The organism is Hyunsoonleella sp. J2K-J805 (genome assembly GCF_057167125.1).
This window is the reverse complement of the sequence record NZ_CM169901.1, coordinates 3748032-3805702: the sequence shown is the minus strand read 5'-3', so window position 1 is coordinate 3805702 and position 57671 is coordinate 3748032. Positions and strand designations below refer to the sequence as shown.

Annotated in this window: 55 protein-coding genes (2 of these 55 cut by a window edge); 28 read left to right on the top strand and 27 right to left on the bottom strand. The window is 34.8% G+C overall.

Features of this window, described 5'->3' with window-relative positions; genetic code table 11:
- Positions 1–256, bottom strand: the start of a protein-coding gene (locus tag AC1B0Z_RS16495; RefSeq protein ID WP_483793362.1) for an acyloxyacyl hydrolase. 386 nt of this gene lie to the left of the window's left edge; only the first 256 of its 642 coding nucleotides appear in the window; it begins with the start codon at positions 254–256; the stop codon falls past the left edge of the window.
- Between the two features lie 138 nt (positions 257–394).
- Here AC1B0Z_RS16495 and AC1B0Z_RS16490 point away from each other — a divergent pair, with 138 nt between their 5' ends.
- Positions 395–1600 (top strand): multidrug effflux MFS transporter, encoded by a 1206-nt coding sequence (locus AC1B0Z_RS16490; RefSeq protein WP_483793360.1) that lies wholly within the window; start codon positions 395–397, stop codon positions 1598–1600.
- 1 nt (position 1601) lies between these two features.
- Here the strand turns inward: AC1B0Z_RS16490 and AC1B0Z_RS16485 are convergent, their stop codons facing one another.
- Positions 1602–2120, bottom strand: a complete 519-nt coding sequence (locus AC1B0Z_RS16485) for a DinB family protein (RefSeq protein ID WP_483793359.1) — start codon at positions 2118–2120, stop codon at positions 1602–1604.
- 125 nt (positions 2121–2245) lie between these two features.
- Here AC1B0Z_RS16485 and AC1B0Z_RS16480 point away from each other — a divergent pair, with 125 nt between their 5' ends.
- Positions 2246–2860, top strand: a complete 615-nt coding sequence (locus AC1B0Z_RS16480; protein WP_483793357.1) for a fumarylacetoacetate hydrolase family protein — start codon at positions 2246–2248, stop codon at positions 2858–2860.
- 52 nt (positions 2861–2912) lie between these two features.
- On the opposite strand, the gene acs is transcribed toward AC1B0Z_RS16480, so the two are convergent.
- The 3 genes from acs to AC1B0Z_RS16465 form a co-directional block, all read right to left on the bottom strand.
- On the bottom strand, positions 2913–4820 hold the full coding sequence (gene acs / locus AC1B0Z_RS16475; RefSeq protein WP_483793356.1) for an acetate--CoA ligase: 1908 nt from the start codon (positions 4818–4820) through the stop codon (positions 2913–2915).
- 222 nt (positions 4821–5042) lie between these two features.
- On the bottom strand, positions 5043–6821 hold the full coding sequence (locus AC1B0Z_RS16470) for a sodium:solute symporter family protein (protein ID WP_483793354.1): 1779 nt from the start codon (positions 6819–6821) through the stop codon (positions 5043–5045).
- Positions 6811–7068 (bottom strand): DUF4212 domain-containing protein, encoded by a 258-nt coding sequence (locus AC1B0Z_RS16465; protein WP_483793353.1) that lies wholly within the window; start codon positions 7066–7068, stop codon positions 6811–6813. Before AC1B0Z_RS16465 ends, AC1B0Z_RS16470 begins: the two co-directional genes overlap by 11 nt.
- An 80-nt stretch (positions 7069–7148) precedes the next feature.
- On the opposite strand from AC1B0Z_RS16465, the gene AC1B0Z_RS16460 reads away from it, so the two are divergent.
- The 5 genes from AC1B0Z_RS16460 (at position 7149) to AC1B0Z_RS16440 (ending at position 9758) form a co-directional block, all read left to right on the top strand.
- Positions 7149–7520, top strand: a complete 372-nt coding sequence (locus tag AC1B0Z_RS16460) for a TfoX/Sxy family protein (RefSeq protein ID WP_483793352.1) — start codon at positions 7149–7151, stop codon at positions 7518–7520.
- 86 nt (positions 7521–7606) lie between these two features.
- The gene (locus AC1B0Z_RS16455; RefSeq protein WP_483793351.1) at positions 7607–8392 is read left to right on the top strand and encodes a carbonic anhydrase; all 786 of its coding nucleotides are present in this window, start codon (positions 7607–7609) and stop codon (positions 8390–8392) included.
- A gap of 9 nt (positions 8393–8401) precedes the next feature.
- Positions 8402–9049 carry an HAD family hydrolase gene (locus AC1B0Z_RS16450; RefSeq protein ID WP_483793349.1) on the top strand — a complete coding sequence of 216 codons (648 nt, stop codon included), beginning with the start codon at positions 8402–8404 and terminating at the stop codon, positions 9047–9049.
- Positions 9050–9172: 123 nt separating this feature from the next.
- Positions 9173–9337, top strand: a complete 165-nt coding sequence (locus AC1B0Z_RS16445; RefSeq protein ID WP_483793348.1) for a Lacal_2735 family protein — start codon at positions 9173–9175, stop codon at positions 9335–9337.
- Positions 9338–9353: 16 nt separating this feature from the next.
- Positions 9354–9758, top strand: coding sequence for a DUF2452 domain-containing protein (locus AC1B0Z_RS16440; RefSeq protein WP_483793346.1), 405 nt, complete (start codon positions 9354–9356; stop codon positions 9756–9758).
- A gap of 4 nt (positions 9759–9762) precedes the next feature.
- Here the strand turns inward: AC1B0Z_RS16440 and AC1B0Z_RS16435 are convergent, their stop codons facing one another.
- The gene (locus AC1B0Z_RS16435) at positions 9763–10716 is read right to left on the bottom strand and encodes a phosphoribosylaminoimidazolesuccinocarboxamide synthase (RefSeq protein ID WP_483793345.1); all 954 of its coding nucleotides are present in this window, start codon (positions 10714–10716) and stop codon (positions 9763–9765) included.
- 187 nt (positions 10717–10903) lie between these two features.
- The gene (locus AC1B0Z_RS16430) at positions 10904–11857 is read right to left on the bottom strand and encodes a PhoH family protein (RefSeq protein ID WP_483793343.1); all 954 of its coding nucleotides are present in this window, start codon (positions 11855–11857) and stop codon (positions 10904–10906) included.
- 157 nt (positions 11858–12014) lie between these two features.
- Between AC1B0Z_RS16430 and AC1B0Z_RS16425 the strand changes: the two genes are divergently transcribed.
- The 5 genes from AC1B0Z_RS16425 (at position 12015) to AC1B0Z_RS16405 (ending at position 17829) form a co-directional block, all read left to right on the top strand.
- Positions 12015–12881 carry an SAM hydrolase/SAM-dependent halogenase family protein gene (locus AC1B0Z_RS16425; protein WP_483793342.1) on the top strand — a complete coding sequence of 289 codons (867 nt, stop codon included), beginning with the start codon at positions 12015–12017 and terminating at the stop codon, positions 12879–12881.
- Positions 12882–12889: 8 nt separating this feature from the next.
- Positions 12890–13186, top strand: a complete 297-nt coding sequence (locus AC1B0Z_RS16420; protein WP_483793341.1) for a putative quinol monooxygenase — start codon at positions 12890–12892, stop codon at positions 13184–13186.
- Positions 13187–13245: 59 nt separating this feature from the next.
- Positions 13246–15630, top strand: a complete 2385-nt coding sequence (gldG, locus tag AC1B0Z_RS16415) for a gliding motility-associated ABC transporter substrate-binding protein GldG (protein WP_483793339.1) — start codon at positions 13246–13248, stop codon at positions 15628–15630.
- Positions 15631–15714: 84 nt separating this feature from the next.
- Positions 15715–16833, top strand: coding sequence for a DNA polymerase III subunit beta (gene dnaN, locus AC1B0Z_RS16410; RefSeq protein ID WP_483793337.1), 1119 nt, complete (start codon positions 15715–15717; stop codon positions 16831–16833).
- Between the two features lie 228 nt (positions 16834–17061).
- On the top strand, positions 17062–17829 hold the full coding sequence (locus AC1B0Z_RS16405) for a DUF6090 family protein (protein ID WP_483793336.1): 768 nt from the start codon (positions 17062–17064) through the stop codon (positions 17827–17829).
- 568 nt (positions 17830–18397) lie between these two features.
- Here AC1B0Z_RS16405 and AC1B0Z_RS16400 read toward each other — a convergent pair.
- Positions 18398–18739 carry a DUF4870 domain-containing protein gene (locus AC1B0Z_RS16400; protein ID WP_483793334.1) on the bottom strand — a complete coding sequence of 114 codons (342 nt, stop codon included), beginning with the start codon at positions 18737–18739 and terminating at the stop codon, positions 18398–18400.
- Between the two features lie 146 nt (positions 18740–18885).
- Positions 18886–19731 carry a universal stress protein gene (locus AC1B0Z_RS16395; RefSeq protein ID WP_483793332.1) on the bottom strand — a complete coding sequence of 282 codons (846 nt, stop codon included), beginning with the start codon at positions 19729–19731 and terminating at the stop codon, positions 18886–18888.
- A 184-nt stretch (positions 19732–19915) separates the two neighbouring features.
- On the opposite strand from AC1B0Z_RS16395, the gene AC1B0Z_RS16390 reads away from it, so the two are divergent.
- From AC1B0Z_RS16390 to AC1B0Z_RS16370, 5 genes are all read left to right on the top strand, one after another.
- On the top strand, positions 19916–20683 hold the full coding sequence (locus AC1B0Z_RS16390; RefSeq protein WP_483793331.1) for a DUF3108 domain-containing protein: 768 nt from the start codon (positions 19916–19918) through the stop codon (positions 20681–20683).
- A 13-nt stretch (positions 20684–20696) separates the two neighbouring features.
- Positions 20697–21038: an FUSC family protein gene (locus tag AC1B0Z_RS16385; RefSeq protein ID WP_483793329.1), complete on the top strand. Its 342-nt coding sequence runs from the start codon at positions 20697–20699 to the stop codon at positions 21036–21038.
- Between the two features lie 117 nt (positions 21039–21155).
- A complete protein-coding gene (locus AC1B0Z_RS16380; protein WP_483793328.1) occupies positions 21156–22205 on the top strand; it encodes a M28 family peptidase in 1050 nt (349 codons plus the stop codon).
- Between the two features lie 29 nt (positions 22206–22234).
- Positions 22235–23242, top strand: coding sequence for a M28 family metallopeptidase (locus AC1B0Z_RS16375; RefSeq protein WP_483793327.1), 1008 nt, complete (start codon positions 22235–22237; stop codon positions 23240–23242).
- Positions 23243–23301: 59 nt separating this feature from the next.
- Entirely contained in the window at positions 23302–24249 is a 948-nt protein-coding gene (locus AC1B0Z_RS16370) for an MBL fold metallo-hydrolase (RefSeq protein ID WP_483793325.1), read from the top strand.
- Between the two features lie 49 nt (positions 24250–24298).
- Here the strand turns inward: AC1B0Z_RS16370 and AC1B0Z_RS16365 are convergent, their stop codons facing one another.
- The 3 genes from AC1B0Z_RS16365 to AC1B0Z_RS16355 form a co-directional block, all read right to left on the bottom strand.
- Positions 24299–24496 carry a hypothetical protein gene (locus AC1B0Z_RS16365; RefSeq protein ID WP_130964523.1) on the bottom strand — a complete coding sequence of 66 codons (198 nt, stop codon included), beginning with the start codon at positions 24494–24496 and terminating at the stop codon, positions 24299–24301.
- Between the two features lie 125 nt (positions 24497–24621).
- Entirely contained in the window at positions 24622–25422 is an 801-nt protein-coding gene (locus AC1B0Z_RS16360; protein ID WP_483793323.1) for a TIGR00266 family protein, read from the bottom strand.
- A gap of 214 nt (positions 25423–25636) precedes the next feature.
- Positions 25637–26092, bottom strand: a complete 456-nt coding sequence (locus AC1B0Z_RS16355) for a DUF4442 domain-containing protein (protein WP_483793322.1) — start codon at positions 26090–26092, stop codon at positions 25637–25639.
- Positions 26093–26248: 156 nt separating this feature from the next.
- On the opposite strand from AC1B0Z_RS16355, the gene AC1B0Z_RS16350 reads away from it, so the two are divergent.
- The 5 genes from AC1B0Z_RS16350 (at position 26249) to AC1B0Z_RS16330 (ending at position 31014) form a co-directional block, all read left to right on the top strand.
- Positions 26249–26695, top strand: coding sequence for a DUF4870 domain-containing protein (locus AC1B0Z_RS16350; protein ID WP_483793321.1), 447 nt, complete (start codon positions 26249–26251; stop codon positions 26693–26695).
- A 304-nt stretch (positions 26696–26999) separates the two neighbouring features.
- Positions 27000–27368 carry a PadR family transcriptional regulator gene (locus tag AC1B0Z_RS16345; protein WP_483793320.1) on the top strand — a complete coding sequence of 123 codons (369 nt, stop codon included), beginning with the start codon at positions 27000–27002 and terminating at the stop codon, positions 27366–27368.
- Positions 27361–29166, top strand: a complete 1806-nt coding sequence (locus AC1B0Z_RS16340; RefSeq protein ID WP_483793319.1) for a PspC domain-containing protein — start codon at positions 27361–27363, stop codon at positions 29164–29166. Before AC1B0Z_RS16345 ends, AC1B0Z_RS16340 begins: the two co-directional genes overlap by 8 nt.
- A gap of 118 nt (positions 29167–29284) precedes the next feature.
- Positions 29285–30010, top strand: coding sequence for a head GIN domain-containing protein (locus AC1B0Z_RS16335; protein ID WP_483793317.1), 726 nt, complete (start codon positions 29285–29287; stop codon positions 30008–30010).
- Positions 30011–30177: 167 nt separating this feature from the next.
- Positions 30178–31014 carry a GIN domain-containing protein gene (locus AC1B0Z_RS16330; protein ID WP_483793316.1) on the top strand — a complete coding sequence of 279 codons (837 nt, stop codon included), beginning with the start codon at positions 30178–30180 and terminating at the stop codon, positions 31012–31014.
- Between the two features lie 255 nt (positions 31015–31269).
- Here the strand turns inward: AC1B0Z_RS16330 and AC1B0Z_RS16325 are convergent, their stop codons facing one another.
- Positions 31270–31440: a hypothetical protein gene (locus AC1B0Z_RS16325; RefSeq protein WP_483793314.1), complete on the bottom strand. Its 171-nt coding sequence runs from the start codon at positions 31438–31440 to the stop codon at positions 31270–31272.
- A gap of 3 nt (positions 31441–31443) precedes the next feature.
- Positions 31444–32835 carry a purine-cytosine permease family protein gene (locus AC1B0Z_RS16320; RefSeq protein ID WP_483793313.1) on the bottom strand — a complete coding sequence of 464 codons (1392 nt, stop codon included), beginning with the start codon at positions 32833–32835 and terminating at the stop codon, positions 31444–31446.
- 262 nt (positions 32836–33097) lie between these two features.
- Between AC1B0Z_RS16320 and AC1B0Z_RS16315 the strand changes: the two genes are divergently transcribed.
- The 4 genes from AC1B0Z_RS16315 to AC1B0Z_RS16300 all read left to right on the top strand — a co-directional run bounded on the left by AC1B0Z_RS16315 (position 33098) and on the right by AC1B0Z_RS16300 (position 36654).
- Entirely contained in the window at positions 33098–33850 is a 753-nt protein-coding gene (locus tag AC1B0Z_RS16315; RefSeq protein WP_483793311.1) for a (Fe-S)-binding protein, read from the top strand.
- A gap of 3 nt (positions 33851–33853) precedes the next feature.
- Positions 33854–35221, top strand: a complete 1368-nt coding sequence (locus AC1B0Z_RS16310) for a lactate utilization protein B (protein ID WP_483793310.1) — start codon at positions 33854–33856, stop codon at positions 35219–35221.
- A complete protein-coding gene (locus AC1B0Z_RS16305) occupies positions 35214–35792 on the top strand; it encodes a LutC/YkgG family protein (protein WP_483793308.1) in 579 nt (192 codons plus the stop codon). The genes AC1B0Z_RS16310 and AC1B0Z_RS16305 overlap by 8 nt, the downstream gene beginning before the upstream one ends.
- 85 nt (positions 35793–35877) lie before the next feature.
- Positions 35878–36654, top strand: a complete 777-nt coding sequence (locus AC1B0Z_RS16300) for a carboxylesterase family protein (protein ID WP_483793307.1) — start codon at positions 35878–35880, stop codon at positions 36652–36654.
- A gap of 82 nt (positions 36655–36736) precedes the next feature.
- Here the strand turns inward: AC1B0Z_RS16300 and aldA are convergent, their stop codons facing one another.
- The 6 genes from aldA to AC1B0Z_RS16270 all read right to left on the bottom strand — a co-directional run bounded on the left by aldA (position 36737) and on the right by AC1B0Z_RS16270 (position 45619).
- Positions 36737–38176, bottom strand: coding sequence for an aldehyde dehydrogenase (aldA, locus tag AC1B0Z_RS16295; RefSeq protein WP_483793305.1), 1440 nt, complete (start codon positions 38174–38176; stop codon positions 36737–36739).
- Between the two features lie 52 nt (positions 38177–38228).
- Positions 38229–39380: an alpha-hydroxy acid oxidase gene (locus AC1B0Z_RS16290; protein ID WP_483793304.1), complete on the bottom strand. Its 1152-nt coding sequence runs from the start codon at positions 39378–39380 to the stop codon at positions 38229–38231.
- Positions 39381–39387: 7 nt separating this feature from the next.
- Complete coding sequence (locus AC1B0Z_RS16285) at positions 39388–40677, bottom strand: class II aldolase/adducin family protein (RefSeq protein ID WP_483793302.1); 1290 nt, start codon at positions 40675–40677, stop codon at positions 39388–39390.
- Positions 40678–40735: 58 nt separating this feature from the next.
- A complete protein-coding gene (locus AC1B0Z_RS16280) occupies positions 40736–42112 on the bottom strand; it encodes an FGGY-family carbohydrate kinase (RefSeq protein ID WP_483793300.1) in 1377 nt (458 codons plus the stop codon).
- Between the two features lie 8 nt (positions 42113–42120).
- Positions 42121–43401 (bottom strand): sugar isomerase, encoded by a 1281-nt coding sequence (locus AC1B0Z_RS16275; RefSeq protein ID WP_483793299.1) that lies wholly within the window; start codon positions 43399–43401, stop codon positions 42121–42123.
- A gap of 112 nt (positions 43402–43513) precedes the next feature.
- Positions 43514–45619, bottom strand: coding sequence for a bifunctional aldolase/short-chain dehydrogenase (locus tag AC1B0Z_RS16270; RefSeq protein WP_483793297.1), 2106 nt, complete (start codon positions 45617–45619; stop codon positions 43514–43516).
- Positions 45620–46029: 410 nt separating this feature from the next.
- Between AC1B0Z_RS16270 and AC1B0Z_RS16265 the strand changes: the two genes are divergently transcribed.
- Entirely contained in the window at positions 46030–47076 is a 1047-nt protein-coding gene (locus tag AC1B0Z_RS16265) for a GntR family transcriptional regulator (RefSeq protein WP_483793296.1), read from the top strand.
- A 66-nt stretch (positions 47077–47142) separates the two neighbouring features.
- Positions 47143–48189, top strand: coding sequence for a GntR family transcriptional regulator (locus AC1B0Z_RS16260; RefSeq protein WP_483793294.1), 1047 nt, complete (start codon positions 47143–47145; stop codon positions 48187–48189).
- 56 nt (positions 48190–48245) lie between these two features.
- On the opposite strand, the gene AC1B0Z_RS16255 is transcribed toward AC1B0Z_RS16260, so the two are convergent.
- The 7 genes in view from AC1B0Z_RS16255 to AC1B0Z_RS16225 are tightly spaced (at most 21 nt apart) and all read right to left on the bottom strand, a layout consistent with a single transcriptional unit that may run on beyond the window.
- Positions 48246–50729, bottom strand: a complete 2484-nt coding sequence (locus AC1B0Z_RS16255; RefSeq protein WP_483793293.1) for an endo-acting ulvan lysase-like protein — start codon at positions 50727–50729, stop codon at positions 48246–48248.
- Positions 50726–51508, bottom strand: a complete 783-nt coding sequence (locus AC1B0Z_RS16250) for a DUF1961 family protein (RefSeq protein ID WP_483793291.1) — start codon at positions 51506–51508, stop codon at positions 50726–50728. Before AC1B0Z_RS16250 ends, AC1B0Z_RS16255 begins: the two co-directional genes overlap by 4 nt.
- Before the next feature lie 5 nt (positions 51509–51513).
- Positions 51514–52932 carry a sulfatase gene (locus AC1B0Z_RS16245; RefSeq protein ID WP_483793289.1) on the bottom strand — a complete coding sequence of 473 codons (1419 nt, stop codon included), beginning with the start codon at positions 52930–52932 and terminating at the stop codon, positions 51514–51516.
- Between the two features lie 12 nt (positions 52933–52944).
- A complete protein-coding gene (locus AC1B0Z_RS16240) occupies positions 52945–54441 on the bottom strand; it encodes a sulfatase family protein (protein ID WP_483793288.1) in 1497 nt (498 codons plus the stop codon).
- Positions 54431–55921 (bottom strand): sulfatase, encoded by a 1491-nt coding sequence (locus AC1B0Z_RS16235; RefSeq protein ID WP_483793286.1) that lies wholly within the window; start codon positions 55919–55921, stop codon positions 54431–54433. The genes AC1B0Z_RS16240 and AC1B0Z_RS16235 overlap by 11 nt, the downstream gene beginning before the upstream one ends.
- A gap of 12 nt (positions 55922–55933) precedes the next feature.
- Positions 55934–57262: a sulfatase-like hydrolase/transferase gene (locus AC1B0Z_RS16230; protein ID WP_483793284.1), complete on the bottom strand. Its 1329-nt coding sequence runs from the start codon at positions 57260–57262 to the stop codon at positions 55934–55936.
- Between the two features lie 21 nt (positions 57263–57283).
- Positions 57284–57671, bottom strand: partial view of a BNR-4 repeat-containing protein gene (locus AC1B0Z_RS16225; RefSeq protein WP_483793282.1) — the 3' end only. 1034 nt of this gene lie beyond the right edge of the window; 388 of the gene's 1422 nt are visible here — the last part of the coding sequence; the start codon falls outside the window, past its right edge — the gene reads right to left on this strand; its stop codon occupies positions 57284–57286.

Here is a 57671-nt window from a genome sequence, read left to right as displayed (position 1 = left end):
CACGGTTATAGCTAGGTTCAGCAACAAATTCAAATGCCCAATTTTTACTTTCCTTAAACCGGTAGTTAAATACCACCTTATAAAATTCTACCTCATGTGAGTAGTCCTCCGAATCAAATGGGAATTTATTATGAAAACCTTTTCCGAAGGAAAACCCAAGTTTAATTCTTTCTTGCTTAGTTTGTGAACTAACTATATTGCTGCAAATAAATAACACCAGAAATATATAGAGAACTCCTATATTTTTGAGATACATTTTTAAACTTGTTCTTGTTACTAAAGTTATGATTTAAAAAGGTAATATATTACTAATAATCAAGTTTAGCAATATTGATATTGAGTTATAAAATAATTAAATGCTACAAGAACTTTTTAATTGCTATACTTTTGCGGTATGCAAAATCAAAAGCAATTTAAGTCTGAATTCGTAGCACTTATGGCGTCATTGATGTCCATAGTTGCGCTATCAATTGATGCCTTGTTACCAGCGCTTCCGGAAATTGGTGATCATTTAGGCGTTAATAATGCAAGTAACAACCAATTGCTAATAACCATGATTTTCTTAGGCATTGGTTTTGGACAATTAATATTTGGACCCCTATCGGATAGTTTTGGCAGGAAGCCCATTGTTTTCATAGGTTTTGCATTGTTTATAGTTGCAAGTATAATTTGCGTTTCCACTAAAAATTTTGAAATGATGATTATTGGTCGTGTCTTGCAAGGTGTAGGGTTGTCATCCCCGAGGAGCATAGCATTATCAATGATTAGGGATTTATTTAGTGGGGATTATATGGCAAAAGTGATGTCTATCATCGTCATGTTTTTTATTTTAGTTCCAGTGGTGGCACCAACTTTAGGACAATGGCTTATTACAGTCTTTAATTGGCAATCTGTTTTTTATTTTAATCTAGTTTTCGGAATAGCAATCATGGTTTGGTTTTGGGTGCGACAACCTGAAACACTTCCTAAAGAAAAGCGCATAAAATTCTCCGCTCATCTATTTATCGATGGTGTAAACGAGTTTGTTAAGTACAAAGAAGCGGTAGCATTCACTTTTGTTTCTGGATTTATAACAGGTTCGTTTATGGTGTATTTAAGTACATCCCAACAAATTTTCCAGGAACAGTATGATTTAGCAGAGCTATTCCCTTATATATTTGCAAGTTTAGCCATATCAGTAGGATTAGCAACATATCTAAACAGTCGCTTAGTTGAAAAATACGGCATGTACCGTATGGCGTATACAGCGGCCATTGCATATTTCGTAATATCTATACTCTATGTTGTTTTGTTTTACTCTGGTAATAATCCAAGCATTTATGTGTTACTAGGTTTTTTTGCATTACAATTTTTTGCTGTTGGGTTTTTATTTGGGAATCTTCGTGCGATTGCTATGCAGCCGTTAGGACATATCGCGGGGATTGGTGCCGCGATAAACGGGTTTATAAGTACCGTTTTAGCAGTTCCTATCGCCAACTATATTGGTAGTTTTGTTTCTACCTCAGTTTTACCTTTATTTATCGGATTTTCAGTATTTGGGTTATTATCGGTATCTGTTTTTCTTATCATGAGGAAAAAAATGGAAACAATTACCATTTAACTTACAAATACCTTTCTTTGATAACATCAATATGCCAGAGATAATGCCCTAAGTTTATAAAAGCTGCGGCTCTAGCTGAAATTGGATATCCACTTGCTTCGCCAATAAACTCTAAATCGTCACTACTTAGCGTTTTTAACAATACTATAAAACTATCCCTAACAGAGGTAAATTCCTCAAGCAATAACGCTATGGATTTTGAATTTGCATTACAAGTCATCATAAAATTATCTTGATCAAATCCAGCTAAAGCTGTTGCATCCCTTCTAGCAATTCTAAAACAGCGATACATAAATACACGCTCTGTATCAATTATATGCTGAAACACTTCTTTTACCGTCCATTTTCCTTTATCATAAGCAAAAGCATGTTTTTCATTGGGTAATGACAAAAAGAAATCAATAACCTCTTTTCTACCGTTTATAAAACCTTCCAATAAACCTAAATTATCTGATAATTTATTCAAATAAACTTGATAATAGGCATTGTATTCCTTAGAATCTACATCTGTTTTAATCATAAAAATGCATTTGTCATTTCTCAAAGTAAAGCAAAATTAATGAGTGGGTAAAATTGAATGTTTTTATCTTTAATCTTCTGGTATAATTTTATAATTTCACGGCATTCTCCTAAAATAAAACGAAAATGAAAGTAATTGGTATTGGCAAGAATTATGTTAACGATTTATCTGAAGTTGCAGCATTAAAAAACGGACATCAACTTATCTTTATAAAAGCCGATAGCACTCTGGTTACTGGAAATAATGACGTGCCTTATCCAGAAATTAGCAATGAAATTGTTTATGAAGTAGAACTAGTTGCAAAAATTGGTAAAACAGGTAAAAACATCTCTGTTGAAAATGCCACAGCGCATATAAGCGAAATAGCTGTTGGTATAGATTATACCGCAACCGATCTTCTTAACACAAATCGTGAACTAAAGTGGCCATGGGCATTGGCGAAAGGTTTTGATGGCGCTTCTCCAATTTCAAATTTTAAACCAATTTCTGAGTTTCCAGATTTAAACAATATCAATTTTGATTTAAAGATAAATGGAGTACTAAAGCAAGTTGGAAACACATCCAAGATGATTTATAATTTTGCGGAAATCATTTCTTACGTCTCAAAGTTTATGACCCTTAACGAAGGGGATTTGTTCTTTACAGGAACTCCCGCTTCGGGCACTGGACTAATTTATAAAGGAGACCATTTGCAAGCCTCTATTGAAAATGAGCTACTATTAGATTTTAAAATGATATAATAGTATTAAAAATTTAATTTATAAATGAAATGATGCGTTGTTTGCTTTTGTTCTATAACACATTATCCATAATGTCCTGAACTACTTCAGGATTTAACAACGTACTAGTATCACCTAAATTACTTGTGTCGTTACTGGCAATTTTTCGTAAAATACGTCTCATGATTTTACCTGAACGCGTTTTAGGTAATCCTTTGGTGAACTGAATCTTATCCAACTTAGCAATCGGCCCAACATGCTCAGTGATAATCTGGTTGATTTCTTTCCGCAAATTATCATGCACCCGTCCTTCACCTACATCCTTTAAAATAACATAACCATAAAGAGCATTTCCTTTAATGTCGTGCGGAAAACCTACTATTGCACTTTCAGCCACAGCTGGGTGTTCATTTATAGCATCCTCAATTGGTGCAGTTCCTAAATTATGCCCAGATACAATAATGACATCGTCTACCCTACCCGTAATTCTATAATATCCAACTTCATCCCGCAGCGCCCCATCACCAGTGAAATATTTATTTTCAAAAGCTGAGAAATAAGTGTCCTTATAACGCTGATGATTACCCCAAATGGTTCTTGCCATGGAAGGCCATGGGAACTTGATGCATAAACGTCCAGTAACTTGATTTTCCTTTAACTCCTTCCCTTCTTCATCCATTAAAGCTGGTTGAATCCCAGGAAAAGGTAACGTTGCATAGGTTGGTTTTGTAGGTGTTGCAAAAGGGATAGGTGTAATCATAATTCCGCCAGTTTCAGTTTGCCACCAAGTATCTACAATCGGACTCTGTTTTTTACCAATGTTATCATTGTACCAATGCCACGCTTCTTCATTTATAGGCTCACCTACCGAACCTAAAACCTTAAGCGAAGATAAATCGTATTTTTCAACCAATTCCAATCCCTCTTTAGCTAAAGCTCTAATTGCTGTTGGTGCCGTGTAAAATTGGTTGATTTTATGTTTTTCCACGATATCCCAAAAACGTCCAAAATCAGGATAGCTTGGTACACCTTCAAACATCACAGTTGTTGCCCCGTTAGCTAAAGGACCATAAACGATGTAGCTGTGTCCCGTTATCCAACCTATATCAGCCGTACACCAATATACATCACCTTCTTTGTATTGAAACACATTTTTAAATGTATAAGCAGTATAAACCATATAACCAGCAGTACTGTGCACCATCCCTTTAGGCATACCAGTAGAGCCAGATGTATAAAGTATAAATAGTGGATCTTCAGCATCCATAACTTCAGGAACACAATCTTCATAAGCTTCTTCCAATAAAGGCGCAATCCACTCATCACGCCCTTCCTCCATATTGATTTCAGAATGTATACGCTTCACCACTAAAACGGATTGTACACACGGGCATTCATTCAAAGCCTCATCTACAATGCCTTTTAAATCGATGGTTTTGGCACCACGATAGGAACCATCACTTGTAATCACCATTTTACATTCGCTATCGTTAATTCTGGTGGCTAAAGCAGTTGACGAAAATCCAGCAAACACCACAGAATGTATGGCACCAATCCTAGCGCAGGCCAGAGTAGCAATAGCTAGTTCAGGAATCATCGGTAAGTAAATACAAACCCTATCCCCTTTTTTAATGCCTTTATCCTTTAACACATTGGCGAATTGACAAACACGTTTATGGAGTTGCCTGTATGTAATGTGTTCAGCCGCTTCATCGGGGTTATTTGGCTCAAATAAAATCGCGGTCTTGTTTGCATTGGTTGTTAAATGCCTATCGATACAATTTACCGTAATATTAAGTTTTGCGCCTTCAAACCACTTTACCTCCGGTTTTGAAAAATCCCAGGTAAGTACATTATCCCATTTTTTGTACCATAAAAAATGTTCTTCCGCAATCTCTTCCCAAAAATGCTCTGGCTCCCGAACCGATTTTCGATATACTTGATAGTATTCCTCTAAGTGTTTTATATGGTAGTTACTCATTGGTCTTTTAGTTTATATTGGTGTGATTTTAAATTTCGAATTTTAAAAATAACAAAATATAGCGGTTTTTTAAGTGTTTTGACAGACAAGCTATAAGTTTTTGATAAGCACTTGCCTAAGCAGATAATTGCGCTAGGGATTGCAGAGGAAAGCCCACAGCCCGACGCAGGAAGTGCGAGGACTTGAAACGTAAAGCCCGCCCGCAGGGAGCGCCCAAAAAAATTAATGCGTGGCCTTACCAGCAGCACTTGGTATCCTAATATTCTCAACTATTTCCTGAACGTCTTCTGGAGGTGCTGGTGTAAATTTCATTATTGCTATTGACACTATAAAATTCAACACCATGGCAACGGTACCGAAACCTCCGGGCGAAATACCAAACCACCATTCACTTTTGTCTGGAACGGTTTCGTCAAACCACCCTAGTTTGTATTTTATCATGTAAAGCAACATGGCAGTAATACCAACAACCATTCCCGCTATAGCACCTTCCTTATTCATGCGTTTATAAAATATTCCTAAAATAATGGCGGGAAAAAAAGATGCCGCCGCCAGACCGAAAGCTAAAGCCACGACCGCTGCTACAAACCCTGGCGGGTTAATGCCAAAATAGCCGGCAACACACACAGCACCAACTGCTGACAACCGTGCCGCCACTAATTCTCCATGTTCTGAAATAGATGGTTTAATTATTTTTTTAATCAAATCGTGAGACACTGATGAGGAAATTACTAAGAGCAATCCTGCAGCAGTAGATAATGCCGCAGCTAAACCACCCGCCGCAACCAAAGCTATGACCCAGTTAGGCAATCTTGCAATCTCGGGATTTGCTAACACCATAATATCTCTATCTACATAGAGTTCATTTTTTGTGCTATGGTTGGGTCTCTGAAAATCGAATTTCCCATTTTCATCCTTTAAATATGCATCTCCTTTTACGTATTGAATATGTCCGTCCTGATTTTTATCTGTAAAACTTATCAACTTGGTTTCTTCCCATTTCTTAAACCATTCAGGAACTTCGGCATAAGGTTTATTTGAAACAGTTTCAATTAAATTGGTTCTTGCAAAAACAGCAACTGCAGGCGCTGTTGTGTATAAAATTACGATAAGCAACAACGCAATACCTGCTGATTTTCTTGCGTCCTTAACTCGCTTTACCGTAAAAAACCTAACGATTACATGCGGCAAACCAGCAGTGCCAACCATAAGTGCAAGTGTTATGGCGAATACATCGATCATAGTTTTAGAACCTTCGGTATATTCAGAAAAACCTAACTCGGTACTTAATCCATCTAATTTGTCCAGCAAATACGTTCCCGATCCATCAGAAAGCGTGTCTCCAAAACCTAACTGCGGAATGGGATTCCCTGTCATCTGTATTGAAATAAAAATAGCAGGCACCATAAAGGCAAAAATTAAAACACAATATTGTGCCACCTGCGTATATGTGATACCTTTCATACCGCCAAGAACAGCATAAAACAAAACAATCAACATCCCGATGATTACTCCAGTATTAATATCAACTTCCAAAAAACGTGAAAACACAATACCCACGCCTCGCATCTGTCCTGCCACATAGGTAAACGATACTAAAAGCGCACACAAAACTGCCACAAAACGAGCTACTTTTGAGTAATATCTATCTCCAATAAAATCAGGCACAGTGAACTTGCCAAATTTGCGCAAATAAGGTGCAAGAAGTAATGCTAATAGTACGTAACCTCCTGTCCAACCCATTAAATACACAGCACCATCATAGCCCGCAAAAGAAATTATACCAGCCATTGAAATAAACGACGCTGCACTCATCCAATCTGCGGCTGTTGCCATACCGTTGGCTAATGGAGACACACCGCCTCCAGCAACATAAAAATCCTTTGTTGATGCTGCCCTAGACCAAATGGCTATCCCAATGTAAATAGCAAACGTAACCCCAACTAAGATATATGTCCAATTTTGAACACTGATATCTTCTAAAATCAAACTATGCCTCATAACCGTACTTCTTATCAAGTCTATTCATAATGCGTACATAAACAAAAATAAGGATAACAAATACATACATAGCACCTTGCTGCGCAAACCAGAAACCTAACTTAAAGCCTCCTATTTTAAAAGTGTTTAGAGCGTCTTTAAAAAGGATTCCCGCTCCAAAAGACACAAGAAACCAAATAAGTAATAAGATTAGTACGTACTTTATGTTTTCCTTCCAGTAGGCCGAGGCATGTTTTGTTTTCGACATATTTTTGTTATTTAGTTGGAGCCTCAAGATAACATCATTTTTCAATATATTTGAAAGGCCATATCATAAATGCGCAATTTATGGCGTACGACGAGTATTTAGCAGATAGAATTCGAAAGCAGTTAAAAGAGAAGCACATTGGTTTCTCTGAACTAAAAATGATGGGCGGGTTATGCTTTAAAGTGGGTGGTAAAATGCTCTGCGGTATTCATATTGATCAAAAATATGATGATAGTTTACTCATGGCTCGTATAGGTTTGGATGCCTACTCAACCGCATTGGAAAAACCAGAATGCATGCCTATGGATTTTACAGGACGACCAATGAAGGGTTATATCTTTATAACTCCAGATGGATTTGATACCGATGATGACTTGGGTTATTGGTTGGATTTATGTTTGGCTTTTAATCCGTTGGCAAAAGCGAGTAAATCACGAAAACGTAAAAGTTAGTTTTTTTCTCAAAAACTGACATTTGTAAGGTTTTAGTCTGTTTTTATAGATTAATTTTGTGAGGTCCGAACATTAAATAAAACGTTTTGAAAATTAAAACTACGCTTATACTGTTGGTGTTTCTATGCATTAACTCCTCATGTATACAGTACGACAAAGACAAACATAAAGCAGATTATAGAAAACATTTGCACTGGGGGTATTCTGGAGAAACAGCACCGGAATATTGGACAGAAATTGAAAAAAATTCCGATTGTGGTGGAGAACACCAATCACCTATAAACATTATACATAGGCGTACAGATTCCACGCAAATACAAGGTGATTTAAAAATACAATATACTCCAACTACGCTTCTAAAAAAAGTAGAGAATAATGGACATTCTATTCAATTTGATTTTGAGCAAGGTGATTCTATCAACTATAAAAACGAAACCTATTATCTGAAACAAATACATTTTCATGAACCATCGGAACATAAAATAAACGGGCTTATTTATCCTCTAGAAATGCATTTGGTACACATAAACAAATCTGGTAATATAACCGTTTTGGGACTATTAGGAGAGGAAGGAGAAGAAAGTCAGCTATTCGAATTTTTCGAAAGTTTTTTACCTCTTAAAAATGGAGCAGTAAAAGATATTCATCAAAAAGTAGACTTATCCAGCCTATTTCTAGAAAATAAACATTATTATTCTTACACAGGATCACTAACCACGCCTCCTTGTAGTGAAAACGTAAACTGGATTGTATTTAAAGAACCTATTATTTTATCGGTTGAAGAAGTTATTAAACTGAGAGACAATATGCCGTTAAATAATTACAGGAATGAGCAGCCTATAAATGATAGGGTTGTTAACTATAATTACTAGCTTTGACAGATGACCTACAGAGCAATAATTTTTGATTTGGACGGCACCTTGGTAAATTCTATCTATGATATTGCCGACGCCATGAATATGGTTTTAAAACAAAGAGGTTATCCAACTTTTGATTACGATACCTATAAAACCTTTGTAGGGCACGGTGTAAAAAGTTTAATTGAAAAGGCCATCCCCAAAGAAGAACTAAATGATCACTTAGTTAATGTATGCCTTTCTGAAATGATGGAAACCTACTCTGATATATGCACCAGTAAAACGCAACCTTACGATGGTATTTTAGAATTGTTAGAAGCTTTACATTCCAGAGGATTTAAACTTAGCGTACTTTCTAACAAAGAAGATAGTTTAACCAAGAAAGTAGCGACAAAGTTATTACCAAACTACATGTCGCCCATTGAAGGTCTTGTGCACGAGCATTTAAAAAAACCAAACCCTCAAGTATTACTTTCTATATGCAATACATTAGGTATTGTGCCTAAAGAAGCCATATATGTTGGAGACACTAATGTAGATGTACAGGTGGCGATAAACGCAGACATACGCCCTATTGGTGTTAGCTGGGGCTTTAGGACAAAAGAAGAGCTATTAAAAGCGGGCGCCGATACTATTTTGAATACGCCTTACGAGTTACTTTCCCTTATATAATACATGCCTTGTATTGTTTAAGATTCTATCATAAAATAATTTTGTTTAACATTTTGATAAAACAATTAAACAAATTGTATCTTTGCACCAAATTATTGGTTCACATCTAAAATAAATATAAACATGTTTGGGTTATTTAAAAAAAAGTCAGAAAAAGAAAAACTACAGGAAAAATATAAAGCATTATTAAAAGAGGCACATGCCTTATCTACCACAAATAGGAAAATGAGCGACCAAAAGGCTTTTGAAGCTGATGAAGTTATGAAACAGATTGAAAACCTGCCTTAATTCATTAATGTTTTAAATGAAAGAAGACAAAAAGCCAGATAATGTTGTTTTTAATACTTCATCAAAAAAATACGATGCGGCCATAAAACCTTATGCCACTTCGGTTGGCGCACCTGCAATTTCATCTACCGACAACACGCCTTGGAAAAAGCGCAGTATTACTAAAATAAACCATAAAATTGAAGCAAAATATCTGGAGCTAAAAGCTGAATACGAAAAAATGATAGAGGAGTTTGAGGATAATCAACTTATCTATAATTCAAAATTCACGTTTGAGCCTGTAATTGGAGAAGTATACCATTTATACAGGAGAGAGCACGGTGAAACCTTTCTTTCCTTAATTGCTCCAGAAGAGTGTAACTTTAACTTTGTAGGCAGTTTTTACTTAAATGCCGACCAAACTTGGCAGAAGGTAGAGTAATATATTATTGCTTATCTAAATACTTCAAAACATTAGCTTCTATACGTGCTTGAATATTACTAACATCAGCTCTTACAAAAGCCTCTCCTGTGATATTCTCGTACAACTCGATGTATCTACCACTAACGGTTTCAATGTATTCATCACTCATGTAAGGTACTGTTTGTCCTTCTAAGCCCTGAAAATTATTAGATATTAACCATTGGCGCACAAACTCTTTTGACAGTTGTTTTTGAGGTTCTCCTTCTTTTTGGCGTTCTTCGTAACCGTCTTCATAAAAATAACGTGAGGAGTCTGGTGTGTGGATTTCATCAATCAATACAATTTGTCCATCCTTTGTTTTTCCAAATTCATATTTAGTGTCTACCAAAATTAACCCTCTGGAAGCTGCTATTTCTGAACCTCTTTGAAATAGCTTCTTGGTGTAATCCTCAAGAACAATATAATCTTCTTCAGAAACTACACCTCGCTTTAAAATATCCTCACGAGAAATATCCTCATCATGATCACCCATTTCTGCTTTGGTTGCTGGCGTAATTATTGGCTCTGGAAACACATCATTCTCCTTCATACCTTCTGGCATCGGGACCCCACAAAGCATACGCTTTCCTGCTTTATATTCGCGAGCTGCATGACCACTCATGTAGCCCCTAATCACCATCTCTACTTTAAATGGTTCGCACAAATGGCCCACCGCAACATTTGGGTCTGGTGTGGCGGTTAACCAATTAGGTACCAAATCTTCCGTGGCCGCCATCATTTTAGTAGCGATTTGGTTTAAGATTTGCCCTTTATATGGAATCCCTTTTGGCATGACGACATCAAATGCTGATAGCCTATCGGTAGCAATCATTACCAATTGCTCGTCATTTATATTGTAAACCTCTCTTACTTTTCCCTTGTATACGTTCTTTTGTCCAGGAAAATTGAAATTGGTATCTATTATGGTGTTACTCATTTTTTGACGGTTTATGAGTTCATTTGTTTATTCGTTTAAAGTTAAGCAATGCATTTAGCAAATATGTTTAGCCCCGATTGAGGCTTTGTTGAAGCTCTTTTTGTGTTGTTGCACCCCTGTCTGCCGACAGGCAGGTATGCAACACAAAAAAGCGACTGCCGAAAGCGGGAAAAAGCTCCTAAAACATTTAATCTCTGTTTTCAATACTTTTATATGCTGCAATTACTTTTTTAACCAGTTTGTGGCGTATTACGTCCTTATCATCTAAAAATATGATGCCTACGCCATCAACATTTTTAAGGATAAGAAGGGCTTCCTTTAATCCAGATATGGTTCTGCGCGGTAAATCTATTTGCCCTGGATCTCCCGTTAACAGAAACTTTGCATTTTTGCCCATACGCGTTAAAAACATCTTCATTTGGGCGTGGGTTGTGTTTTGGGCTTCATCTAAAATCACAAATGCATTATCCAGCGTACGACCTCGCATAAAGGCCAAAGGTGCTATTTGTATGGTACCTTTTTCTATATAGCTCGCTAATTTCTCCGGGGCAATCATATCGCGTAAACCGTCGTATAGCGGCTGCATGTAGGGATCTAATTTTTCTTGTAAATCCCCAGGTAAAAATCCAAGGTTCTCCCCCGCTTCTACTGCTGGGCGTGTTAAAATAATGCGTTTTACTTCCTTATTTTTAAGTGCTTGAACTGCTAAAGCTACCCCTGTATAAGTCTTTCCTGTTCCAGCTGGCCCAATTGCAAATACCATATCGTTCTTGCGCATGCTTTCTACAAGTCGCCTTTGATTTACGGTTTGTGCCTTGATTATTTTCCCACCTACACCATGCACAATAGCTTCACCGCTATCTTTTGATGTTTTGTAATCGTCACTACTTTGGCTAGTAAGTACGCGTTCTATGACGTTTTCATCCAGTTTATTATACTTTCCAAAATGCTTTAATAACATGGAAATGCGTCTATCAAATTCTTCCAATAATTCTTCATCACCAAAAGCTTTAATTTTATTACCGCGAGCAACAATTTTTAATTTAGGGAAGTACTTTTTAAGAAGTTCTATGTTGGCATTTTGAGCTCCAAAAAATTCTTTTGGAGTTATTTCTTCGAGTTCTAAAATAATTTCGTTCAAAAGCGTTTATTTAATATAGTTTTTTGATTAAAACATTAATTAAAATAATGTGTAATGAGATAAAATGATTTATTAGTTTTGTATATCATTCTCTCTAAGTCCAAAAATACATAATTTTAGAGGAGTTAACCTTAAAAACATATCAACAAATTTGCCTATGGCAATTATAACATTAACAACCGATTTTGGTGAGAAAGATCACTTTACTGGCGCAACAAAAGGCGCTATTTACAGTGAACTTCCTGATGTGAATATTGTTGATATCTCACACAAGGTTTCCCCGTTTAATATTCCAGAAGCCGCTTATATCATTCAAAATGCCTACAGCAGTTTTCCTGCTGGAACCATTCATATAATCGGAATAGATTCTGAGTTGAACGAGGAGAACAAACATATCGCCATGAAATTGGACGATCATTATTTTATATGCGCCAACAATGGTATCATGAGTATGATTTGTTCTGAGATTGCTCCAGAGAAAATTGTGGAAATCAATATCCATGATAAAATACAAACCAGTTTCCCTGTACTGGACGTATTTGTAAAAGTGGCATGCCATATTGCACGCGGTGGTACTTTAGAAGTTATAGGAAAACCCATAAGCGCCATAAAACCCATTAACAATTTAAAGCCTAATGTTAATGAAGATAAAACCAAAATTGTTGGCAACGTGATTTATATCGATAATTATGGCAATGTGGTAACTAATATTCGGAAAAAGTTTTTTGAGACCATACAAAAAGGGCGCAAGTTTGAAATTACAGCACGCCAGTACAGATTTAAAACCATTTTTAATAAGTATAGTGATGTTGTGAATTTTGATACGCCAAAGGAAAAACGGCAAGATGAAGGCAAAGGTTTAGTGGTTTTTAATTCTGGCGGATTTCTTGAAATAGCTATGTATAAAAGTGATTCCCACAAACATGGAAGTGCCGCTACATTGATGGGATTACAAGTTAGAGACACCATTGGTATAGAGTTTATAACAGTCCCTGTGATAACTCAAAAAGAGGATATTTTTTAAACAAGATTATGCTGGTACGAATTGTAAAAATGAGCTTCGAAGTAAAGTCTATTAATAAATTCCTAAATATCTTTGAACAAAATAAAATACACATTAGAAACTTTGAAGGCTGTAAGTTTCTAGAATTGTACAGAGATAAAAATCAAAACAACATATTTTTTACTTATAGTTATTGGACGTCCGAAGATGATTTAGAAAATTATAGACATTCTGAATTATTTAAAACTGTTTGGAGTGAAACCAAAGTACTTTTTAATGCGCGACCTGAAGCATGGAGTGTGGATAAATTAGTAACATTAGATTGAAACAAAGCGATAAGACTGATGATCACGGACAGGAAAAATTACTGAATACTGAAATTTAAATGCTAGCACTACTTAAAAAAGAAATAAATTCATTTTTTGCATCACCAATTGGCTATTTAGTTATTGCCATCTTTTTGGTTTTAAATGGTTTATTTCTTTGGGTATTTAAGGGAGAATTCAATATTCTGAATTACGGGTTTGCAGATTTATCGGCTTTCTTTCTATTAGCACCTTGGATTTTATTATTTCTAATTCCTGCTGTGACCATGCGCAGTTTTTCAGATGAAAAAAAACAGGGGACTTTAGAATTATTACTGACAAAACCCATTTCCCATCTCAACATCGTTTTAGGTAAATTTTTCGGGGCTTTTACTCTGATTTTAATGGCATTGTTACCAACGCTTTTATATGTGTATTCCGTTTTTCAACTAGGAAATCCCATTGGGAATTTGGATTTGGGCAGCACGTTTGGTTCTTATTTCGGACTTGTGTTTTTAGTCGCTGCATACACTGCAATAGGAGTCTTCTGCTCTACTTTATCCCATAATCAAATTGTGGCTTTTATTACATCCGTGTTTATTTGCCTGTTCTTTTATATTGGTTTTGAGGGTGTTTCGGAGTTTACCTCAAGTACTATTGTAGAACAATTCGGGATGAATTATCATTACAAAAGTATGAGTAGAGGTGTGATAGACTCCAGAGACATTATCTACTTTTTAAGCGTCGTTATGTTTTTTATATTATTGACACGTTTGGGCATTAAAACTGGAAAAGTGAATAAAACCGATGTCAATAAAATCGCAATGGTTTTTATTGGATTGTTAGTTTTAAACATCGCTTCCACCTATGCTTATAAACGTTTGGATGTCACAAAAGACCAACGTTATACTTTGAGTGATTCGGCAAAAGACATCATCAATAAAGCAGATTCCCCAATAGTCGTCGACGTTTTTTTAAAAGGAGACGATTTCCCTTCAGAGTTTAGGCGTTTACAGACTGAAACACGTCAGCTATTGGAAGAGTTCTGTAATGAAAATGGCAATATAGCTTTTAGTTTTATCAATCCCTTAGAGGATGAATCTACCCGCCAACAGACCATTCAAGTGATGACACAACGCGGTTTGACACCGATGCAACTTGAAGTTAAAGAAAACGGAAAATCCACACAGGAAGTTATTTTCCCTTGGGCTTTGGCAAGTTATAACGAGCAAACCGTAATTATACCGTTAGTAAAAACCAAGATTGGAGCTTCACAGCAAGAATTGGTCACTAATTCTGTACAGCATCTGGAATATGCATTTGCTGATGGTTTTAAAAAATTGATGACTCCAAAATCCAAGAAAATAGCGGTGTTAAAAGGCAACGCACAACTAGCTGATAAACACATTGCTGATTTTGCCAAAACTTTAGGCGAATATTACTTTATTGCGCCCTTTACTTTGGATAGTGTTGCTAATAACCCTCAAAAAACATTACAAGATTTAAGTGGTTATGATTTGGTGATTTCAGCAAAACCAACTGAACCCTTTACCGAAAAGGAAAAATTTGTTTTGGACCAATACACTATGCAAGGCGGAAAAAGTTTATGGTTAATTGACGCTGTGGCTATAGAAAAAGATAGTTTGTATAACGAACCAGGTAAAAATTATGCTATTGGTAGAGATTTAAACCTAACAGACTTCTTTTTTAATTACGGTGTACGCATTAATCCAGTAATGGTGTCAACGCCCTACTCTGCACCTATTACCTTGGCGATTGGAGATGGTAGCGATTCACAATTCCAACATTTAAATTGGCCGTATTCGCCTTTAGCCAATTCCGAAAATAATCATCCTATTACCAATAATTTGAATTTTGTGCGTTTTGATTTTGCTAGTCCTGTTGACACACTTAAAAATGATATTAAGAAGACCATTCTTTTAGAAACAGCACCAATTTCCAGATTGGAAGGCACACCACGAGAAATTAGTTTGGAATTAGTAACCAAACCCATCGACCCTAAAACCTTCAACAGCGAAACGCAGTCACTTGCAGTACTGTTGGAAGGCGAATTTAAATCGGCTTTTGCTAATCTAATTACGCCTTTCAACGTTAAAGCTAGAAAGGATAAAAGCGCTGCTACAAAAATGATTTTGATTTCTGATGGTGATGTAATTAAAAACGATGTAGTGCGCAACAGACCACAAGAATTAGGATTTGATAGATGGACTGGTAAATTGTATGGCAACAAGGAATTTTTATTAAACGCGGTGAATTATCTTTTGGACGATAACGGACTTATAAACATTCGCAGTAAAGAAATTGAAGTCGCCTTTTTAAATCAGGAAAAAATAGCTGAAGAAAAAACGCTTTGGCAACTGCTAAACATTGGATTACCAATAGCTTTACTGGCACTGTTCGGTTTTGGCTTTAACTACCTTAGAAAGAAAAAATACGCTAGCTAACTGTTGATAAGTTTGTTTCGATAAAACGTTGCTTTGAGATATATTTGTAGGTAACGATTTTCTTAACAAAACTATTCCAAGTAGATGAAATTTATAGTATCAAGTACTTACCTTTTAAAGCAATTACAGGTTTTGGGTGGTGTTATCAACAGTTCTAACACGCTACCTATTTTAGATAATTTTTTGTTTGAGTTAGATCATACAAAATTAACTGTTTCTGCCAGTGATTTGGAGACTACCATGTCTTCTACCCTTGATGTAGAAAGTGATAGTGAGGGTAGTGTTGCCATTCCTGCACGTTTGCTTTTGGATACCTTAAAAACATTCCCAGAACAACCTTTAACCTTTGTTGTAGAAGACAATAACACTGTTGAAATTAGTTCAAATCATGGTAAATATGCTTTGGCGTATGCTAGTGGTGAGGAATTCCCTAAGGCTGTGGCTTTGGAAGACCCGAGTAAAACTGTAATGTTGGGAGATATTTTAGCCAATGCCATTAGCAAAACTATTTTTGCAGCAGGAAATGATGATTTACGCCCTGTAATGAGCGGTGTGTTTTTCCAGTTTTCTACTGAAGGATTAACCTTTGTGGCTACTGATGCACATAAATTGGTAAAATATACAAGGGAAGACGTCAATGCAAGTCAGGTAGCAGAGTTTATCATGCCTAAAAAACCTTTGAATTTATTGAAAGGCATTTTGGCAGGAAGCGAAGATGAAGTAACGATTGAGTACAACGACTCTAATGCAAAGTTTACTTTTGAAAATTCTGAGTTGATTTGCCGTTTGATAGATGGGAAATACCCTAACTACGAAGCGGTAATACCAAAGGAGAACCCAAATATACTAAGTATTGACCGTACGCAATTCTTAAACTCTGTACGTCGTGTTAGTATTTTCTCTAATAAAACCACACACCAAATACGCTTGAAGATTGCAGGTGCCGAATTAAATATTTCTGCGGAAGATATCGATTATAGTAACAAAGCCGAAGAGCGTTTAACGTGCGATTACCAAGGTGATGATATGCAAATTGGTTTTAACTCGCGTTTTTTAACCGAGATGCTGAACAACTTAAGTTCTACCGATGTGCAATTAGAAATGAGTATGCCAAATCGCGCAGGTATTTTAACGCCTGTGGATGGATTGGATGAAGGCGAACAAATTACAATGTTGGTAATGCCAGTGATGTTGAACAGTTAGTGGTCGGTATTAAAACAAGAAAGTTGTCATTCTGAATTTATTTCAGAATCTAGTTATATTGAAGAAGCAGCAATCTTAATTTAGGTTGCTGCTTTTTTGTTGTATAAATATAGATAAGTTGAGTTTGTCAGAAAAAATTTGATAAATTCGTGTAGTGTTATGCATAAGGCATTATAAGTACGCATACCCGCAGAAACATTGTACTTCATTATCAGAAACAACTAACCGATGATAAAACTCTTTAGAAAAATACGTTATGATATTATAGATAAAAACAAAACAGGAAAGTATTTGAAGTATGCCTTTGGAGAGATTGTTTTAGTTGTTATTGGAATATTAATTGCCCTTCAAATTAACAATTGGAATGAACAAAGGAAAACCAATAATAGAGAAAAAAACTTACTTACTGCACTAAGACAAGAGTTCATTCATAATCAAAAAAAATTGCAAACTGTAATAAAAATTAATCGCCACAATATTGAAGGTGCTGGAGAATTCACATCTATTCTTTCTCCTAAAGAAACAAATCTTTCAGAGGTAGAAATTGCTAAGTACTGGGATAAAGCATTTAGACAAGAAGCGATTTTCAGACCTAGTTTGGGTGTGCTAAATGAGGCTATTAATTCTGGAAACTTGAGCATTATAAAAAATACTGACTTAAGAAATATTTTATCATCTTTTGATGCAGAATTACAGCAATTAAGAAAGCAAGAAGAAACCGTTTTTGATTTTAGAATGGAGTGTTATCAAAGATTACGGAATTTTGGAAATTTCAGAAAAATATTGGATAATGTAATGGACACCGAGACTTGGTATAAACTTTCCGCAAGTCCCTTTGAAAACTCCAACAAGACATTACTTCAATCGGAGAGATTTGAAAATGATATCGTTCTATTTATAGGAACTTCTGTATACTTGGAAAATAATTTTTTAATCCCTTTAGAGAAAAGAATGAGTGAATCAATTCAGGTTTTAAACTCTGAAATTAATGACTAAAATAACGAAAGCACAACAGTATGGACAAGTAATTGTTTGCTCTTGTGTACTTCTGAAAATCCTTGCAGAGTTTTTAGTTTGATGTATGCTTGCCAAATTAAACGCTAGATCATGTTGCTAGTAACAAATGAACCGTTATACTGCCCCCTCCAAAAACAAAATAATCTTCAGGTTAAAACTTACCTCAGCAAACACACCCGCTTTAGGGATTGTGCTTCGAGTACCTCAGCAACCAAAGCATTTGTTGAAGTTCTTTTTGTGTTGTTGCACCCCTGTCTGCCGACGGGCAGGTATGCAACACAAAAAAGCGACTGCTGAAAGCCTGCCCGCCGGCAGGCAGGCCCGACCCGACCTTAGGAGGGTAACACCCAACTTCTCGATATAATTTCGATAAAAAAAATCGAAATCACTCGAAGTGACGCTGTAAGGTACAGCCTTAAGATCCCGCTAAATAGCGAGATTAGTTCAACTTACAATTTTAAGTTTATCTTATAAACTTCTTAAAATTGAGTTTCACTAAAAAACGCCCACCGAAAAGTGAGCGTTTGGTTATCTCATTTTTTTCTAACTAACTAATAAAATTAAGAGATAATGGGTATTTTGGTGTTTCTCCATTGTTGGCTCTAATAGCGTTTATAATGGGGAATAATATAGATATTATTCCTAAAATTATTAAGCCTACTATGCCTAAACCTAATAATAAAATGAGTGGTATGCAAATGAGACAATACACTATTAAACTTAATTGAAAGTTTATGATGTTTTTACCATGCTCGTCCATTTGATGCACTTTTTCTTTTTGTGTTAGCCAAAGAATTAGCGGCACTATAAGGCTGCCAAAACCTGTTACCAGTGAAATAAGCTGGCTTAAATGAGTAATGACGATTAATTGATTATCCTGTCTCTTCATGATGATGATTAAATATTTGATTGATACTAATAGGACGCAGGAAAATGAAAAATGTTACAGGTTTAAAGAAAAATTACTTTAGAGTTACACTTTAAAACTTTAGAAGGATGTCATGACCCTGTCTAATCAGTAAAAAACTATCCAAATTAAGACTCAGGATTGGTAAGTACTAAAAATGGCATATCAAAGGCGTAGCCAATTTTCTCTTCAGTATAGGTATGCAGCAATCGTTCTAAAAAAGAATGAGGTTTCTTCACCATCGCTAACATATTAAAGTCTTGATTTTTCATATAGTTACTTATGGTGCTGACAATATCTCTGTCTACTACATCGATATAATCGTGTTGGGCTTCTGGAAAATTCGTATCAAAAAACGTCATATTATCCATTTTTTTATGAGCAATAGTATTTGGCCCTGCTAGATGTAAAATGGTTAACTGTGCATTGTAATTTTCAAGAATATTACCCAATGTAGTTAATGCCGCTTCAGTGTACAGTTCAATATGATTTGCTGTAAATGCTATTTTATTAAGCTCATGATACTCACAACCGCTAGGTATTGCCAAGATTGGCGTAGTGCAACGATTTATAACACGAACTGTGTTACTGCCAAATAACACTTTTTGAAATCCTGTTGCGCCCTTGGTACCCATAACTATCAAATCAATATCATGTTTTTCAACGGATTGATGTATGGCATCAATGAAATTATCATAATCTACGATAGAGAAAAATTTATGGTTTTTGTTTGGGTAGTTTAATTTAAGTTCTGAAATAATATTTTCAATCGATGTTTTAGCAGCATCAACTAAAGTTTTATATACCGTAGCTGAAGAGCTAACCGTCATCATATCATCTGACAAAAATGATGATGCCTTTTGAACGTTTAAGAAGTAAAATTTGCAAGGTTTATCCTTTAATAATTTCACTGCATAGTTAATAGCATTTAATGAGTTTTTGGAGAAATCGGTAGGTAATAAAACAGCTTTCATAACCAATTGGATTTAGACGTTTTATAAATATAACTTCTCAAATGCAATTAACTGATGACTTTTGTCAGTTGCGAGTTTGATTTTTTAACGAATTGCAAAAAATATTAGTTTAAAAGGTGCTTGCATTGTATTTTCGGCACAATAAATGTATAACTGTTCGTTAATAACTCTAAACACCATTGTCATGAAGCGTTTATTTATAGCTTTAATTTTTCTGGTTACTTATGCAAACCAAGCGCAAAATACTGCGATAGCAGCAGGCGAAAAATTAGTTTACACAGCATCTTATAACATGTCTGGAGTGCTTAACGATATTGCCCAAGTAACACTGGAAACCAGCAATGTAAAAACCTCAAAAGCAACTCTTTTACATTTAAAGTGTAAAGCTGTTACCTATAAAAAATGGGATAACTTCTTCAAAATTAGAGATTTATACGAAAGCTACGTCAACCCAACAACCTTAACGCCTTATCTGTACAAACGCGATATAAATGAAGGTGGCTATTTTAAAAACATGAAATACACCTTCAGCCATAAGACTAATACCGTTAAAACTGTACAGACCAAAAAAAACGATTGGGTTGAAAAGAAAGATGTAAAAATAAATTCGGGGACTAGGGATATTGTAGCTACACTCTATAAAATCAGACTTGTTGATTTTGAATCGATGAGCGTGAGAGCAAAAAAAACATTCACCATTATTTTTGATAGAAAAGAGGTAAAAGCGCAAATTACTTACTTAGGAAAAGAAACCATAAATACTGCTATTGGTAGCAAAACCTGTTATAAAGTTGCTGTTGGGAGCAATGACTCTGATGTGATAAAAAACAATAGGGATAATTTAGTATGGCTTACTGCTGATACCAACAAAATTATGGTTTATGGAAAGTTTAAAATTCCTGTTGGAAGTGGGGAACTCAAAATAAAATCTGCCACTGGATTAAAAAACTAAAACACTCATTATCATGAAACGTTTATTCACTATTCTAGCCGTAATAGCATCTATTCTAACTATAATACTATCTGTTTTACCCGCTTCAAATTTAGCTATTTTTCCTGGTGCTGTGGCACTTATATTCGGTCTCATAGCATTCTATTTGTCGAAAAAAACGGGGCAAGTAAAAAAAATTATTCAATTTTCATTTTTGCTTACCATTATGGCTTTAGGTTTAACAACTTACAAAGCCATTTTTAATACTACCGAAGTTGGAGATACAGAAGCATTGGTTGAAAAAGAAGCTGAATCTAAAGAAGAAGCTATCGAGGAATTAGAAGAGCTGGAGCTAGATGACATTGATATAGAATAGTAGCCGTTTTTTTACGCTTAATTTCTATATATTTGCACAGTAAAAAACTGGCATAAAGTTTTACTCACTTACAAAGCTTTTTAAATGCGAGTTGCTTTTGAATAAAATCAAAACAACATGAAATTTATTTACGTTATCTCTTTTCTAACACTTGTTGGTACCTGCGCTACCCCAAAATATACTGAAAGGATAGAAAATATTAAAAATAACATTTCAATAGTTGATAGTATACAAGTAAAGCAATATTCAAAAACCATTACTCCTGATGAACTTAAGCAATTACTATATAAGTTTGCCTCTAAAGACTTCGAAGGAAGAAAAACAGGAGAACGTGGACATAAGTTAGCAGCAGAGTTTATAAAATCATATTACATAGACTTAGGTGTACCATCACCACTTGGAGGAACTAATTATTTTCAGGGAATTTCTAAATCTTACTTCCCGGATAACATAAAAGCATCAGAAAATGTTTTGGCTTATATTGAAGGCGCTGAAAAACCAGACGAAATCCTAGTGCTTTCGGCTCATCTAGATCATGAAGGTGTAATAGATGGGGAAATTTATCTTGGAGCTGACGATAACGGTTCTGGAACCGTTGCTTTACTTGAGATAGCCGAAGCCTTTAAAACCGCTGCGAAAAATGGGTTTCCACCAAAACGAAGTATTCTATTTGCCCACTTTACCGCAGAAGAAATTGGAAAATACGGCTCAGAGTTTTATACTGAAAATCCTGTGTTTCCGATAGAAAATACAATTGCCAACCTAAATATGGATATGATTGGTCGTACAGATGATAGACATCCAGAAGACAAAAATTACATTTACTTAATAGGCTCCGACAGACTTAGCAAAGAACTGCACTTCATCTCTGAAGCAGTTCAAAAAGCTTATGTAGATATTCATTTAGATTACAAGTTTAACGCCTTGAACGATCATAATCGATATTACACAAGATCAGACCAATACAACTTTGCCAAAAAAGGTGTTCCTGTAATTTTTTATTTTAGTGGTGTACATGAAGATTACTCAAAGCCAACAGATACTCCAGACAAAATAGACTATGAGTTATTGGCAAAACGCGCTAAACTTATTTTCGCTACAACATGGCAATTGGCAAACCAAGACAAACGCGTAACTACTGATAAAAACAGTGTGTTTTTTAATTGATTTATTTACGTCATTCCAAAATAATTATTATGAAAAAACTAAGCCTAATATTAGTAATAGCCTTGCTACTTATTAGCTGCATTAGCGTCAATAAAAGTGCGAAAAAAGTGGCTAATCCTGAGGCCTATGCAAAAACTATTACTGCTGATGAATTAAAAGAGATGCTCTTTACTTATGCTTCAGATGAATTTGAAGGCAGAAAAACAGGCGAACCTGGACAAAAAAAAGCCATCAATTTCATTAAGCAACATTACATGGATAATGGTATACCCTCTCCCATTGCCGAGGGCGATTATTTTCAAGAGATCCCTGTTGAATACTTTAACAATAGAGCTGATAACGCCTCTGAAAATGTTGTAGCATACATCAAAGGTTCTGAAAAACCCAATGAAGTTTTAGTAATTTCAGCGCATTTAGATCATATTGGGATTTCGAAAAGTGGTGAAATCAATAATGGTGCAGATGATGATGGCTCTGGCACCGTAGGAATTTTAGAAATAGCTGAAGCCTTTAAAGCTGCAGAAAAAGATGGATTTCCACCAAAGCGCTCCATTGTGTTTTTACACGTAACCGGTGAAGAAATTGGTTTATTTGGGTCGCGATATTATGCGGACGAGGATCCTATCTTTCCTTTGAAGAATACCATAGCCAACTTAAATATCGATATGATAGGTCGTGTAGATGAAAAGCACGAAGGGAAACCTAACTATTTGTACTTAATAGGCTCAGACAGATTGAGCAAGGAATTACATACCGTTTCAGATTCTATCAACAATGCCACATTAAAATTAGAATTGGATTATACATTTAATTCTGAAAATGACCCAAATCGTTTTTACTACAGGTCGGATCATTACAACTTTGCTAAACATAATATTCCCGTAATTTTTTATTTTAATGGTACACATGCTGATTATCACAGACCAAGCGATACGCCAGATAAAATAAACTATGAGTTTTTAGAGGCCAGAACACAACTTATTTTTTATACAGCTTGGGAATTGGCAAACCGCGAAGCAAGGGTTAAACTAGATTAAAAGAATAGTGTTATCTTTTGGGTATGATATGTTATAAATACTTCTATCTACCCCTTGTATTGCTTCTTTTTTTAAGCTGCGAACAGAAAAAGTCTTCGGAAGCGCTAATAGGTAAAAATACAACTGACGAAAAAAATATAAGCGCACCTTCGATTGTTATCTTAGGCACTGCGCAGGATGCCGGTTCTCCTCAAATAGGATGCAACAAAAGTTGTTGTGCCCATTTATTCAACAATCCCGATATTAAAAGACATGTGGTGTCATTAGGGATTTTGGATACCGCGAACAATAAGGCTTATCTGTTCGAAGCAACTCCAGATATTGGAGCACAGATCGAAATATTAACCCATTTAAAGACCAATCAAAGCAACACCTTGATTGATGGCATTTTTATAACACACGCCCATATAGGTCACTATACAGGACTAATGTTTTTAGGAAAGGAAGCCATAGATGCAGTCAAAATCCCGACTTATACCATGCCCAGAATCAAAAGTTTTTTTGAAAATAATGGTCCGTGGTCTCAGTTAGTGGAAAACGAAAATATTACACTGCGCACATTAGCAAACGAAACACCTGTACAGTTATCAAACACTTTGGAAGTCACACCTTTTTTAGTACCACACCGGGATGAATTTTCAGAAACTGTAGGATATAAAATTAAGGGACCAAATAAAACTGCTTTGTTTATTCCAGATATTGACAAATGGGAAAAATGGGATAAAGATATTATTAAAGAGATTGAAAAAGTGGACTATGCTTTTTTAGATGCTACGTTTTATGATGGCGAAGAAATAAACAACAGGGATATATCTCAAATTCCACATCCTTTTGTGATTGAGAGCTTAAAAAAATTCGAAAAATTGAGTTTTCAGGAGAGAAACAAAATCATTTTCATTCATTTTAATCACACAAATCCTTTATTAAATCCTGAAAATAAGGAGAGTGATTATGTGCTAGCAAAAGGGTTTAGGATTGCCCGAAAGTTGGATAAATTCAGATTATAAACTACAATGGAAGATTCAATAAAAAAAGCGACCATTTGGTCGCTTTTTATTATGATTTCAAATAAATCATACATTGATTTAGTTCTGGGTTTTGCTGTACAAGAGATAGAATATAAATTTTAAGCTCTTCAATCTCGTAAGGTAGTAATCGTTGTACTGCCTTTTGTACTTCTTTGCAAAACAATGTCGCGTCAAAACTCACTTTCTCCAGTACGGTTTTAGTGTACTCTAGCATTGCTCTTGCCATTTTAATGTTAGGATTTAGGTTTGTAATAATAAAGTAGATTTAATTTATAGGCTTCATGTTTAAATAACGTATAAAGTTAATTAAAAATTACAAAAATCTACCTTTTTAATAGGATTTTAACACTGTTAAAATCTATTGTCCCCATCTAATATATCGCCTAATCCTCCAAGTATACTGCCTTCCCCTTTATTTTTTCCTCCAGATCTTGGTGCTGATGCTAATACACGACCAGCTAGTCTACTAAACGGTAATGATTGTACATAAACTGTTCCTGGTCCTTGAAGTTTTGCAAAAAACAAACCTTCACCACCAAACACTGTATTTTTAATACCACCTACAAATTCAATATCGTAATCTATAGTTTGGTCAAAGCCAACGATACAACCAGTATCTACTCTAAGTGTTTCTCCCGCAGCCAATTCCTTTCTCGCCATAGTACCACCAGCATGCACAAACGCCATACCATCACCTTCTAGTTTTTGCATGATGAAACCTTCGCCTCCAAACAGGCCGCGCCCTAATTTTTTGGAAAACTCAATTCCGACGCTTACACCTTTTGCGGCGCAAAGGAAAGCATCTTTTTGACATATAAACTTTCCACCAAATTCGGTTAAGTCTATTGGGATTATTTTCCCTGGATAGGGTGAAGCAAAGGATACGTTGCGCTTACCTACTAAAGTATTGTAAAAAGCCGTCATAAATAAGCTTTCGCCTGTAAGGATACGCTTTCCTGCTCCTAATATTTTACCCAAAAAGCCAGTATCTTTTTGAGACCCATCTCCAAAAATGGTTTCCATTTTAATACCATCATCCATCATCATAAAGCTACCAGATTCGGCAACAACACCTTCATTAGGATCTAATTCTATTTCTACATATTGCATTTCTTCTCCGTAAATGCGATAATCGATTTCGTGTGAAGTCATTTTTTAATTGATGTTTATTTGTTTAACTGTTGATTCGTTTATTTGTTTGTTGTTTTGCTTTGGGTTTTGTTACAAACTATTTAAAATTCCAAAAAATCAATAACTAAATTCCAAAACTGGGAATATTATTATCTCGCAAACCTGCCTACCGGCAGGCAGGGAAGCTAAGTCGCAAAGAAACATGACGTAACTGAAAGCTGCGACTGAATACTACTTACTGTTTCACCTTAACACTCCACTCAAAATTAAAAGTGGACACCTCAACGCCATCTTCATTTACCCCAACAGATTTCATCCATAAGGTTTGTCCCTCGCCTGTGTCAATTGTTTTTTGTAAAGCTTCGTCAATTAAATGTCCATCATTACATGTAAATACAATTCTCCCTGTTGCCTTTTTTGTAAACGACGCATTATTTGTGGTAACCAGCATAGATACTTTTTTGTCAGATTCTTGGATTTTACCAATCATTAATGCCCCTGTTGAGAGTTCTGCTGCCATACCTTGCACTGCCCAAAACATTGATTTAAACGGATTTTGATTAATCCATCTATGCTTTACGTTAACCTCACACTTACTTTCATCTAAATATTTAACACGCACTCCGCATAAGTATGCAGAAGGCAACTTAAACATACTAAATTTATTTAATTTACTAGGGGTTAGCTTCATATATCCTATTTTATTTTCCACTAAGTTATGAAATTTAGCGCGGTATTAAAATGTTAAAAAAATGTTAATTATAGTACTATGCGTAACAAAGTACCTGTTTTTAGACATATATTTGCATAAGAAACTATTATATGTTTTTAATCAATCAAAATAATCATGTTAGATAATCATCAAAAAAACATTGCCACTTTTATCCACTTGTCAACCTTTAGCAGGTTTATAATTCCTTTTGGGAATTTTATTGGTCCGTTAATTTTATGGACCATCAATAAAGATAAATCAGAATTTGTAGACCAGCACGGTAAGCAAGTATTGAACTTTCAAATAAGTATATTGCTATACGCTATTATTTTAGGCACACTTACTATCCCGTTTTTTATTTTTAAAATATTTAGCGGATTGGATTTTATTGATTTTCATGGATTTCATGATTTTCACATTTCTATGGGGAAACCATCACCATTACTTTATATAGGCGGCGGTTTAGGCATTCTAGCTGTTATTGCCTTTATCGCAGAATTAGCATTGATTGTAATTGCAAGTTTAAAGGCAAGAGATGGCGAATTATACAAATACCCGTTTACTATTAATTTTTTAAAATAGGATATAACACACCCCTAACTCCCCTCTTAGTAGAGGGGATACTCAAACTCTAATAAAATGACACATTATATAAATATCAACTATAACATTTTAAATCAACGGACGGAACTGCGTTAGGGATTGAACGGCATGTTTGAAATCCCCGACGCAGGAGGGATTGAGTAGTGAAAGCCCGACCACTTGCCCTGAGGTACTCGAAGGGTGTGGTAACGCCATAACAATAAAAATAAAGAATATTTCATCAATATCATTAATCAAATCAATCAAAAAATGAACAGTTTTACAACATTAAACGCATGACAACATGAAGATAGAAAACACAAAAGCACAAATGCGAAAAGGCGTTCTGGAATTCTGCATTCTTTCAGTCTTAAAGGACGAAGATGCTTACGTAGCAGAAATTTTAGGAACGCTTAAAGACGCTAAGTTGCTGGTGGTAGAAGGGACAATTTACCCTTTACTAACGCGACTTAAAAACGCAGGTCTTTTAAATTACAGATGGGAAGAATCTACCTCTGGACCTCCAAGAAAATACTATGGTTTAACGGAAACAGGGAAACTCTTTTTGAAAGAGCTTGATAGTACTTGGAACGAATTACGAAACGCGGTAAACATTGTAACAAGACATACTGAAATAAATACAGCACAAGAAAAACAACAAAATAATGAATAAAACAGTCAACATAAATCTAGCAGGTATATTTTTTCACATAGATGAGGATGCGTATCTCAAATTGCAACGCTATCTGGAGGCTATAAAACGTTCATTTACAGACTCTCAGGGTCGATCTGAAATCATAGCGGATATTGAAGCACGCATTGCAGAACTTTTTAACGAACGTGTGCAAAACGACAAACAAGTTATAAGAATTAAAGAGGTGGACGAGGTAATTACCATTATGGGACAACCTGAGGATTATCTTGTGGATGACGAGATTTTTGAGGATGAACCTGAACAAGCTTACAGACCAAAAACTACGCCTTCAAAAAAATTGTATAGAGATACAGATAACTCTTATGTTGGTGGAGTTTCTTCTGGTTTAGCCCACTATTTTGGTGTAGACGCTATTTGGATTCGTTTAGCTTGGGTGCTTTTAGTAGCAGGTGCCGGTACTGGTATTTTACTCTATATTTTACTTTGGATTTTAGTGCCAGAAGCTAAAACCACTGCGGAAAAGATAATGATGACTGGCGAGCCAGTAAACATCAGTAACATAGAAAAAAAAATTAAAGACGGTTTTGATACCGTAACTGAAACTGTTGGCGATGTTGCCAAAAACGTATCGGATTCTGTATCAAATGCAGCCAAAAAAGTGGATGTAAAAAAGGGTGCAAACTCCATAAAATCATCTTCTAGAACGTTCTTTGAAACACTTGGTGATGTTATCATGTTTTTCTTTAAAATCTTTGCCAAATTTATTGGTGCACTATTAATGTTTATAGGTTCAGTTTCCGTAATAGCCTTAATAGTATCGTTATTTACGGTTGGAATTTCGGATGCCGTGAATATACCTGGTTTTGATATTGTTGATGCAGCCAACGCTGCAAACACCCCGATATGGCTGGTTTCAATACTTATACTTTTTGCTGTTGGTGTTCCATTCTTTTTCTTGGCTTATCTAGGGTTAAAAATTTTGGTAAACAACCTAAAGTCCATTGGTAATGTTGCTAAATTTTCGTTAGTCGGTTTATGGTTGATTGCCATAATTGGCTTAGTAATAATGGGGGTGAAACATGCCAGCGAACATGCTTTTGATGCTAATATTGTTCAAAAAGAGCAGATTAATATCACTGCCAAGGATACTATTTTTGTGAAAATGGTAGGTAATGATAACTATTACAGATCAAAACACGGACACTTATATAGAGATGCTCATGGCTTTAGAATTGTAACCAATGAGAACGATGAGAAAATCATCTATTCTTCGGATGTTAGGTTAATCGTTAGGTCTACAAAAGATTCTTTGGCAGCCTTAAGTATCGAAAAAAGAGCGGAAGGCAGTAGTTACTCTATCGCTAAAAAGCGGGCTGAAGCCATTAACTACGGCTTTACATTGAATAACAAAGAGTTGCTATTGGATGCCTTTTTAATTACAGATTTTCAAAACAAATTTAGAGATCAAGAGGTGGAATTAATATTGTATTTACCAGAAGGTGCTACACTATATGCCGATGATAACACCTACTCTTTTCACAGGAATTCCCCTTACTACAATGACATTTTAGATAATGGACAGGAAGAACACTATTTGAAAATACTACATGATGACACTAAATGCTTGGACTGCAATGACGATGAAGCTTTTGAAGTTAATGTAGATACCGAAGGCATTAAAATTAATGAAGATGGTATTGAAATAGGAGATGGTAACGATAATGTAAAAATTAATAAACAAGGCATAAAAGTAGAATCTGAAGATGTTAAAGTTAATATTGACAGAAGTGGAATTGACATAAAATCAGACAATTAACAATTCATCGCTATAATTCAACAATTCAGATATTTAGATTATAAATTTTTTATAAATCATTCTAAATTTAGAGTATAAAATTAAATACTAATCATCAATCACTTTAAAACAAAACATCATGACAACACTAATCAGAATTATTGTAACCTCAATCTTAAGTTTACTTATGTTCTCCTGCATCAATATGAATTGGAATGGAGGCGTAAAAGGTAACGGCAATGTCGTTATGGAAACCAGAACCGTGGATGAACCATTCTCTAAAGTAAAAGCAACAGAGGGGTTAAATGTTTATCTCACTCAGGGTGGTAGCGAGAACATTACAGTTGAAGCAGATGAAAACCTGCAAGAACTTATTTTAACTGAAGTAAAGGATGGCGTTCTTAAAATTCATTGTAAGGAACAAATAGGTAAAGCATCTTCTAAAAAAGTAAATGTAAATTTTAAATCAATCTCTGGTATTACTTCTACTAGTGGTAGCAATGTATATTCTACGAATACTATTACCTCAGAAAAGCTTGCTTTAAAATCTAGTAGTGGCAGCAACATGAAAGTAAAGGTAAACACTACTGATTTAACCTGTGATTCTTCAAGTGGAAGCAATCTAAAGGTATCAGGACAAACTATAAGCTTATCTGCGGATGCTAGTAGTGGCAGTAACATAAAAGCAGGTGATTTAAAAGCTGAATCGTCTGAAGTTTCGGCCTCTAGTGGTGCGAACTTAACGGTGAATACGTCTAAAGCCTTAATCGCCAAAGCCTCTAGCGGTGGTGGCGTAAAATACTATGGTAATCCTGAAATGCTTGACACAGATAAAAGTTCTGGCGGCAGCATAAGCAAAAGATAACCAACTAAACTTTGTGAATTTTGGACCACCTTAAAGCTTAATTGGTTTGGGGTGGTTTTTTATTATCTTTGATTTTCTCCAAAAAGTGACTTCCCTCTACTTAAGTGTGTCTAAATAAACGGAATAACGGTATAGTATTTACGTTATGCGTTTTAACCCTCATTAAAATGATAAGATATTTTTTAGCATTAGTTCTAGTTTTGGTAGCGTTTACCAAAACATATTCCCAAAACCCAGATAAAATAAAAGGAAACCGTTTAGTTTCTATCGTAATTACTGAAATTGACGCGTTTCATACCATTGCTTTAGACGAAGATTTTGAAATCGATTTAATCTACAACAAGATACCGTCGGTAGAAATTGAAACTGATGAGAATTTACATGAAGTGATTGATTTTATGGTAAAGGATAGTGTCTTATACTTTAATAAATTGAAAAGAATAACATCGAAAAAACGCTTGAACATTAAAGTAAGTTATGACGATTTTTTACAGCATATTGAAGTTACCGATGATGCAGAAGTAAATGGATTAACACCTTTAGATTTGTTTTATGGCTCACTAAAAACTAGTGGTTCTGCTAAAGCATCTTTAACAATAAAAACGAATAATTTTAATTTTGAGAGTGCAGATAAGGCAAAAACCAAGTTAAACATTACAGCCGACACCTGTGCTGTTAGTATGCGCGGTAGTGGCAAATTAGAAGCTTTAATAAATGCTCCTAGCGTAAACGCCAGTCTCTACGAAAGAACGAGCTCCATAATTGAAGGTAATTGCGATACTGCGGACTTAGAACTGGACAACAATGCCCAATTCAATGGAAAAAACTTTACAATTAATACTTGTAAAGTTGTTTGTAATATTTCCAGTGATGCCTATTTAGAAGTGATTAAAGATATTACTATTGACGCTACTGGTACTAGTTCAATCTATTTGTATCAAAACCCTAAGATAACCATTAATAGCATGACGGATAACACAAAACTTCAAAAGAAAGTGAAATAAGCTTCTATTAACATTATTTTGAGTTTGTTTTATTTGTACTAAGAATGAGCAACAAAACGTTTAAAACTTGCATAATACATACTGCAATAATTAAAGACTTCATAAAGTTTATTTGTAAATATTTTTAATTTTAATACCACGAACTCTGTGATATAAATACTTTTAAAAGTTGACAATAGTTCTACGTGCTTTTTATCTAAAAGCTATAATCAATTATGACATTATTATCATAAGATTCGTATCCTCTTTAAGTAATTATTTTTCCTCTTTCATCCAAAACGGAGTTACAATAAACCATAATACGGTTCCTATCAACATAAAAATCTTCATACTATCCGCTTCAATTGAACCTGAGAATGAAAGTATACTCATTAATAGTATCAGCACAACTATTGATACACCACTAATTAATTTTAAAATTTTCATAATTTAAGCTTTTTGAAGTTTCATAATAAGTACATATAATACACTAGATGCAATCCAACAAGGTATCACTGCATAAGCAGGAAATAAACCTTTAGCAAAAATAAAGTATAATCCTAGCGCAACAGGAATGACCCACGCTAATAAAACAGCTAAGTTAAAACTAGAGCCCTTTTCATCTGCGTAGTCTTCAGTAAAGTTCATCTTTTTTGCTAGGTAATGATTAACAAAAATCACGCCTCCCATAGGCCCTAAAATAGTACCATACAAGCCTACAAAGTCTAATAACTTACTGGATAAAGTAGGGAAAATTCCAGCTATTGTTGCTACAATACCAGCTAAAATAACACCTGAATAGGCTTTAGACTTAGAAGAAAACAAACTTTGAAAAGCCAATCCTGCTCTGTAAATGGTAGGGTTAGCAGTTGTCCAACCCGCAATAATCACACAGATAATACCTGTCCAACCTACAACACTCCATGCTAAAGCACCTGGATTAGCAGAAATATCTCCCGTTAATTTAATTTGTGCAGCAAGCATGAATGAAGCACAAATCCATGCCATGTAGTGCCCTAAGAACATCCCAATCGCTGGCCCCCAGCCTGCACGACTATCTTTAGCAAAACGCATTATAGATAAATCAGACATTCCAAAGTGCATTGCGGCATTACATAACCATGCAAAAATCACAATTTTCCAAAATCCAAAATCCACCTTACCATTAATAGATTGCACCACGCCAATACCCTTATCCCATTCAGTTATTAAACTTTTCCACGAATCCACATCCATTTGCGAAAGTGCCGATATACCACAAGCAGCAAAAACAACAATCATCCAAGGTGCAGCAATATTAGCAAATTTAGACACCATATTGTAACCAGCTGCAGCTACAATCGTCATCACTATACCTACAATAACAACTATAACTGAAAAGGCAGTGCTACTTAAACCAAAAATACTTTCAGGAACAGAAAAGCTTATTCCGAAAGGCACCCCAACGGCACTAGCAGAAACAGTAATCATCGCGCCTGCTAAAAAACAGAAAAGAACGCCATTAACTACATTATAAACCTTTACCAAATGCTTTCCAGCAATTTTTTCTAATTGATAATATAAAGTAAGTTTCTTTGATACTGCAATAGGAGCCACAATATATCTCCAAGTAAGTAAAGCCAAAATATTACCAATAAACAAACCTAGTATTAAATCTTTTAAACTTGCTCCTGCTGCTAAAAACAAAGGTCCAATCATAAATTCAGTACCAGCGGCATGTTCACCTGCATACATCCCTAAAAAAGATTTCCAGCCCTTTAATCTTGATTTTGGGACTGGGGTTCTTTCAAATTCTCCAGCTGCCAATTCTTCAATATCGCCTTCAATAACTTGTTGACTCATAATTACATTTAGTTTTGGTTAGTATTTTTTTCTGATTGATACATTTTAATTGATGGTAAAAACGAAAATATGATGTCTATTATATTTTTGCATCCTGTACTGTTCTGTTACCAAAAAGTTTTAAATTCATATCAGAACTAAAGTAAACCTTTAAAAACAAATCAAAAAAACCAATAAATCCCAATACAAATACAGGTCAGAACAGGACAGTTTTTGCCATAGATTAAGATATTTTTAGTGAACTAAAACTTCACTAAACTAAATGAATACTAGTATTATAAAAGTAGGGTTATTTATCCCATGCTACGTTAATCAATTATATCCTCAAGTAGGTATTGCAACGCTTGAACTTCTAGAAAAATTAGGGGTTGATGTATATTACCCTGAAGGACAAACCTGTTGCGGACAGCCTTTGGGCAATTCTGGATACGAGCAAGACTCAAAAGGTATTTGCAACCTATTTGTCGAAAATTTTAAATCATACGACTACATTGTTGGACCTTCCGGAAGCTGCATCTATCATATTAAACATCATTTTGATATTTTAGAACAAACACCTCAGGTAAAACGGGTAAGAAATAATGCTTACGAACTTTGCGAATTCATTGTAAAAATTCTTGGAAAAACAGATTTAGGTGCTTCGTTTCCTTACAAAGTAGGATTGCATAAAAGTTGTCATGGCTTGCGCGGTCTTAAATTAGGGAAGTGTTCTGAAGTTCAAGGAGAGCACTACTCTACCGAAGAAGATTTATTAAATAAAGTGAAAGGTTTAGAGCTGATGGCACTTAATAGGAAAGACGAGTGCTGTGGTTTTGGTGGAACCTTCGCAGTTTTTGAAGAAGCTATTTCTTCTAAAATGGGAAAAGACCGTGTACAAGACCATTTAGACAGTGATGCGGAGGTGCTTACAGGTGCAGATCATTCCTGCTTAATGCACATGGAAGGCATTGTAAATAGAAACAAACAACCGCTTAAGGTGATGCATATTGCCGAAATACTAAATAGTAGTTTATAAGTTATGGGGCACGCACAAAAAGCAACGGAATTTAATAAAGACGAAGTAAAAGTAAATTGGCATGATAAGGCTTTGTGGTATGTTAGAGAAAAACGTGATAAATCGGCTCACAATGTTCAGGGTTGGGAATATTTAAGACAACTAGGTTCTGGAATAAAAGCCAATGTTTTATCAAACTTAGATGAGTACCTTGTTCAATTTGAAACAAATGCGAAGAAGAATGGCATCCAAGTACATTGGGCATCAAATGCTGAAGAGCATAATACCATTATAAACAACATTCTTGAGAAACACAACGCTAAAAAAGTAGTAAAAAGTAAGTCCATGTTAACTGAAGAATGTCATTTGAATCCGTTTTTGGAATCAAAAGGTATTGAAGTTGTGGATACTGATTTAGGAGAACGCATTGTACAATTAGCTGAAGAACCACCAAGCCATATTGTATTGCCTGCGATACATAAAACCAAAGAAGATGTTGATGTATTGTTTCAAGAGCATTTAGGCACAAAACCAAGCGGTGGAAATCCTGAATATTTAGTGGGTGAAGCCAGAAAGCACCTAAGAGATAAATTCCTTAATGCTGATGTAGCTATAACTGGTGTGAATTTTGCCCTAGCCGACACAGGTGGTGTGGTAGTATGCACCAACGAAGGAAATGCTGATATGGGCGTACATTTGGCTAAAGCGCATATTGCTTGCATGGGCATCGAAAAAATTATACCTCAAGAAAAACACTTAGGCGTATTCTTAAGGTTATTGGCAAGAAGTGCTACTGGACAACCTATAACCACCTATTCCTCTCATTTTAATAAAGCGGAAGAGGGTAAAGAAATGCACATCGTTATAGTGGACAATGGAAGAACCGAACAGTTAAGTAGAGAGGATTTTAGAGCTTCACTTCATTGTATTCGTTGCGGTGCTTGTATGAACACCTGCCCTATTTACAGGAGAAGTGGCGGGCATAGTTATGATTATACCATTCCCGGACCTATTGGTTCTATCCTTTCACCCGGTAAAGATTTGAAAAAACACAGTTCGCTGCCATTTGCATCAACGTTATGTGGCTCTTGTTCTAATGTTTGCCCAGTAAAAATTAATATCCATGAGCAGCTTTATAAATGGCGTCAAATTATTGTTCAAGAAGAAAAGCAACCCATTGTAAAAAAATCTATTTTAAAAACTGCTGGTGTGGTTTTATCAAAACCTAAGCTCTATAAAATAGCTGGTAAGACTGCTAGATTTGCATTAAAGCATGCACCAAGATTTATGATTTACAATAAGCTAAATGCTTGGGGTAAAGCCAGAGACTTGCCTGAAGTAAAACATGAGAGTTTTGATGAATGGTATAAAAAAAGACGTAAAAATGAGTAGAGAAGCCATATTAAACGCAGTAAAAAAAAACAAACCAGAAGTACTTCCTTTACCAGAAATTGATACATCTGTATTTCAGGAAGATATTGATTTGACAAAGACGTTTAAGGATAATTTAAATTTAGTTGGCGGACAAGTTTTTGAACTTGATACTGATGCTATTGATTCTAAAATCAAGGAACAATATCCGAATAAATCCAGTATCGTTTCTACAACAACTAAATCCAGCTTAGGCAATATTAAAGTTGATAAGAATACTGACCCACATACCTTAGAACATATTGATTTGGCTATTATTCAAGGAGAAATTGGAGTTTCAGAAAATGGTGCTATTTGGGTAACGGCAAACAATAGTTTAGTTCGCGCACTTCCTTTTATCACCAATGATTTAGTTATTATTCTAAAGAAGCGTAATATTCGCCTACACATGTTAGACGCATACGATAGTATTGCTAAAAGAGATAGAGATTTTGGTGTTTTTATATCAGGTCCTTCTAAAACAGCAGATATTGAGCAATGCCTTGTAGTAGGTGCTCATGGTGCTATGAGTTTGACTGTTATATTGGTATAAAATTTTTAATAGAAACTGAATAGTATAAATATTTCCAAATGAAATTGTCAGTAATATTAAAAAAATTAATTAAAACTTCTAAATAATGAAAAATCTAGCTCTAAGCATATTTACCCTTCTTTTGCTAACCAGTTTTCAGCAAACACCAGATATAGAAAAGACACTTAAGGATATTAATAACTCTTTCAAAAACATGGAAGTAAGCCTTTTACACTGGCCTGAAAACTTACAACCGAAATTAGGAAACTTAAAAAAGACCGCTTTTATCGCTTTCCCAAAAAAGGAAACTGAAGGCAAACTACCGCTTCTTATAGCATTACATGGCGGTGGCGGAAAATCATGGAGCATTGAAGAGCAACTAAAACGTTCTTCAAAAGTAAAAGGACTTTCTCTGGCTGAATTAGCTGGTAAAGATTTAATCCTTTTAGAACCTAACTCTTTTGAGAAATGGGATACTAAAACACTCAACGTCATGTTAGATTATATACTTGAGACCTATAAAAATCAAATAGACCAAAGCCGTATTTATTTGATAGGTCACAGTATGGGAGGCAAAGGCACTTGGGAATGGATACAGCAATCTCCAGAACGATTTGCAGCTGCTGGACTTGGTGGCTTTAGTGGTGTTTCCGAAAATGACAATTTTGATAAACTTGATAATTTTCCTGTTTTTGGAATGGTGGGTGCAGAAGATGGTAAAAACGTAGCTTCTGCAAAAAAAATGACTGACCTTTTAAAAGCCACTGGTAATAAAAATGTAAAGTATATTGCATTTCCTGGTGCCAACCACCCACAAGGAAATAAAATGCTATTTAGCCACGTTGAATGTGTTGATTGGATGCTTAACTTTTCGAATAAATAAGAAGCACTAATATTATTATCAAAAACAAAAAAGCTCAGCTATTTAAAATAGCTGAGCTTTTTTTATGAATTAAAATAACTTATTAATAGTATTTAGCGTAAACTACTTTTGTATGTAAATATTCTTCCATACCATATTTACCATCAGCTCCTCCTACACCAGACTTTTTCCATCCTGCATGAAAACCTTGAATAGCTTCAAAATGTTCTCTATTTACATAAGTTTCACCAAAATGAAGACCATTTGTAGCTTTCATGATATTATTGAAGTTTTCAGAAAATATCGATGATGTTAAACCAAATTCAGTATCATTAGACATGGCAATTGCTTCATCTAACGTATTAAATTTCATTACTGGTAAAACAGGACCAAAAACTTCTTCTTGGATAATTTGACTATCCTGTCTACATCCTGTTATTACAGTTGGCTCATAAAAATAACCTCTATCAAATCTATCTGGCTGACCACCACCAACAAGTACTTCTGCACCTTCTTTCTTTGCAAACTCAACCATTTCAGTAATTTTATCCAACTGATCTTTAGATACCAAACTACTCATGTCTGCATTAGTTCCTGTGATAGCGTCTTCAATAGTAACTTCGCTCATTTTCTTAGTTAGCTTATCTACAAATTCATCGTAAATACTATCCTCAACATATACACGTTCTGCGCAATTACAAACTTGCCCACTAAAAATAACTTTAGAAGATACCACAGAATTTATTGCCAACTCCATATTAGCATCTGCACAAACTATTGCAGGGGCTTTTCCTCCTAATTCTAACGATACTTTTGTAATGTTTTCCGCAGCAGCACTAATTACTTTTTGTCCTGCACCAACACTACCTGTTAAACTAATAATACCTGTAATAGGACTCTTAGATAAAGCATTTCCAACCGTTCTACCTGCACCACACACAAAATTTAATACACCTGCTGGTAACTCAATCTTTTGAATAAGATCTGCAAATTCCATAATAGTATTTGGTGCTTCAGAACTTGGTTTAATAACACAAGTGTTTCCTGTAATTAATGATGCTGCAACTTTACGTGCCATCACGAAAAATGGGAAGTTCCAAGGGCAAATACCTACGGCAACACCAATTGGCACTTTATGCAAATAAATATGCTCTTTTTCCCTATCACTTTGTATAATCTCACCTTCAATACGTCTTGCCCAACCTGCATTATAATCAAAATAATCAGCTGTTACATCTATTTCAACTTGCGCTAAACCAATAACTTTAGCTTGTTCTCTGGACAATGTTTCAGCTAAAAACACACGGTTTTCTCTAATAACATCAGCCATTTTATGTAAATATGATGCTCTTTGTATTGCTGGTAAAGCTTCCCAAGCGGGTTGCGATGCCTGTGCAGCTTCTAAAGCATTATTTGCATCTTCTACTGTTCCAGTTGATATAGTACTAATAACTTCTTCTGTACATGGATTTAAAATCTCAATAACCGATGTGGCTTTTGAATCTATAAACTGCCCATTAATAAATTGCTTGTAATGTTTCATTGTTAAATAGCTTTTAGTTAGTTAATTTTTTACCTCTATTTAGGGCTTAAATTCACTTTATTAAGTGATTTGGAAAATCACTAGTATTCTCGCAACAAAGTTGTTCCATAACTTGTTGTAGTTCAGTCTTCAGTAAAGAAATAGTATGGTTACCTCCTTTTTTACCTAATGCAGATACACCATACATGAAAGATCTACCCATAAAAGTAAATTTAGCACCACTAGCCATAGCTCTTGCTACATCTGGCCCAGAACGAACACCACTATCCATCATAACCTCTATTTTATCACCATATTTTTCAGAAATAGTAGCTAAAGGTTTAACAGTAGATTGACCAGCATCTAATTGGCGCCCTCCGTGGTTTGAAACAATAATACCGTCTAATCCCAGTCTGATAGCCTCTTCAGTATCATACTCTGATGCTACACCTTTTAAAACCAGTTTACCTTTCCACATATCGCGGATAGGTTTTATTTTTTCAGCATTTAGCCTTCCACTAAAGGTTTGATCCATGAATTTACCTAATTGTTTTAAATCCAGATTTTTAGGCATGTATGGTTTTAACGTTGCAAAATTGGGAATACCATGTTTTAACGTTTGTAAACTCCAATGTGGATGTGTGAAACCTTCTAGAATATTAGCTAGATTCATTTTTGGTGGCATTGCCAAACCATTTCTTATATCTCTAGGTCTAAAACCAAAAGTTGGTACATCACAAAGAATAACTAAAACAGGACATTCTGCTGCTTCAGCACGCTTAATAATATCATCTCGCAACCTGTCTTCGGTTGGGTGGTATAATTGGAACCAAGCTTTACCTTCAGTAAGTTCACTAGCACGTTCAATACTCGTAGTTGTTACCGTACTTAAGATAAACGGTATATTATGTTCAAATGCTGCCTTTGCCAGAATTTCAGGTGAATTAGGCCACATTAAACCTTGTAAACCCACAGGAGCAATACCAAATGGTGCATCATAATTGATACCAAATAATTCAGTTTTTAACGATGATCCGTGGTGTTTACGTAAATAATTTGGTTTTAATTGAACTTCTCTTAATTCTGAAGTATTTCTAATTAAATTTACATCTTCATTGCATCCACCATCAAGATATTCAAAAGCAAACTTAGGTATTTTCTTTTGTGCTTTTGCTCTTAAATCATCTATTGATGGATACCTCGTATCAAAACTTACTGTCGCCATATGTATTCTAAGATAAAAACTTTTTTCTTAAATCTTCTACTTGTTCGTCGTTAATAGGAACCATATCCCCCAATGAATTTCCTAATACTATAGATTTTGCACTAAATTCGGCAACTTCCAAATAATCAAAAGTTTGTAGTAACTTATCTCCAGTAATAATTACAGAATCGTTTTCAATAATTAAAGCGGTAGGACAATTATCTACAATATCTGAATTATTATTCTTTTTAAAATGACTTCCGTACTCCACAAAGTTTATGTCCTGTAAAAATATCCAGCTCTCAGGTATCGTTCTTACATTTAGGTATTCTGCCGTAACTCCAAAAGCCATAAGGTATGGCGATTGTGTCATAATAATTGAATTAACATCAGGGTTTCTATTGTAAATTTCTTGATGCATCCATGTTGCTCTACTTGGTATTTTTCCCGCTTCTCTATGTCCATCCTTTATTTGAACGATATCATCCAAATCTAAATCCCATCGATTAACATTGGTTGGTGTAATTAAAAAGTCATTATCTTTCCAACGCATGGATACAGTTCCATAGGAACTAATCATTAAACCTTGTTGACAAGAACGTTGTACTATTTTACAAATTTCTAAGCGTTTTTCTACTTCATCAGAAGAATATTGCGTGGTTTCCATTTCTGGCAACACCCCTGTAGCCTGTGATTCAAATGCATCTATTTGTTCGTTCGTCAAATATTTAGGTGTTCCTATTTGAGATCCGTAGATGATGGTTCTTGCACAAAACTCTAAAGCCTCAAAACGTTCATAGGCATCCGTTAAATCACTTCCGCCTAAAACGGTTCCATGATTTTCCATTATAACAGCCTTGAAACCTTTTTTAAATTCGTCTGCAATTACATCTCCCAAATCTTCACTACCAGGAAGTCTGTACTTTGCATATCCTATTGGACCACATATATGTTTGGCTTGAGAAATAATATTCGTGTTAGGAATTTGGCGTACAATACTAAACGACACCAAAGCCGGTGGGTGCGCGTGAATTACTGATTTAATATCAGGTCTGGCTTCATAAATAGCTTTATGAAATGGAAATTCTGAAGAAGGTTTATGCTTCCCAATGATAGTACCATCTTTTTTTACGCATATAATATCGGATGCTCTTAAAGAACCTTTATCAATAGCTGATGGTGTTACCCAAATATTACCCTCATCATCTATAATAGAAATATTACCTCCTGATGTTGTGGTCATCCCTCTTTTATAAACTCTGCTAATGATTTCTGTAATTTGATCTCTTGGGTGAATTAGTTTTATGTTTTTAGACATTGTGTTTGATTTGGAAATAAGTTTATAATTGTTTTTATCCTATTTAGAGCTATTAGAATTAACCAGTAACTATAAAAGGCACGTGCTTTTTTAAGGCATAATTTTGCTTTAAAAACTTAGAATTAAGTTTTTTATCTGAAATTGAAATCGCAGCCCCTAATGCCGAACCTAATGAAGCATCTGTTGTGCTTAACTTTTTATCATTAAAATTATGGGATAGTAGTTTTATATAAATATCGTTGTTACTAAATCCACCATCAACATATATGCGAGAAATTTTATCATCACCCAACGCTTCTTTTATGCACTTAATTTGCAACAGCACTAGTTCTGTCATCATTTGATGATAAGCATGTTCATATTTTTCAAAATAGAAATTAGTTGTTTCAGGCATATTTTCATCGGTAATACTTTCCCATTTAAAACAATGCTTAAAATCTTTCATTATCTCTAGGTAGGTATCATAATCGAAACTAACGTTGCGATGATAATCATCATTTACGCCAAAGTGTTTGTCAAGTTTTTCTACCTGTAATTTATATTCATTTCCTAGAAATACGCGTGTTGCCTTTACAGGTCTTCCATTAATGCGCATATAATTTAGTGTATCACTATTATATGCTTCATCTAAAATTTGATCTCCAGCAAAAGGATTAAAAACGATACTCCATGTACCTGTAGAAACTAAAACAAACTTCTTTTTTATACTTCTTACATAAGGTAATAAGGCTGCTGAACTATCATGAATACCAACACCAATTTTTATTCTACTACCATTGTAATTCATGTTTATACTCGTTTCAGTTGAAACTATTGGCGGTAATATCTTATCAATACCTTCCTTATAAACCCAATCATGATAATCTTTTTTACTATAATCCCATAGCGCAGTATGACAACCAATGCTAGTATATTCACTTAAAGGGATTCCTGTAAAAATATAACTTAGATATTGTGGCAGATGTAAAGAATACCTTATTTTAGAAAATATCTCTGGTTTAGTATGCTTTAACCAGTATAATTGCAGCCCAGAGTTAAGCATACTTAAATCGACACAACCCGTAGATTTAAGAAACTCTTCTTTAGGTCCATATTTTTTAAAAAAAGAATTTACAACTTCCTCAGGCAATGGTTTTGTATAATTGTATAGCGGTGTTAATGGTTCTCCATTCTCATCTATATGAACAAAACTAGCGCCGTAAGTTGAAAAATTTATGGCCTCAACATTAAACTCTTTTTTTTCTAAAATACGATCAAACACTTGTTTTAACCATTTTTTCAAAGCTGGAAGATTTTCAGTTGGATGCCCATCTTCGTCTTCTACTTCTTCAAACGAGATATACTCTTTGTGAACTTCTTTAAATTTTTTATCGAATAAAAAGAATTTTTTGTTCGTCTTACCAATATCGAAAACCGCTGTAACTTTTTGTTTCATTGTTATGGTTATAAACCGGTTGCAACTGTATGTTTACCTCTTTCAGTAATTAAAGTATTTCTGATATCTAAATCGCGATATGCGTTAATTGGGCTTAAAGCTCCTCCAGAATTTAAACGTGCTTTTTCTAAAAGGGGTCTAACATCTGTTCTGTAAGCACCCTGTAAAATTTCTTGACATTTTACAACATCGTTATCTATTTGTGCCGCTTTAAGCGCATTTTGATCAATTAACATGGCTTTTGCATAAGCTTCTTGAATGGCTTCTAAAGATTGAATTAAATCTTCCAAAGGGTCTTTAACGTTATGACTTGCATCAATCATCCAAGCTAAATCTGGATTTTGAGGATTGTTTTGCATACCATAAACCAATTCATTAAAAATCAAGAATAAAGCGTAAGGTTTAATACTTCCTACTGTTAAATCATCATCTCCATACTTACTATCATTAAAATGGAATCCACCTAACTTACCTTTTAACTGAAGAATAGAAACGATTTGCTCTATGTTAGAATTCGGTAGGTGATGTCCTAAATCTACTAAAGTGTAAGCTTTATCACCACAACCATTTGCTAACATCAAAGATGCTCCCCAATCTTGAATTACTGTGCTATAAAAATTTGGCTCGTAAGGTTTATATTCTACTAAAAGTTTCCAATCGTCTGGTAAACCTTTATAAATATCTATTAAACTATCCTGTGTGTTTTGAAACGCTGTTTGAAAATTGTTCTGACCTGGAAAACAAGATCCATCAGCCAACCAAACTGTTAACGCTTTGGACCCTAATTTGTCTCCTATTTTAATAACATCTAAATTATGTTGTATGGCTTGCTCTCTTACCGCCTTACTTGTGTTACTTAAAGAACCATACTTATAAGATTCGGCTGCATCTTTTTGATCTTGGAATGTATTAGAATTTACAGCATCAAATTTGATGTTTAAAGCATCTGCTTTTTCTTTAATAGCTGCATAATCAGAAGGTATGTCCCATGGAATGTGCAAAGAAACAGCGCCAGCAGTTTGTGTTAAACTGTGTAAAATACCAATGTCGTCAATTTTCTGCTCAAGACTCGAAGGTTCACCATAAAAAGAGAAACGGCCAAAACGAGTTCCGCCTGCACCTAGCGCCCAACTAGGTATAGCTACTTGAAAGTCTGATAGTTTTGAAACAATGTTAGAAACGTCGTGTCCATCTTTACTTAACTTGTTTGCTAAAAAATCATATCCTTCCTCATGATTTTTTAAGTCCTTTTTGTTGTTTTCGAATACTTGTTCTTGTTGAATTTTCATGTTTTTTTAACCTTTAAAATAAAAGAAACTTCCTTAAAATTGTCTAAATTTTAAGGAAGTTTTCTTTTTAAACTAACTAAACTAATCAAACTATTATTACTTTTATTTATATCTATCTCACAAATGCATTTGCCATTCCTCCGTCAACATTAATAATGTTTCCGGTAGACTTATCAAGAATACCTACAAGAGAAAATACGCCATTTGCAATATCATCAGGTGTAATTATCTCATGCAATAGATTTCTTTTTGCATAAAATGCTGGTAATTCCTCAACTGTAATTCCATTTGCTTTGGCTCTACCTTCTGCCCAAGCACCTTCCCATATCTTACTTCCTACAATAACGCCATCAGGATTTACAGTATTCACTCTTACTTTATCTTTTGCTAATTCAGCAGCTAATAAACGTACCATATGTTGTTGTGCTGCTTTTGCAGTTCCATAAGCTACGTTGTTCGGTCCCGCGACCAATCCATTTTTACTAGCTATGGCTATATAATCTCCACCAAGTCCTTGCTTACGAATTATTGCAGCAAATTGTTTTGCTAAATCGAACTGACCTTTTACCAAGATGTTTTGTAAAATATTCCAATCCTTATCGGTTGTATCCTCTAAAGGTTTGGAAATTGCTAATCCTGCACTATGTACAATTATATCAACACCTCCAAACTCTAAAACGGCTTTCTTATAGGCATTTGCAATAGACTCTGTGTTGGTAACATCACATACCGCATAGGCAGACACATCTCTTGCATAAGTTCCATTGGCTTCAACAAGCGCCTCTTCATTTATATCTGTAAGTACAACGTTTGCACCTTCTGCAGCTAGCTTGTCAGCAATAGCTTTACCGATACCACCACCTGCACCCGTAACCAGTGCTACTTTTCTAGATAACGGCTTTTCTTTAGGCATACGTTGCAACTTTGCTTCTTCTAGTAACCAGTATTCTATATTAAAGGCTTCTTGTCTTGGTAAAGAGGTATATTCTGTAATAGCTTCTGCACCCCGCATTACATTAATTGCATTTATGTAAAACTCACTCGCTACACGTGTAGTTTGTTTGTTTTTTGCAAAACTAAACATACCAACACCTGGATAAATGATTATTACTGGGTTTGCATCACGGATAGCCGGACTATTATCTACTTTGCAAGTATTGTAATAGTCTACATACTCTTGTCTGTAAGCCTCAAAAGCTGGTTCTAATTTTGTTAAAACCGCGTCGGTATCTGATAAATCTTCGTTTTTATCTAAATCTAATACAAGGGGTTGAATCTTAGTTCTTAAGAAGTGATCTGGACAAGATGTTCCCATTGGAGCCAATCTTTCTAAATCATTACTATTAATGTATTCCATAACCACATCAGTATCTGTAAAATGACCTATCATTCTATTTTCAGATGATGCTAAACCTCTTAATAAAGGCATTAATTGAGCTGCTTTTTCAATACGCTCTTCTTTTGCTAAGCTTTCAACTTTTTGTCCGCCAAAAACCTCACCTTGTTCTTTTAGTTTTTGTTCTATGTATTCAGAAGCCATCTCAATAACCTCTAAGCTATTCATGTAACATTCATATGAAGTATCTCCCCAAGTAAATAAACCGTGGCTTCCTAAAACGATACCTCTAATCCCTGGATTATCAGCTAAACACTTTTCCAACTGCAACCCTAAGTCGAACCCTGGCTTTTGCCAAGGTACCCATCCCATGGTGTCTCCCCAAATTTCTTTGGTTACTTTTTCACTATCCTTAGCAGCTGCAACAGCTATTAATGCATCTGGATGTAAATGATCTATATGAGCAAATGGAAGTAAGCCATGTAAAGGTGTATCAATAGAAGGCGCTTTACTGTCAAGATCGTAGATACAATGGTTAAACAAACCAACCATTCTATCTTCATCGTGCAAACCTTGGTAAACATTTTTTAAATTACGTAATCTTCCAGTATATAAACCGGCTATACCAGAACGCGTTAAAGTACCAATGTCTCCACCAGAACCTTTTACCCACATCACCTCAACTTCTTCGTTTGTTAACGGGTCTTTCTCTATGGTTTTACAACTTGTATTACCTCCCCCATAATTGGTTATCCTCAAATCAGCTCCTAGTATATTAGAGCGGTATAGGAATAAATCCACTTGATTATCACCTAGACTATCAGCCTTTTTTTCATCCCAAAGGTAATCTACGTATTTAAAGTTTTTAGTTATGTTTTCCATATTTAATATTGAAATAAGTTTTTTTCCAATCCAAAAATAAAGTAGTACTGGATTATTTCTATCCTGTACTGTACTGCAAAACTTAATATTATCTTAAAATCACATAATTATTAATTTTGGCCTATTAAGAAACCCCAGATTTACCCTAGAGGCAGGCATCTTGTTTATACCTATGGGGACTTATCTTATTATCTGAGTATAAGCAAGACACGCAGGACAGTACAGGACTATTACTAAACTATTTAAAGCTACTTTTACTCTTTGTTTTAAATAGCCACGTGTTTAATTGTTGAAATGATAGTATTTCACAATAATAACGCTCTATAATTTCTTAAGCCCTATTTTTATGATGAAGCACTTTACTTTAGAGCTTTTAATAATTAGTATATCCATTTAAAAGTAACCAACTCATGGAGTTATTCAAGTATATTAAAATAGATGAAGATTCCAGGATACCGAAATACCAACAAATCGTAGACTCAATTATTGATAATATATCAAGAGGTAATCTTAAAATAGACCAAAAAATACCATCAATAAACAGATTTAGTGAAGATTTTTACCTTTCAAGAGATACGGTGGAAAAAGCTTATAGTATTCTTAAGGAAAGAAACATCATTACTGCTATACGAGGAAAAGGCTACTACGTTTCAAGAACAAAACTGATAAAGAAGATAAACATTTTGTTTCTCATCAATAAATTAAGTTGGTACAAGATGGACATCTATTATTCTTTTAGAAACAGTATAGGTCCAAATTCTTACACAGACCTTCATATATACCATTGCGATGAATCCTTGTTTTTAAATTTGCTTAACAAGCATAAAAAAGCATATGATTACTACGTAATAATGCCACATTTTAAAACCAAAGACCATCAGCATACTAGCACAACCGTTCAGGTATCACAAGCTTTAAGCAAAATTCCAAAAAATAAGCTTATAATTTTAGGTAATAAAAAAGTACCTATTAAAAACAACATCATTACTGTTTATGAAGATTATGAAAATGATATTTATGACGCGCTAAAAAATGGTTTAAAAAAAATCTCTGGGTACAAGAAAATTATTCTCATATACCCAAAAAAAACGGTTTTCCCTTATCCAAAACGAATCACGCATGGATTTATGAAATTTTGCGTTGACCATCATTTAGATTTTGACATCATTGATAAAGTTTATAAAGACATGATTCTTATGAATGGCGATTTGTTTATTACAATAGAAGAGGATGATTTGATAAATTTATTAGAGCAAATTAGGGATAAAGAATATATTTTAGGAACAGATGTTGGTATTATTTCTTATAATGATACACCTCTAAAAGCCCTTCTTGGTATTACAGTAATATCCGCCGATTTTAAAACAATGGGAGAAAAAACATCATATATGATTTTAAATGGTGAAAGAGGAAAGTATAAAGTTCCCTTCAATTTTATCGATAGAAACTCTATATAAAGAAGTTTTTTTGTTCATTGTTAAAAATTATGTTATCTATGTTTTAATTATTGTTTATATTGAATTATGGATATCTATAAATTTATAAATATTGACGAAAATTCTAGGGTTCCTAAATACCAGCAAATCGTTGATTCTGTAATAACCAATATATCAAACGGTAATTTTAGTATCGATCAAAAAATACCTTCAATTAATAGATTTAGTGAAGAATTTTATCTTTCAAGAGATACTGTAGAGAAAGCATATAGTATTCTTAAAGATAGAAATATCATCACGTCCATTCGCGGTAAAGGTTTTTATATTTCAAGAACAAAATTAATTTCTAAAGTCAATATTTTGTTCTTAATAAATAAATTAAGTAATTATAAGTTAAGAACATACAACCACTTTATAAACAATATAGGAGCAAATTCTCATACCGTATTACATGTCTATCATTGTGATGAGACCCTATTTCTGAATCTACTGGATAAAAACAAATCAGCTTTTGATTACTATGTTATTATGCCCCATTTTAAAACTGAACAATTAAAACATGTTAGCTTTACAGAAAAAGCATTAAAAACACTGAATAAAATTCCTAAAGAAAAGTTGATAATCTTAGATAATCTTAAAACTAATCTCAAAGGTGTATTGGGAGAGATTTATCAAGATTTTGAAAATGACATATATGAAGCTTTAAATAAAGCAATTAACAAAATAAAGAAATATCAAAAAGTTATATTAACATATCCTGAGAAATCGGTTTATCCATATCCAAGAAGAATTTTGCATGGTTTTAGAAAGTTTTGTGTAGAGCACAAACTAGATTTTGAAATACTAGATAAAATCTACGAGGACATGATTTTAAAGAAAGGAGACCTGTTTATTACCATTGAGGAAGCTGACTTAGTAAATTTAGTTAAACAAGTTAGAGAGGATGAATATAAATTAGGAAGTGATATTGGCATTATTTCTTATAATGAAACACCATTGAAAGAACTATTAGGTATCACCGTTGTTTCTACAGACTTTAAAGCTATGGGCGAAGCCGCTGCAGAAATTATTCTTCATAAGAAAAAAGTTTCTCTCAAGGTACCATTTCATATAATTGAAAGAGATTCTCTGTAGGAAATATGTATTGCAGGTCTTTGCTATATGTAATAATTGATTGTTTTAGAAATTCGTTATTCATAACTTTTGTAATATGCTTTATTGGAATTAGCTACAATTTCCTCATCACCATACCCTAATGTTTCACCTTCCCCAATATAAATACTTTTTAACGATTCATCTTCAGTTAAGGTAATAATTGCAAAAGTCCCTTCAAAGTAAATATCTAATGCTTCATTTTGAAAGATATCATTTTTAGACTGCGTAATCACATACTGAATTAAAGTTTCGGAAGGTGTTTTACTCACAACTTTTAAGCCTTTATAGAGTCCATCTTGCTCAATTTTAGTAACGGATTGAATGGATGGCGTTTCTGTTTCATTATAGGGTTCAAAAACCACTACAAATGGGTTTTTCCATGCCTCACCTTCTTTTCTTATGACTAAGGTTGGTGTTGGTAAACTATCATAAGGCTTTGGAGACTCAAAGGTCATTGGAGCCTTTACTTTTGTATAAGTTCTGTTTTCAAAACCTGGAATATGCAATTGCATAAAAATATCTCCTTCGCTCAACTTTTCTGTATGAAATGTAGCTTTAACATCACCTGTATACGATTTTGATGTTTTTACATCTTGGAAGAAATGCCACCCTGGATGCCTGTAAAGCTTATTGCGTTTCCATGGCAAATCTGCATTCGCCATAAATCTATCAGGGGTTTTTTGAAAATCTAAATCTTTGTTTTCAAAAACCAATTTGTCGCCTATATTATGATATAAATAGTCGTGATATTCGTTTGATAATCTGGATTTTGAACGAAACACATCCACATAATACCCCGTTGTTGGCGAGGTCCTAATTAAAGCCAAGGTCCGTTCTTGTGTAGCTTCAGCCTTATCCCCTTTGTCATCCTCAAAACTGGTTTGACTAAAAGAATGATTGGGAGACACCCCTGTTTTACCAACTTCGGGTTCCATGGAAATCAATTGAATTTTATTAATTTCTAAATCAACCCATCCGCCTTCACCTTGAGAACTCCCGTTTACGATAACCGTATTGTGTGCTGCGAAAATTCTAGAATAGTTTTCATGAAGGTCTACACCATAACGATTTCTGCCATTATCTACACCTAAAACTTGCCCCTCACCATATAATTCAATATTCATACCTTCAGCATGCCCATGCACCATGTGTGCACCACCAACAAAACACATTAAACCATCTTTTGGATTTTTGGTGCTACTTAAATTACGCTGTAAAACAATACCTGCATGATACACTCTATCAGTCCGCGACAAGTCTACATTTGTAGATGCATTATCAAAACTACCATCGTACCAAAATAAAGCCTCAACCCCTTCTCTTTTATATTTCCCTTTATTGATTGCCCTATTAATAAGTGGTGCAAATTTATTTTGAATTTCCGTTAACCCATCCATCTTAGCCACGGCATAGGCATCATCGTAAGCTTCATAAGGCACATGCGCATGCCTGTGTCCATCTCCCCAGCGTACAATTTCATCATTAGGATATACAAAATAATCCAGTCGTGGTAATGCATGTAACACATTGGAGTGCTTTTCTCCCAATTTTAAAGACGGATCGTATTTATTTAGTACCAACATCAATCTTGCTAAAATGGATGTCGTATGATTTAAATATTGAGAGGTTTCTGGCCAGATATCACCTTCATTTTTATAATTTTTAACCATAACGTTTAGCGCATCTTGGTTTTCGGTACTTTCAGTGAAGAAATAGGACAACCACTTTTCTCGATCCGTTTCATCATCCATCGCCAAGGCATTATACACCAAACTTGGCGCTTCTAAAACACTATGATTTGAACCCGATTGCCCGTAATTTACCGTTATGTTTGCATAGGCCTTAAACACTTCCTGAGCATCTTCAAAAGGAAAATTTACGTTTTTGTCTTTAATAATATCAAAAGCTTTTCCTTCTTCTTTTAGATAAGAATGGATAAAATCATAAATCAACGGTAGTCTATACCCGATGACACGAACTTCTCGAAAGCCATCATACGGAAATAACCAACCGCCCCTACCTCTCCAAGTAGATACCTCAGATTGCTGTACTGATTTTAAAAATGAATATAAAATACTGCTTGCCATGTATGCATATTTCTCATCTTGGGTGATGTAGTACATGGTACCACAATCTAAAGCCACTTGCAAATGTGTAATTAAAAGTTCTGCAGGTTTCCAGTCTTCCTCGGTCGCATTATCCAAATTTTCTTGAACACCATTCCGTATATGTGTTGTTTTAACAAATGGCGGAAAATGGTTTTGTTGTTTTTTAGACCAATCAAAAGGTAATTGTTTGATATATACTGACGGGTTTTTGTAAAATTTCGCGAACTCAGCGTCGGTTGTTAATTTTAGCGTATCATAAATGTGTTTAGCCCAAGGTTGGGTACCTATTTTTTCAAGGATTTGATCGCGCTCACTTGATTTTACTAAGATAAAGGGGCGTTCTAATTCCTGACCCTGTATTGGAGCAACTATGAATAGGATTACAAACAAAAAAGTAACTTTTATTTTCATTTTTTGTAAATTTTAAAATTCTTATAAATTGAAGAACGCGTGTACATTTGGCGTAAACCTATTCTACCCGATTCAATTGGAGCAATATTTGAAATATCCCACTCAAAATACTCTGCTTGATCTTCATGCTCCATTTTAAAACTTAATTTTTCTGCAGTTTTTACGGCCGTGATATGATAGGTTTTCCCCGTTTTAAAAAGCCCTTGCATATCATATGAAGGTTTAACTATGATACTATTAAAAGGCTTATCATCTGGTTTTGGGTAGCGACGCACACGAATATAGTGCAAACCATCTCCTTTATTGCCAAAAGCCGAATAACTAATATGAAAGGCATTCATATTTTCAAAATACAGCTTCATTTTAGGAACCTCTCGCAAGTGCTTCCATTTAGATATGTCTTTTTCATAGACACCCTCTTCATCACCAGAAGCTTGAATATAAAGAATATTTACATACTTATTGGCGTCATCGGTTTTAATGTAATCAAACTCAATTTTTACATCTCCTGAAAACGATTCCTTGGTCCATAAAACCGCATGATGTGCGTCATTTTTGGCTTCGGGGCCTGCTTTAAAATGCATGCCTTCTTTGGTGTGTTCCACAGTTCCTACCAAACCATCCAGCGTCCATTGTTCTGTCCAATCTTTGGTACAATCATCCTCAAAAGTTAATTTCCAATCATCTTGAGTATCGCTGCTATTTTGATTAAGAGGCTTGTTTGTTTTGCAAGAAACTACATGGACTAAAAACACTAATAAGAATACATTCCACTTCATAATCACTATTTACTTAGGAAATCTTTTCCCCATTTTTCTCTAATCTCAACAGCAAGTTGATTTACAGTGTCTTGATATTCTGGTTTTTCAGCGAGATTATCCAATTCTAAAGGATCAGTTTTATGGTCAAACAGCATACGAGCATAAGCTATTCCATCATCTTTAATCCATTCTGTATAAAACAAATCGCCTCTAATTAAGGTCACCATATCTTTAAATTTCGATACGGCCCAATCCTTTTTTGGCGTTTGTCCATTAATTACAGGTATAAAACTTTGCCCTTCAACAGTTTCAGGGCTATCTAATCCAACCAATTCAGCTAAACTTGGATAAATATCAATATATTCGATTATGGCATCAGTTTGTTGCCCTTTTGTTTTACCGGGTACTTTTATGATTAAAGGCGTTCTAAGTGCTGTTTCAAAAGTGACGTGCTTGCACCATAGCTTATGGTCGCCCAGATTCCATCCATGGTCGCCCCATAAAACAACGATGGTATCGTCTTCCAGTTCTAAACGTTTTAATTCATCCAGAACTAAACCAATTTGTGCATCCACATAGCTAACACAGGCATAGTAACCATGAATCAATTCTCTAGCCATAGCTTCTGGAATATCGCCTTTTTTAGGGATATCATGATATTTACGCAGTTCCCCAAATTTATGAAAGGCCTCTTTAGGCGTAGATTTTGGTTGTATGTAGCTTTCAGGAAGTTCAATAGTACGTCTATCGTACAAATCCCAATACTTTTTTGGTGCATTGAATGGTAAATGCGGCTTCATAAAACCGAGTGCGAGAAAAAATGGTTGGTTTGCTTCTTTTAGTTTTTGTAGGTCTTCTATCCCTTTTTTGGCAATTTTACCATCAAAATAAGCATCATCTTCAACAGTTACATTTTCAAAAGGTGGTCCATAGCTTGTAGCTAGTGCTTGTTTTGCACTTTCAGATAATTGATAGTCTCTAACATTTCCTTCAGGAAACCATCTTGAATCCCATGATTCCATGTCGTCTTTACCATTATGATAAATTTTTCCATTTGAAATGGTGGCATATCCATTTTGCTTTAATAATAAAGGTAACGATATCGCATCTGGAGCATCTATGTCCTTCTCTGTTCTAGCATCAATAAATCGATGACGTGTTGGTCTTATACCCGTAAGCAAGCTCGCTCGTGAAGCACCACAAACGGGCACGTTACAATAGGCTTTGTTAAACACCAAACTTTCACTGGCCAATTTATCTAGATTGGGAGATTGTATATGATTGGCACCGTAAAAATTTAATTCCGGACGTAAATCGTCAACGGCAATAAACAAGATGTTTTTAGGTTTGGTTTCTTGGGCTACTTCGGTAGTCTTCTTTTCATCTTTACAAGATGTAAAAACTACGAGACAACTTATTATTAATATGAAAATTTTATTCATGTTATGATAATTTTACCAGTGTTCAATTATAGTATGGTCCTCAATTGTCAATGTATTTTTCATTGCATCTTGAATTTTGCGTCTTTTTGTATCCATATCCAATCTAAATCCTTTTCCACTTTTTGCAATTAATAATGGCATATTACCAACCGATTCATCTAAAAAATCACCTTGAGATTTCATCCATGCAAATAAATCGGTTCTTAATTGCTCTTTAATGGATTGCAGTTCTGGGTTATCAATTAGATTTCCCCTTTCAAAAGGGTCGTTTTCTAAATCGTATAATTCTTCAAAACGTTCATTTTCATGAGCTTCAGCACCTCGTTTTATAAAGAAATCTACATTTGGTTTTCCAGTTAAATTCTTATCCACAACCTCTACCGAATTGAAATTCCTGATGTATTTATAACGCTGATTGCGTATCATACGTGACGGAAACACTTCTGAAAATAAAATATTTTGATTGGTTCTTACGCCATAAACATAATCGTTTATCTTGACGTCCTTACCTTGAAACAATGGTAAAAAACTGCTCCCATCCATATCTTCAGGGGCTTTCCCTCCTGCCATTTCCATAAAGGTTGGCAACACATCTGTATAATGAATTAATTGATTTGAGGTAGTTCCTGCTTTTATCATTTTAGGCCAACGGGCTACAAATGGCACCTTTAGACCCAAATCTTTAACGGTAAATTTCCCAGATACACCGTGGTCTGCACTGTAAATAAATAAGGTATTATCATCCAAATAGTTATCTACATACCCTAAAACAGTTTCTAATTGGGTGTTATCTTCTTCAATGCTTCTGTAATACCCTGCTTTTTTCTTTATGTAATCAGTATCCTCTTTTTTGTTGGCATTAAAAGGATAAAACTTAATATCTCTGGCTTTTGGATTTTCTACATTAAAATATGTGGCATGCGGATACGCTGATGTAATAAACATACAGAAAGGGCCTTTGGTTGTTTTCAAATAGTTTTCAATACTATCTAATGGAATATATGGTCTTGGAACATCCTTTCTATACACTGGATGCCATTCTCTGTCCCAATTGTAAACATGTCCAGGCTTCACATGACTTTTACCTGCCAAAATTACCTCATACCCCAAGTTTTTCATGTGTGCGGTTACGCTTTTAACATCAGGTTTTGTTGCTGTGTGATTTGCAAAACAACCGTTTTTTAATGGGTATTTACCCGTAAATAATTGCGACCTACTTGGTGCACAAATAGCCTGTGCCGTAAAGGCATTCGTAAACATCATACCTTCTCTTGCGAGTCTATCTACTCCCGCAGTATTCACCTTATCGTTACCATAACAACCATAATCATACACGTCTTGGTCATCTGCTAAATAGAAAATAATATTAGGTTGAGTATTATCGTTTTGAGTATTATTTTGTCCAGAAGCAGTTTGTGAATCTTTGCTTTTACAAGATGCTAAACTGATAATTGTAATACATAGTAAAGATAAAATTGAAAGGTTTTTATTCTTAATTTTAGTTTTCATTACTTGTTCTCGCTTTTTGCTCCACAAAATAAGGTTGAAAAGTATATTTAGACGCGTCATCCCAATTGGCGTTGTCTTTTGGCAAATACCCTTTTAGTTCTTCTACTTTTTCAGCATATTTGGCATTAGTCGCTTCATTAGTCCATTCATTTGGGTCGGAACGATGGTCGTAAAACTCTTCTTTACCATCCTCATATTGAATGTACCTATAACCATTCATTTTAATAGCATGGTTATTCATTCCAAAAGTTGTAATAGCTCGTGCCTCATTGAGACCTTCATCATTTTGCATCATAGTAACCAAACTATTGCCTTCATTTCTCTCATAAGCAGGTAATTCACTCAGCTCTAATAATGTTGGATAAATAGATAACATCTCTACTGGTGCATCAATCTTCTTCCCTTTTGGCAAGTTCGGTCCTGCAAATAGTAATGGCGCTTTTGTAGCGGTTTCCCAAAGGGCATGTTTTGCAAAAGTTCCTTTTTCTCCTAATCGATAGCCGTGGTCGGACCATAAAACAATTACAGTATTGTCGGCATATTCACTATTTTCTAAAGCATCTAAAACACGACCTAATTCATAATCTACAAAACTTATACAAGCCAAATATGCCTGTACAATTTTTTTCCACTCCCCACTTTCTTTGGCCCATTCTGTAGATGGCATCATAGGCAAATCGTTAATTTTCATACCTACAGGAGGAATATCATTTAAATCATCAGACTTGTAAGGCGGTGTTTCAATAGCTTCTAAAGGATATAAATCGAACCATTTTTGAGGCACGTATAAAGGTACGTGTACACGTAAAAATCCAAGACCCAAAAAGAACGGTTTATCGTAATCTCTTTGCAAACGCTCTATTGCCCAATTTACAGAGGCATGGTCTGGCATTAATGTATCGTTTTCTGGAAAAGCACCCCAATCTGTACTTGTTTTACCATGAATGCCTTTAATACCTTTACCTCTACCATCCCAAACAAAACGTTTTTCTGGCAATGGTCCAAAACCTTTGATGCGTCCTCCGGATTCATTAAACACACTATCAGGCGCATGGATATGAAACAACTTCCCTATACCCATAGTGTGATAACCGTTATTTCCAAAATATTCAGGAAGAAACGTTATATCTTTTGTTGCAGGATTGCCATCTCGACGGACTTCATTGTCTGGCGCCATTCCATAAATACCAGTAGTTGATGGGCGCAAACCAGTCATAATTGATGCTCTCGATGGTCCACAAAGTGGCGCTTGAACATGAGCATTGGTAAACGTAACTCCCATGTTGGCCAACCTATCAAAATTTGGTGTTTTTACATTTGAAAAGTTATCGATGGGTCCAATCATATTGTTTAAATCATCAACTGCTATAAATAAAACATTTGGCTTCGACGTTTCATCTACTACTACATTCTTTTTTTCATTATTACACGAAAAAAAGAATGTCAATACTACCAATAATATCAAGTGTGTTTTATTCATAATAAAAGCTTTTTATTCAGCCCTAAACGTGGTAATTTTATCCTGTAAATCTTTTACAATATCTGGGTTTGCTTCTGCAATGTTATTTTTCTCGAATGGATCTTCTTCAATATTAAAGAGTTGTACCACTTCGTCTTTCTTTCTAACAGGGTTTGGAACAATAATTTTATACGGCGGGAAAATCGCCATATTATAAAACATACTATTTTCAATGGTATCAAAATCATGTGCATATACTTCTCCAAAAACACCTTTACGTTCGGTTAATGCTTTTTCATCCAACACACTTACACCTGGTAAATTATCTGGTTTTTCAATACCTAAAACATCCAGTACCGTTGGCACCATATCGATACTGCTTGTTATTGTACTTTTATCCATTTTAGGTGTGATTTTCCCTTTCCACTTGTACATGATTGGTGTACGTATACCCATGTCATAAGGGGCACGCTTAGAATGTTTTAAATACCCACTTTTTTCAGGATTTTGCGCCCAACCGTTATCGCATACATATACAAAAAGTGTGTTTTCTGTTAAGCCTTTTTCTTCAAACATGTCAAATAATTGTCCACAAGTTTCATCAAACCACTCACACATCGCCCAATACTTTGCTAAATACTCTGAGTCTGTTTTCTTTTGATACTTTTCAAATAAGCGTTGCGGAGGATTATGGGGCCTGTGTGGCAAAAATGGCGCATACCATAAAAAGAACGGTTTCTTTTCTTTTAATGCCAAATCCACATAGCTGTTAATCGTATCTAAGCCCTTTCTACCTATTTCCAAGCCATAATCACCATGCCTTCCACCACGTGTTGGATCTCCATGGGTCATACCATAATCGAAACCACCAATTTTATGGTTACCATGCCACCATTTACCTGTTTGAAAAGACAAATAGCCTCTCTCTTTTAACATATCTGGAAGTGTCGTTTTCTTTTCAAAAGCAGAAATAACAGGTTTATAGGCTTCTGCCCTTTCTTTTCCACGGATATTTCCACGGTCGTAGACCTTATCATTTCCTAAAATGCCATGGTCTTTAGGATATAAGCCTGTGATGATTGTTGCCAAAGAAGGCGAACATAATGGCGTTGGCACATAGGATTGTGTGAAGGTTAAACTTTCTTTTGCAAATTGATCTATACGCGGTGTTTCAATATTTTCATCTCCCATAAAACTATAATCTGTCCAAGATTGGTCATCAGACAAAATAAATACAATGTTCGGGGTTTCATTTGTCTTATCAGATTCTTGGGTTTTGGCTTCTGATGTTTTGGTTTTATTTCCGCAGGAGAAACATATTAGTAATAATACAATATAACCTAGTTTGTTCAATTTGTTCATCGTTGTTCCTTAATTGTTTTGTTATTTATTATTTTTTAAAACTTTAGTTTCTGTTTGTAAACGTTGTATTGGCCCATTATCCCCTAACAAATACATTTTTCTAAAATCTGAACCTTCTTCTTTTTCTGCTACAATAAGTCTCGCGTCAGGATGTGGATTATCAATAAGTGAAGAAATTACAAAACCTGAATTTTTTCGACTTAAAAAAACAGTATTCTTTTTGAACGTTTTTCCACCATCAGAACTATCCCATCTGCTAATTTCCCCTACATCTTCTTGCGTTTTGCTTTCTAAATACATGCTTACTTCTGAGGCAGATTTTACTTCAATATCTGCATCACCTTTAGGTAAATTATTGGTATTACCTTGTAACCATTCTTGTCCATCCCATCTAAAATGCTGTATGCGC

Coding starts and splice junctions, on each gene's coding strand:
- AC1B0Z_RS16275 (WP_483793299.1), bottom strand. CDS start 43,401: ATGAAAATTCAACAAGAACAAGTATTCGAAAACAACAAAAAGGACTTA.
- AC1B0Z_RS16270 (WP_483793297.1), bottom strand. CDS start 45,619: ATGGAAAACATAACTAAAAACTTTAAATACGTAGATTACCTTTGGGAT.
- AC1B0Z_RS16285 (WP_483793302.1), bottom strand. CDS start 40,677: ATGTCTAAAAACATAAAACTAATTCACCCAAGAGATCAAATTACAGAA.
- AC1B0Z_RS16300 (WP_483793307.1), top strand. CDS start 35,878: ATGAAAAATCTAGCTCTAAGCATATTTACCCTTCTTTTGCTAACCAGT.
- AC1B0Z_RS16355 (WP_483793322.1), bottom strand. CDS start 26,092: ATGAAGCTAACCCCTAGTAAATTAAATAAATTTAGTATGTTTAAGTTG.
- AC1B0Z_RS16245 (WP_483793289.1), bottom strand. CDS start 52,932: ATGAATAAAATTTTCATATTAATAATAAGTTGTCTCGTAGTTTTTACA.
- AC1B0Z_RS16345 (WP_483793320.1), top strand. CDS start 27,000: ATGAAGATAGAAAACACAAAAGCACAAATGCGAAAAGGCGTTCTGGAA.
- AC1B0Z_RS16395 (WP_483793332.1), bottom strand. CDS start 19,731: ATGAAAGCTGTTTTATTACCTACCGATTTCTCCAAAAACTCATTAAAT.
- AC1B0Z_RS16340 (WP_483793319.1), top strand. CDS start 27,361: ATGAATAAAACAGTCAACATAAATCTAGCAGGTATATTTTTTCACATA.
- AC1B0Z_RS16290 (WP_483793304.1), bottom strand. CDS start 39,380: ATGGCGACAGTAAGTTTTGATACGAGGTATCCATCAATAGATGATTTA.
- AC1B0Z_RS16375 (WP_483793327.1), top strand. CDS start 22,235: ATGAAAAAACTAAGCCTAATATTAGTAATAGCCTTGCTACTTATTAGC.
- AC1B0Z_RS16365 (WP_130964523.1), bottom strand. CDS start 24,496: ATGGCAAGAGCAATGCTAGAGTACACTAAAACCGTACTGGAGAAAGTG.
- AC1B0Z_RS16385 (WP_483793329.1), top strand. CDS start 20,697: ATGAAACGTTTATTCACTATTCTAGCCGTAATAGCATCTATTCTAACT.
- AC1B0Z_RS16360 (WP_483793323.1), bottom strand. CDS start 25,422: ATGACTTCACACGAAATCGATTATCGCATTTACGGAGAAGAAATGCAA.
- AC1B0Z_RS16330 (WP_483793316.1), top strand. CDS start 30,178: ATGATAAGATATTTTTTAGCATTAGTTCTAGTTTTGGTAGCGTTTACC.
- AC1B0Z_RS16255 (WP_483793293.1), bottom strand. CDS start 50,729: ATGAAAATAAAAGTTACTTTTTTGTTTGTAATCCTATTCATAGTTGCT.
- AC1B0Z_RS16280 (WP_483793300.1), bottom strand. CDS start 42,112: ATGAAACAAAAAGTTACAGCGGTTTTCGATATTGGTAAGACGAACAAA.
- AC1B0Z_RS16240 (WP_483793288.1), bottom strand. CDS start 54,441: ATGAAAACTAAAATTAAGAATAAAAACCTTTCAATTTTATCTTTACTA.
- AC1B0Z_RS16380 (WP_483793328.1), top strand. CDS start 21,156: ATGAAATTTATTTACGTTATCTCTTTTCTAACACTTGTTGGTACCTGC.
- AC1B0Z_RS16350 (WP_483793321.1), top strand. CDS start 26,249: ATGTTAGATAATCATCAAAAAAACATTGCCACTTTTATCCACTTGTCA.
- AC1B0Z_RS16470 (WP_483793354.1), bottom strand. CDS start 6,821: ATGAGGCATAGTTTGATTTTAGAAGATATCAGTGTTCAAAATTGGACA.
- AC1B0Z_RS16315 (WP_483793311.1), top strand. CDS start 33,098: ATGAATACTAGTATTATAAAAGTAGGGTTATTTATCCCATGCTACGTT.
- AC1B0Z_RS16235 (WP_483793286.1), bottom strand. CDS start 55,921: ATGAATAAAACACACTTGATATTATTGGTAGTATTGACATTCTTTTTT.
- AC1B0Z_RS16485 (WP_483793359.1), bottom strand. CDS start 2,120: ATGATTAAAACAGATGTAGATTCTAAGGAATACAATGCCTATTATCAA.
- AC1B0Z_RS16310 (WP_483793310.1), top strand. CDS start 33,854: ATGGGGCACGCACAAAAAGCAACGGAATTTAATAAAGACGAAGTAAAA.
- acs (WP_483793356.1), bottom strand. CDS start 4,820: ATGAGTAACTACCATATAAAACACTTAGAGGAATACTATCAAGTATAT.
- gldG (WP_483793339.1), top strand. CDS start 13,246: ATGCTAGCACTACTTAAAAAAGAAATAAATTCATTTTTTGCATCACCA.
- AC1B0Z_RS16480 (WP_483793357.1), top strand. CDS start 2,246: ATGAAAGTAATTGGTATTGGCAAGAATTATGTTAACGATTTATCTGAA.
- AC1B0Z_RS16400 (WP_483793334.1), bottom strand. CDS start 18,739: ATGAAGAGACAGGATAATCAATTAATCGTCATTACTCATTTAAGCCAG.
- AC1B0Z_RS16230 (WP_483793284.1), bottom strand. CDS start 57,262: ATGAACAAATTGAACAAACTAGGTTATATTGTATTATTACTAATATGT.
- AC1B0Z_RS16465 (WP_483793353.1), bottom strand. CDS start 7,068: ATGTCGAAAACAAAACATGCCTCGGCCTACTGGAAGGAAAACATAAAG.
- AC1B0Z_RS16265 (WP_483793296.1), top strand. CDS start 46,030: ATGGAGTTATTCAAGTATATTAAAATAGATGAAGATTCCAGGATACCG.
- AC1B0Z_RS16260 (WP_483793294.1), top strand. CDS start 47,143: ATGGATATCTATAAATTTATAAATATTGACGAAAATTCTAGGGTTCCT.
- AC1B0Z_RS16425 (WP_483793342.1), top strand. CDS start 12,015: ATGGCAATTATAACATTAACAACCGATTTTGGTGAGAAAGATCACTTT.
- AC1B0Z_RS16320 (WP_483793313.1), bottom strand. CDS start 32,835: ATGAGTCAACAAGTTATTGAAGGCGATATTGAAGAATTGGCAGCTGGA.
- AC1B0Z_RS16390 (WP_483793331.1), top strand. CDS start 19,916: ATGAAGCGTTTATTTATAGCTTTAATTTTTCTGGTTACTTATGCAAAC.
- AC1B0Z_RS16325 (WP_483793314.1), bottom strand. CDS start 31,440: ATGAAAATTTTAAAATTAATTAGTGGTGTATCAATAGTTGTGCTGATA.
- AC1B0Z_RS16405 (WP_483793336.1), top strand. CDS start 17,062: ATGATAAAACTCTTTAGAAAAATACGTTATGATATTATAGATAAAAAC.
- AC1B0Z_RS16335 (WP_483793317.1), top strand. CDS start 29,285: ATGACAACACTAATCAGAATTATTGTAACCTCAATCTTAAGTTTACTT.
- AC1B0Z_RS16445 (WP_483793348.1), top strand. CDS start 9,173: ATGTTTGGGTTATTTAAAAAAAAGTCAGAAAAAGAAAAACTACAGGAA.
- AC1B0Z_RS16420 (WP_483793341.1), top strand. CDS start 12,890: ATGCTGGTACGAATTGTAAAAATGAGCTTCGAAGTAAAGTCTATTAAT.
- AC1B0Z_RS16440 (WP_483793346.1), top strand. CDS start 9,354: ATGAAAGAAGACAAAAAGCCAGATAATGTTGTTTTTAATACTTCATCA.
- AC1B0Z_RS16490 (WP_483793360.1), top strand. CDS start 395: ATGCAAAATCAAAAGCAATTTAAGTCTGAATTCGTAGCACTTATGGCG.
- AC1B0Z_RS16435 (WP_483793345.1), bottom strand. CDS start 10,716: ATGAGTAACACCATAATAGATACCAATTTCAATTTTCCTGGACAAAAG.
- AC1B0Z_RS16305 (WP_483793308.1), top strand. CDS start 35,214: ATGAGTAGAGAAGCCATATTAAACGCAGTAAAAAAAAACAAACCAGAA.
- AC1B0Z_RS16250 (WP_483793291.1), bottom strand. CDS start 51,508: ATGAAGTGGAATGTATTCTTATTAGTGTTTTTAGTCCATGTAGTTTCT.
- dnaN (WP_483793337.1), top strand. CDS start 15,715: ATGAAATTTATAGTATCAAGTACTTACCTTTTAAAGCAATTACAGGTT.
- AC1B0Z_RS16450 (WP_483793349.1), top strand. CDS start 8,402: ATGACCTACAGAGCAATAATTTTTGATTTGGACGGCACCTTGGTAAAT.
- aldA (WP_483793305.1), bottom strand. CDS start 38,176: ATGAAACATTACAAGCAATTTATTAATGGGCAGTTTATAGATTCAAAA.
- AC1B0Z_RS16460 (WP_483793352.1), top strand. CDS start 7,149: ATGGCGTACGACGAGTATTTAGCAGATAGAATTCGAAAGCAGTTAAAA.